This is a genomic window from Actinophytocola xinjiangensis (assembly GCF_001921215.1).
In the GTDB taxonomy this organism is placed as follows: domain Bacteria; phylum Actinomycetota; class Actinomycetes; order Mycobacteriales; family Pseudonocardiaceae; genus Actinophytocola; species Actinophytocola xinjiangensis.
Map to the genome: position 1 here is coordinate 345,389 of NZ_MSIF01000003.1, position 57,671 is coordinate 403,059.

Genomic DNA, 57,671 nt, shown 5'->3' on the forward strand with positions numbered 1-57,671 from the left:
TGGACGCACCGAACAGCTCCGAGGTGGTGGCGGTGAAGGGGACGACCCGCACGTCGATCGTCTCCGGGTGTGACTCGATGTGCAGCGCCAGCCGGTCGAGCTGGTTTCGCAGGACCGCCGGTCCACCGATCTGCTGACGCAGCGACGCCTCCCCGATCACGGCCGTCAGCCGCAGCGGGTCATCGCCCTCCAGCCGTTCCTGCCTGCGCATCCGGATCTCGACGAGCTGGTCGATCTCGACCTGCCGAACCATGACACCGGCATTCATCAACGCACGGGCGTACTCCGGCGTCTGGAGCAGTCCCGGAATCAGGACGTTCTCGTAGGTGCGGATGATCTCGGCACCGCACTCCAGGCCGTAGAGACGCTGGAGGTCGGCGTCGATGAGCCCGGAGTAGCGGGTCCACCAGCCGCGTTGTTTGGCGCCGGTGCGCAGGTCGTGCAGTTCGCGTTGTTCGTCGTCGTCGAACTCGAACAGGTCGGCGAGCCGGGTGAGGCTGTCCTCGGACAGGATCTTGCGGTCGTTCTCGACGGCCGACCAGTAGTTGCGGGAGAAGCCGAGGGTCTGGGTGATCTCCTTGACCTCGATCCCGAGCTGCTGGCGGCGTTCACGCAGCCGCAGCACGAGTTCCCAGCTCGCGACGGTGGGCGACAGGGGCGGCACCGGGACCCCTCCTCATTGCTCCGGTTACGGTAACCAAGCTATAGTACGGGTGAGGTAATCGTGGAGGTGACCGCGCCATGACACCAACTCCCACCGCCCAGATCACCTGTCGGGTCAACTGCGGCGGCGACATCACCGTGTCGATCGGTCCGCTCCAGCTGAGAGTTCCGCCCGAGGCGTTCCGCGAGTTCCTCCGATCGGGTGCCCAGGCCCTCGACGAGGTCGAGGCCCGCTACACCGCCATTCGGGAACGGGCCGAACAGGCCGTGTGAGTCCCGAAGCCGCTGGTGGGGTTGCTAGCGTTGCGCGGGTGGAACCGGGTGAGGTGATCGGCGGCCGTTACCGGCTGCTCTCGCTGATCGGTCGGGGCGCCATGGGCATCGTGTGGTTGGCGCGCGACGAGCACCTCGATCGTCAGGTCGCGGTCAAGCAGTTGCTGGTCGACGGATCGGCGTGGGCCGACGAGGCGATCGCGCGGGCGATGCGGGAGGGCCGTATCGCCGGTCGCCTGCGCCATCCCAACGCCATCGCCGTCTACGACGTCACCGAGCACCAGGGCTGGCCGTGCCTGGTCATGGAGTACCTGCCGTCGCAGCCCCTGGGCAACCGGGACGGCCTGCGCCCGCGCGACGTCGCCGCGATCGGCGCGCAGCTGGCCTCGGCGCTGGCGGCGGCGCACGAGGCGGGCATCGTGCACCGCGACATCAAGCCGGACAACGTGCTGATCGCCGAGGACGGCACGGCGAAGATCACCGACTTCGGGGTGTCCCGGGCCAAGGGCGACACCTCGGTCACCGCGACCGGGATCCTCGCCGGCACGCCCGCCTACCTGGCGCCCGAGGTCGCCAAGGGCGCCGAGGCCGACGCCCGCTCCGACGTCTACTCCCTGGGCGCCACCCTCTACGCGGTCATCGAGGGTCAGCCGCCGTTCGGCGTGGACACCAACGCCATCGCGATGTTGCACCGGGTGGCCGGCGGCGTGATGGACCCGCCGCGCGGTGCCGGTGAGCTGACCGGCGCGCTGATGTGGCTGCTGCACCGCGATCCGGCCGCCCGCCCGACGATGCGCGAGGCGCAGGAGGTGCTGGCGGCCGCCGCGCAGGGCCGTTCGGTGCCGCCGCCGTCGTCGAAGACGCCGACGCTGATGCTGCCGGTGCGCCGGTTCTCCCGCCGCCGGATCGTCATCGGGGTGGGGGCGGCGGCGCTGCTCGCGGCCGGGGTCGTACTGGGTGTGTTGATCACCGGCGACGGCTCGAACGGTTCGGCCGGCGCGACGACCCCGACCGGAACCCCGCCGACCCCGTCCTCGGCCTGTGTCGCGCGGATGACCGTCGGCAGCACCTGGGAGGACGGCTACGTCGCGTCGGTGTCGGTGCGCAACGACGGCGACGAGAAGATCACCGGCTGGCAACTGACCTGGACGCTGCCGGCCAACCACCGCATCGCCGACCTGTGGGGCGGCACCCTGTCCCAGGAGGCCGGCGCGGTGACGGTCACCAACGCCGACTACAACGTGATCATCCCGGCCAGGGGCAGCGCCGAGGTCGGCCTGCGGGTGGAGGCCCCCGGCGGCGGCGACCCGCCCGAGATCCAGTGCCAGGAGCAGTGACCCCCTCGCTACGCTGAGCGCGAACGCGTGGGATGGGGGCGCAGATGGGGACCGAGGAGGCACGCGAGCGGATCGAGCGTGCCACGACCACGCTCGACCTCAGCGATCTCGGGCTCACCGAGGTGCCGCCGGCCGTCGCCGATCTCACCGGCCTGACCGAACTGCGCCTGGACGGCAACCGGCTCACCGCACTGCCGCGGCGGCTCGGCGAGCTGACCGGGCTCACCCGGCTCCACCTCGGCGACTGCCAGCTGGACACGGTCCCGGAGTGGCTGGCCGGTCTCACCTCGCTCACCGAGCTGCGCCTGGCCGACAACCGGCTCACCGGCCTGCCGGACTGGTTCGGTGACCTCGGCGCGCTGCGGATCCTCGACCTCGACGACAACCGGCTCACCAGCCTGCCGCCGGTGCTGGCCGGGCTCGACGCGCTCACCGAGCTGAACGTCGACGACAACCGGCTCACCGCGCTGCCCGAGTGGCTGCGCGAGCTGACCGCCCTGACCGACCTGCAACTCGACAACAACCGGCTGACCGGCCTGCCCGACTGGCTCGGCGACCTGACCGGCCTGACCGCCCTGGGCATCGGCTGGTGCCGGCTGGACACGGTGCCCGACTGGCTGGCCTCACTCACCGGCCTGCGCGAGCTGTGGTTGCAGGGCAACCAGCTCACCGAGGTCCCGGAGTGGCTCGGCGACCTCACCGCCCTGACCCACCTGCGCCTGCACCGCAACCGCCTCGACCGGCTCCCGGACACGCTGGCCCGGCTCACCGGCCTGTCCGAGCTGCGCCTGCACACCAACCGGTTCACCGACCTGCCCGACTGGCTCGCCGACCTCCCCGCCCTCACCTACCTGGACATCGGCGCCAACCACCTCACCGAACTGCCGCCGGTCGTGGGCCGGCTGACCGGCCTGACCCGCCTGGAGATCGACAACAACAAGCTCGACGGGCTGCCCGACTGGCTGGGCGGGCTCACCGGCCTGGAGGTCCTCGGCCTCGGCCTGTGCCGGCTGGACGCCGTCCCGGACTGGCTCGCCGGCCTCACCGGGCTGAACCGCCTGTGGCTGCACGGCAACCGGCTCACCGCGCTCCCCGACTGGCTCGGCGACCTCACCGCCCTCACCAGGCTCTACCTCTACGACAACCGGCTCACCGCACTGCCACCGGCACTGGCCGGGCTGACCGCGCTGGAGGAGCTGCACCTCGACCGCAACCACCTCACCGAGGTCCCCGCCTGGGTCGGCGGCCTACCGGCCCTGACCTACCTCGACGTCAGCGGCAACCGGCTCACCGGCCTACCCGGGAGTCTCGGTGGTTGCCGCACGCTGCGGACGCTTCGCCTGCACGACAACAGGTTCACCGGCCTGCCGGAGTCCATCGGCGAGCTGACCGGCCTGCGGGTACTGACCCTGCGCAACTGCCGGCTGGCCACCCTGCCGGACTGGATCGGCCGGCTGACCGGCCTGGACGAGCTGTGGATCAACAACAACCAGCTCACCGAACTGCCCGACTGGTTCCCCGGCCTCACCGGCCTGCGGGAGCTGTGGCTCAGCGGCAACCACCTCACCGCGCTGCCGGAGTTCCTCGGCACGCTGACCCGGCTCTCGGTGCTCGACCTCGGCTACTCGCGGCTGGAGACGGTCCCCGAGTGGCTCGCCTCGCTCACCCGGCTCGACGACCTGTGGCTCAACAGCAACCGGATCGCCGAGGTCCCCGACTGGCTCGGCCGGATCACCCTTTCCTCGGTGAACCTCAACGACAACCGGCTGACCGACGTGCCGCCGCTGGGCGGGATCGGTGAGCTGCGCCTGGAGGGCAACCGGCTGGCCGCCCTGCCCGGCTGGCTCGCCTCGGCCACCGAGCTGACCCGGCTCGACCTCGACCGCAACCGGATCGCCGGCCTGCCGGACTGGCTGGGCAACCTCACCGAGCTGCGGTACCTCGACATCGGTGGCTGCGAGCTGACCGAGGTCCCGCCGTGGCTGCGCCGGCTGACCAACCTCACCGAGCTGTGGCTCAACCGCAACGAGCTCACCGACGTCCCGGACTGGCTCGGCGACCTGACCAGCCTGACCAGCCTGGTGCTCAACAACAACGGCCTGCGCCGGCTGCCCGACCGGCTCGGCGACCTCACCGGCCTGACCAAGCTCGGCCTGCGCTCCTGCCACCTCGCGGAGGTCCCCGACTGGGTCGGGAACCTCACCGGGCTCACCGAGCTGCTCCTGGACGGCAACCGGCTCACCGGCCTGCCCGGCTGGATCACCGGCCTGCGCCGGCTCGGTTCGCTGGAACTGAGCGGCAACCGGTTCGACCACCTGCCGGCGCACCTCGCGGCGGCCACCGGGCTCACCGAGCTGGACCTGGACTCCAACCGGCTCGCCGACGTGCCGGCGTGGCTCGGTGACCTCACCGAGCTGACCTCGCTCGACCTGGGCCACAACGCCTTCACCGGACTGCCCGCCGAACTCGGGCAGCTCACCGGGCTCACCACACTCGGCCTCGGCAACGTCGGGCTCGACACGGTGCCGCCGTGGATCTCCCGGCTCACCGGGCTCACCCGGCTCCAGCTGGACGCCAACCGCCTCACCGAACTGCCCGACTGGCTCGGCGACCTGACCGGCCTCACCGGCCTCCAGGTGCAGACCAACCAGCTCACCGAGCTGCCCGCGAGCCTGGCCCGGCTGACCGGGCTGACCTCGCTGTGGCTGGACAACCTGCGGGAGACCGACACCCCGCTGCCCGACTGGCTCGGCGACCTGACCGGGCTGGAGACCCTGAGCCTGGGCAGCTGCCAGCTCACCGAGGTGCCCGACTGGGTCCGCCGGCTGACCGGCCTCACCCACCTCTACGTCGACAACAACACGCTCGACGCCCTGCCCGACTGGCTGCCCGAGCTGCGCGGTCTCGCCTCGCTGTGGCTCAACAGCAACCCGCTCGCCACCCTGCCCGAGCACCTGGCCGAGCTGCACGGCCTCCAGTCGCTCAACGCCCGCGACTGCGCGCTGACCGCGCTGCCGGCGTGGCTGGGCCGACTGACCGGCCTGAGCGTGCTCAACGTCAGCGACAACACGCTCACCGACCTGCCCGCCACCCTCGGCCGGTGCGCCGGGCTGACCAAGCTGATGATCGGCGGCTGCGGGCTCACCGAGGTGCCGCCGATGATCCGCGACCTCACCGGCCTCACCTCGCTGAGTCTGTCCGGCAACGACCTGGACACGCTCCCGCCGTGGATCGGCGAGTTGACCAAGCTCACCACCCTGTGGGTCAACCGCACCCGGCTCTCGGCCCTGCCGGACACCTTCGGGCAGCTGACCCGGCTCACCTTCCTGGTGCTGGCCCGGAGCCGGTTCACCGAACTGCCGGCCCCGGTGCGCCCGCTGGGCCAGCTGCGCTACCTGTACCTGGACCACAACGCACTCACCGCGCTGCCGGACTGGATCGCCGAGCTGACCGACCTGATCGCGCTGGAGGTCAACGACAACCGGCTCACCGCCCTGCCCGACGGTCTCACCGAACTGGCCGGCCTGACGTCGCTGCGGCTGGAGGACAACGAGCTGACCGCGCTGCCGGAGCGGTTCGGCGCGCTGACCGGGCTCACCGAGCTGCGGGTGGAGAACAACCGGCTCACCGCCCTGCCGGACAGCGTCGCGGAGATCACGGGGTTGCGGGAGCTGCACGTCAACAACAACCGGCTGCCGTCCCTGCCGGACTGGCTGACCGCGCTGCCCGCGCTCACCGAACTGTCGGTCAGCGCCAACCCGCTGGTCAGCCCGCCGCCGGAGATCGCGGCGGCCGGCTCGGAGTCGCTGATGGCGTTCATCCGGGCGCGTGAGCAGGGCAGCTCCCAGCAGTGGAAGTCCAAGCTGCTGGTGGTCGGCGAGGGCGGGGTCGGCAAGACCTCGCTGGTGCGCGCGCTGGCCGACGAGCCGCACGACCCGAGGGAGCGGTCCACCCACGGCCTGATGATCAGGGAGCTGGCCGTGCCGCACCCGACGGAGCCGGACGTGCGGATGGGCCTGAGCGCGTGGGACTTCGGCGGTCAGCAGATCTACCACGCCACCCACCAGTTCTTCCTCACCAACCGGTCGCTGTTCCTGCTGCTGTGGAACTCCCGCCTCGGCTGGGAGCAGGGCAAGCTGCGGTACTGGCTGGACATCATCATCGCCCGCGCCCCCGAGTCCCCGGTCGTGCTGGTCGCCACCCACCTCGACGACCGCCCGGTCGACCTGCCGCTCTACGAACTGCGCCAGGAGTACCCGAACATCGTCGACAGCGTGTCCATCGACAACGCCACCCGCCAGGGACTCGACGCGCTGCGCTCCCGGCTGGCCACCGAGGCCGCGCGGCTGCCGCTGATGGGCTCGGAGTGGCCGACGACGTGGCTGGGCGCCGCCGAGGCCGTGCGTCGCGCCACGGACAAGCACGTCACGCCGGCGCGGCTGTGGGAGCTGATGGCCGGGGCCGGGGTCACCGACGCCGACCAGCGCAAGTACATCGCCGTCGCGCTGCACGAGCTGGGCGACATCCTGTACTACAGCGACGATCCCGAGCTGTCACAGACCGTCGTGCTGCAACCGGGCTGGGTCAACGACTACATCAGCATGGTGCTCGACAGCGGCCAGGTCGACGCCGCCTACGGGCTGCTGACCCGCGAGCACCTCAACGAGCTGTGGGCCGACCTCGATCCGGGGCTGCGCAACCACTTCCTCGGCATGATGGACAAGTACGACCTGTCCTACCGCATCCAGGGCGGCCAGGCCGACGACATCAGCCTGGTCGTGGAGCGGTTGCAGTGGAACCCGCCGGACTTCGAGACCGAGTGGGACGACCTCGGGCAGCGGCCCAACACCCGCGAGATCCGCGTGCTGTACCGGCTCAACACGATGCCGCCCGGCATTCCGACCTGGTTCATCGCCCGCTCGCACCGGTTCAGCAAGCGGCTGCACTGGCGTACCGGCGCCCTGCTGGGCCACGGCGACGGCCAGCACCTGGCGCTGGTGCGGGCCAACCGCCACCACAACACCGTCGAGTTGGCGGTGCGCGGCCCGACACCGGCCAGCTTCTTCTCCGTCCTCGACGACGGCCTGAACCTGACCCTGGAACGGTTCCCCGGCCTGCGGATCAGCCGGCAGGTGCCGTGTCGCTGCACGCCGGCGGCCACGCCGTGCCACGAGATGTTCGACTACGAGGACCTGCGTTCGCGGCTGGCCGACACCCCACCGAAGGACACCATCGAGTGCCGCAAGTCGCGCCGGGACATCTCGGTGCCGGAGCTGCTGCTTGGCCTGGCGCCCTCGGAGCGGGACACCTCCCGGATGAGCATGGAGCAGATGTCGACGGTGCTCACCCAGGTCTACGAGCGGCTGGAGGAGCACGGCGACTACATCCAGCGCGCGTTCCTCAAGTTGCAGCGCCAGCTGCAGACCCAGCAGGAGGCGCGCTGCCCCAGCGTGTTCGCGATCGTCCCGGCCAGGCGGAAGCTGACCGGCAGCACCTACGAGCTGCGGCTGTACTGCGAGGAGCCGGGCGCCTGGCACCGGCTGCCCGAGCCGGCCGGCTGCTACCCGGTGTCCCGGCCGGCGGAGTGGTTGCGCAAGCTCGGGCCCTACCTGCAGCACCTGCTCAAGGGCCTCAAGCACGCCGCGCCGCTGGTCGGCCCGGTGCTCGGGGTGGCCGTCGACAAGCTCGACGAGCAGGTCAAGGCGGACCTCGACCTGATGAAGGAGCTGGTCGCCCAGCTGCCCGACGAGGTGGAGCACAAGCCGGAGCTGGACAGGCCCGACCGCACCGACGCGGCGCCGGCCGTGCGCGCCACCACCGAGGCGGACCACCGCTCGCTGGAGGTGATGATGGCCAAACTGGACCCGGTGCGGGCGTGGGGCGGCCTGTCCCGCACGACCACGCCCGAGGGCCTGACGCTGTACCTGTGCGCCGACCACGTGGCGGGCTACCGCCAGCCCGTCACCGGATGAACAGCACTCCGGCGGTGGGCCGACGGCCGCCGACGCGGGATCATCGAGATATGTACGTGCACGTGGGCGCGGGTGCGCCGACCGTCGAGGACGTAAAGAACCTGCGCCAGCTGCACGTGGAGCTGGACGGCGTGGACGAGGAGACCGGCGCGGCCGCGCTCGCCGAGTCCGGTCTGGGCACACTGGAGGGTGACCACGTCTGGCTGAGCATCGCCGGGCTGCGTGCGGCCGGTGAGCACACCGACGCGTGGCGCGGCGGCTTCGACGGCATGATCGGCTACGCCAGGTCGCAGGGCTGGGTGAACGGCGGGCGGGTGCGCGCACACATCGTGCGGCCCTGAGCTGTGATCTCGTCCCGCACGGGACGCACCGGGGCCCGCGCGGCGTTGTGCCAGATATGCGGTACACCGACGTCGTCGTGATCGGTGCTGGCCAGGCCGGTCTGTCCAGCGCCTACTTCCTGCGCAGGAGCGGGTTCGACCACGTGGTGCTGGACGCGAACCCGGGACCGGGCGGCGCGTGGCAGCACCGCTGGCCGACCCTGCGGATGGCCACGGTGCACGGGATCTTCGACCTGCCTGGCCTGCGGTTCGACCAGCCGACCCCGGACACGCCGGCGGCCACGGCGCTGCCGGAGTACTTCGGCGCGTTCGAACGCGAGTACGACCTGGACGTGCGACGCCCCGTCCAGGTCCGCGCCGTCCGGTACGGGCCGGACGGCCGGCTGCTCGTCGAACCGGCCGGGCAGGAACCCTACGCCGCCCGCGCGGTGATCAACGCGACCGGCACGTGGACCAGGCCGTTCCGGCCGTACTACCCGGGCCGGTTCCTCGGCCGCCAGCCGCACACCGCCGACTACCGGGGCCCGGCGGAGTTCGCCGGCCAGCGGGTGGTGGTCGTCGGCGGCGGAAGCTCCGGGGTGCAGCTGCTGATGGAGATCGCCGAGGTCGCCGCGGACACCGCCTGGGTCACCCGGCGCCCGCCGGTGTTCCGCGCCGGCCCGTTCACCGAGGACCACGGCCGCCAGGTCGTGGCCAGGGTCGACGAGCGGGTCCGCGCCGGCCTGCCGCCGGAGTCGGTGGTGGCGGTGACCGAGCTGCCGCTCACCCCCGAGATCGAGCACGCCCGCGCCACCGGCGTCCTGCACCGGCGCCCGATGTTCGACCGCCTCACCGAGCACGGCGTCGCCTGGGCGGACGGCACCACCTGGGAGGCCGACGTGATCCTGTGGGCCACCGGTTGGCGGGCGGCGCTGGACCACCTGGCACCACTGGAGCTGCGTTCCCCCGGCGGCGGGATCATGATGGACGGCACCAGGGTCGTCGCCGAACCGAGGCTGCACCTGGTCGGCTACGGGCCGTCGGCCAGCACGGTCGGCGCGAACCGGGCGGGCCGGGCCGCCGTCCGCGAGCTGCGCCAGCTGCTCGGCGACCCCCGCGACGCCCGCGACCCGGCAGCCTGAGGAGCACCGTGACGATCGAGGACCTGCTGAACCGCGCCCGGGACACCTTCACCGCCCGCCTGGTCTACGCCGAACCCCACGAGCGCGACGGCGTCACCGTCATCCCCGCCGCCCGCGTCTACGGCGGCGGCGGAGGCGGCACCGGCTCCGACCACACCGGCCGCCGGGGCGACGGCGGCGGCCTCGGCCTGGTCGCCAGGCCCGTGGGCGCCTTCGTCATCCGCGGCGAGGAGGTCAACTGGGTCCCGGCCGTCGACGTCAACCGCCTGATCCTGACGGCGGCGGCGACCGCCCTGGGCGCGGTGTTCCTGCACCGCCGCCAGCCCCGCTGAGCTGTGCCTGGACTTCGACGGCGCCACGGCGCCCCGATCAAGGTCACCAACGGCGAGGACCCTCTGACGAACACCGACGTGCGCGCCCCCCGCACCGTCACGACAGCCGGACGGTGCCGGAACGGCGTTTGGTCCAGATGTCGAAGGCGACGGCGACGAGCAGGATCAGGCCCTTCACCAGCATCACGTTCTCGCTGGGGGCACTGATGAGAGACATGCCGTTGTTGATGACACCCATGATCAGGCCGCCGGTGATGGCGCCGACGACCTTGCCGACGCCGCCCTGGACGGCGGCGCCGCCGATGAAGGCGGCCGCGATGGCGTCGAGTTCGAAGGCGTTGCCGGCGGTGGGACCGGCCTGGTTGAGGCGCCCGGCGAAGATCACGCCGGCCAGGGCCGCCAGGACGCCCATGTTGACGAAGACCCAGAACGTCACCGGTTTCACCCGGACCCCGGACAGGGTGGCGGCCTGGAGGTTGCCGCCCACGGCGTAGACGTGCCGGCCGAAGACCGTGCGGCTGGCCATCAGTGAGTAGCCCAGCGCCAGCACCGCCAGCAGGACCAGGACCCACGGCAGGTTGTGGAACCTGGCCAGCTGCACCACCACGAACAGCACCACCACCGCCGCGAAGAGGATCTTGGCGGCGAACAGCGGGACCGGGTCGACCGCCTGGCCGTAACCGCGCCGCGCCTGGCGGCTGCGCCACTGGGCCGTCGCGAAGCCGGCGACCACCAGGATGCCGGCCAGCAGGCTGACGACGTCCGCCCCGCCGAGCGGCCCCAGACCCACGTTGCCCAGGTAGCCGCCGGTGAAGCCGTTGGCCAGGGTGCCGATCTCGTTCGGGAACGGGCCGATGCCCTGGTTGCCGAGCACGGTCAGGGTCAGCGCGCGGAACACCAGCATGCCGCCGAGGGTCACGATGAACGCCGGGATGCCGAAGTAGGCGATCCAGTAGCCCTGCGCGGCGCCGATCAGGGCGCCGGCGCCCAGCGTGGCCAGGACGGCCAGCCACCAGGGCAGGCCGAGGTTCACCGTCAGGACCGCACAGATCGCGCCGGTCACCGCGACGACCGAGCCGACCGACAGGTCGATGTGGCCGCTGATGATCACCAGCATCATGCCGATCGCCAGGATCAGCACGTAGGAGTTCTGCACGACGATGTTGGAGATGTTGCCCGGTTGCAGCAACTTGCCGTTGGTCAGGATCGCGAACAGCACCACGATCAGCGCGAACGCCACGTAGATGCCGCTCTGCCGCAGGTTGATCCTGCTCCGGCGGGGCGTGCCAAGCGGGGCGTCCACACCGGACCTCGGTTCGACGTCGAGGCTCATGAACCGACCTCCTGGGTCATCAGGTGCATCAGGCGCTCCTGGGTCGCCTCCGCCCGGCTCAGCTCACCGGTGATCCGGCCGGCGGACAGCGCGTAGATCCGGTCGCACAGGCCCAGCAGCTCCGGCAGCTCCGAGCTGATCACCAGCACCGCCTTTCCCTGGGCCGCCAGGGAGTTGACGATCGTGTAGATCTCGTACTTCGCGCCGACGTCCACGCCTCTGGTCGGCTCGTCGAGGATCAGCACCTCCGGCTCGGTGAACATCCACTTGGCCAGCACGACCTTCTGCTGGTTGCCGCCGGACAGGGTGTGGGTGGGCGCCAGCACGTCCGGGGCCTTGATCCGCAGCCGGTCCCGGAACCGTTGCGCGACACGGAACTCCTCGTGCTCGTCGACCCAGCCGCCGCGCGCCAGCGACCCCAGGCCGGCGGCCGAGACGTTGCGTTTCACGTCGGCGACCAGGTTCAGGCCGTAGCGCTTGCGGTCCTCGCTGACGTAGGCGATGCCGTTGCGGATCGCCGAGCGCACGGTCCGTACGTCGATCTCCCGGCCGTGCTTGAGGACCCGGCCGGAGACGTTCACGCCGAACGAGCGGCCGAACACGCTCATCGCCAGTTCCGTGCGGCCCGCGCCCATCAGTCCGGCCAGGCCAACGACCTCCCCCTCGCGCAGCGAGAGCGTCGCGCGGTCGACGACCCGGCGGTCCGGGTTGGCCGGGCTGTGCACCGTCCAGTCCTCGATGCGCAGCACCTCCTCCCCCGGCGCGACCGGGTCCCTTGGCGGGAAGCGGTGTTCGAGGTCGCGGCCGACCATGCCGGCGATCAGCCGTTCCTCGGTGACCGCGTCAACCGCCACGTCCAGCGTCTCGACCGTGCGGCCGTCGCGCAGGATCGTGACGGTGTCGGCGATCGCGGTGATCTCGTTGAGTTTGTGCGAGATCACCACGCAGGTGATGCCGTCCTCACGCAGGCCGCGCAGCAGGCCCAGCAGGTGCGCGGAGTCGTCGTCGTTGAGCGCGGCGGTCGGCTCGTCCAGGATCAGCAGCCGGACCTGCTTGGACAGCGCCTTGGCGATCTCCACCAGCTGCTGTTTGCCGACACCGAGTTCACCGGCGGCGGTCGTCGGGTTCTCCCGCAGGCCCACGCGGCGCAGGTGCCGCTGCGCCGCGTGGTTGGTGCGGTTCCAGTCGATGACCCCCCGGCGCGCCTTCTCGTTGCCCAGGAACAGGTTCTCCGCGATCGACAGCTGCGGTACCAGCGCCAGCTCCTGGTGGATGATCACGATGCCGACCGCCTCGGAGTCGCGGATGCCGGTGAACGCGCGCGGCCGGCCGTCGAACTCGATCTCCCCGTCGTAGGACCCGTGCGGGTGCACCCCGGAGAGGATCTTCATCAACGTCGACTTGCCGGCGCCGTTCTCGCCGCACACGCCGTGGATCTCGCCCCGGCGCACCGACAGCTCCACCTCACGCAGCGCCGTGACGCCCGGGAAGGACTTGGTGATCCCACGCATGCGCAGGAGTTCCTCGGTCATCACCGGAGCTGGTCGGCGGTGTAGTACCCGGAGTCGACGAGCACCTCCTTGTAGTTGTCCTTGTTCACGATCACCGGCTCCAGCAGGAACGCGGGAACGGTCTTCTCGCCGTTCTCGTAGTCCTCGGTGTTGTTGACCTCGGGCTCCTCGCCCTTGAGCACCGCGTCGGCCATCCGCACCGACACCTCCGCCAGCTCCCGGGTGTCCTTGTGGATCGTGGAGTACTGCTCGCCGGCCACGATCGACTTGACCGACGCGACCTCGGCGTCCTGGCCGGTGACCACCGGGTAGGGCTGGTCGCCGGAGCCGTAGCCGCTGCTGCGCAGCGCCGAGAGGATGCCGATGGACAGCCCGTCGTAGGGCGAGAGCACGCCGTCGACCCGCGCGCCGCCGTAGGTGGAGGTCAGCAGGTCCTCCATCCGGCGCTGCGCGGTGGCCGGGTCCCAGCGCAGGATGGCGATCGTCCGGAAGTCCGTCTGTCCACTGCGGACCACGAGATGTCCGGCGTCGATGTGCTCGGAGAGGACCGACATGGCGCCGTCGAAGAAGAACGTGGCGTTGTTGTCGTCCGGCGAGCCGGCGAACAGCTCGATGTTGAACGGTCCCGTCGCCTCGCCGGGTGAGCCGTCGGGTTTGATCATGCCCAGGCCGGTGAGCAGTGAGGTCGCCTGCTGCACGCCCACCTCGAAGTTGTCGAACGAGGCGTAGTAGTCGACGTTGGGGCTGTCGCGGATGAGCCGGTCGTAGGAGATGACCGGGATGTCGTTGTCGGCGGCCCGCCGCAGCTGCGTGGTGAGCGCGGTGCCGTCGATGGACGCGACGATCAGCACCCGCGCGCCCTTGGTGATCTGGTTCTCGATCTGGTTGGCCTGGGTCGGGATGTCGTTCTCCGCGTACTGCAGGTCGACCTCGTAGCCCAGTTCCTCCAGGGCCTCGCGGATGTTGTCGCCGTCGTGGATCCAGCGTTCCGACGAGCGCGTCGGCATGGTCACGCCGACCAGTGCGCCGTCGGCCGACGCCGGCCGCTGGTCGATGGTCTTCTCCGACGAGCCGCAGCCGGTGAGCACCAGCGCGGCGGCGGTGACGGCCGTCGCGAGCCGTGGAAACCTCATTGTCTCTCCCGTCCTCTCCGTCTCGGATCCGTCCAGAAGCCGGCTCAGAGACCCTGGGCGAGCCGGTGGTAGGCCTGGTTCCAGCGCAGCCGGTCGGCGAACGCGTCGGTCGTGGTGTCCCGGTCGATCAGCACCAGCTCGGTGCCGGCCATGGCGGCGAAGTCGCGCAGCACCGCCGGGCCGACCGCCTGGGTGAGCACCGTGTGGTGCGGTCCGCCGGCGGTCAGCCAGCACTCGGCGGAGGTCGTCAGCGCCGGCTGCGGCTCCCACACCGCGCGGGCCACCGGCAGCGCGGGCAGCGGCTCGTCCGGCGGCACCACGCGGATCTCGTTGGCCACCAACCGGAACCGGTCACCGAGGTCGGCCAGGCCGACGACCACGGCCGCGCCGGGGGCGGCGTCGAACACCAACCGGACCGGGTCCTCGCGGTCGCCGATGCCCAGCGGGTGGATCTCGCAGGACGGTGTGGCGGCCGCGATCGTCGGGCACACCTCCAGCATGTGCGCGCCGAGGACCTTCGGCGTGCCGGGCCCGAAGTGGTAGGTGTAGTCCTCCATGAACGAGCTGCCCCGGCCGGTGTCCGCACCCATCGCCTTGACCGACGCGAGCAGCGCCGAGGTCTTCCAGTCGCCCTCGCCGCCGAAGCCGTAGCCGTCGGCCATCAGCCGCTGCACCGCCAGGCCCGGCAGCTGCCGCAGGCCGCCGAGGTCCTGGAAGTTCGTGGTGAACGCGCCGAACCCGCCGTCGGTGAGGAACTGCCGCAGCCCCGCCTCGATCCGCGCGGCGTAGCGCAGCGACTCGTGCCGCGCTCCCCCGCGCGCCAGGTCCTGGTCCAGCGTGTAGGTCTCGGCGTAGCCGGCGACCAGCAGGTCGACCTCCGCGTCGGTCACCGCGTCGACCACGGCCACCAGGTCGTTGACGCCGTAGGTGTTGACCGAGACGCCGAACCGCAGCTCCGCCTCGACCTTGTCGCCCTCGGTCACCGCGACGTCGCGCATGTTGTCGCCGAAGCGGGCCAGCCGCAGGGTGCGCAGGTGGTGGTGGCCGGTGGCCGCGCGCACCCACTCGCCGATCCGGCCGACCACGACCGGGTCGGACGCGTGCCCGGCGACGGTCTTGCGCGCCATCCCCAGCCTGGTCTGCACGTAGCCGAACTCGCGGTCGCCGTGCGCGGCCTGGTTCAGGTTCATGAAGTCCATGTCGATGGTGGCCCACGGCAGCGCCTCGTTGAGCTGGGTGTGCAGGTGCAGCAGCGGTTTGCGCAGCAGATCGAGGCCGGTGATCCACATCTTGGCCGGTGAGAACGTGTGCATCCAGGCGATCACGCCGACACAGGCCGGGTCGGCGTTGGCCTCGCCGAGCACCTGGCGGATCGCCGCCGAGTCGGTGAGCACCGGCCGCCACACCAGCTCGGCACCGATCCCCGGTTCGCCGTCGGCGAGCATCCGCTGGATCTGCTGTGACTGGCTCGCGACCTGCGCCAGCGTCTCGGCACCGTAGAGGTGCTGGCTCCCGGTGAGGAACCAGACCTGCGGCTTGGCGGCAGACGACACGTGCGACCTCCCCTTGCTGGGCTACTGCCCGTAGACGTTCTGGTAGCGCGCGTAGAGGTGGTCGATGTGGTGCGCCTCGATGCTGGCCGGCGTGCCGAGCTGGTGTGCGAAGTGGACGGTGCGGGCGACGTCCTCCAGCAGCACGGCGGCCTTCACCGCCGCCCTGGCGTCCTGGCCGACGGTGAACGGGCCGTGGTTGCGCATCAGCACGGCCGGCGACCGGCTGCCGCGCAGCGTCTCGACGATGCCCCGGCCGATCGAGTCGTCACCGATGAGCGCGAACGGCCCGACCGGGATGTCGCCGCCGAACTCGTCGGCGATCATCGTGAGCACGCACGGGATCGGCTCACCACGCGCGGCCCACGCGGTGGCGTAGGGCGAGTGGGTGTGTGCGACCCCGCCGACCTCGGGCAGGTGCCGGTAGACGTAGGCGTGCGCCGCGGTGTCCGAGGACGGCGCGAGGTCACCGTCGACCAGCCGGCCGTGCAGGTCGGTGACCACCATGGACTCCGGCCCGAGGTCGTCGTAGGACACGCCCGACGGCTTGATCACCATCAGGTCCTCGCCGGGAACCCGGGCCGACACGTTGCCCGCCGTCCAGCTGACCAGGCCGTACCGGGTCAGTTCCCGGTGCAGCGCCGCCACTCGCACCCTCAGCTCGGCGATCATCCCCCGACCGCCTCGCGGCGCAGGGCCCGCAGCCGGCGCATCACGTCGTTGGCGCCGCGCCCGAAGTGGTCGTGCAGCAGCGCGTACTCGGCGAACAGCCGCTCGTAGGCGTCGACGTTGGTCTCGACGGGGTGGTGGACCTCGCCGTCGGCGGCGCCCATCGCCTCGGCCGCCGCGCGGATGTCGGGGTAGGCGCCGGCGGCCAGCGCCGCGTGGATGGCCGCGCCCAGCGCCGGGCCCTGCGCGGACCCGATCGTGCGCAGCGGCAGGTTCGTGACGTCGGCGTAGATCCGCAACAGCAGCGGGTTGCGCACCAGTCCCCCGGCGACCACCAGTTCCTTGACCGGCACACCGGCGTCGGTGAACGCGTCGATGATCATCCGGGTGCCGAACGCGGTGGCCTCCAGCAGGGCGCGGTAGACGTCCTCGGCCCTGGTCGCCAGGGTCTGGCCGAGCACCAGCCCGGACAGCTCGTGGTCCACCAGCACCGACCGGTTCCCGCTGTGCCAGTCCAGCGCCACCAGCCCGTGCGCCCCGATCCGTTGCGCTGCGGCGAGCTCGCTGAGCAGCTCGTGCACCGAGACACCGCGCCGCCGGGCCCGCTCGTGGTAGGACGGCGGCACCTGGTGGTCGACGAACCAGGCGAAGATGTCGCCCACGCCGCTCTGCCCGGCCTCGTAGCCCCACAGCCCCGGCACGATCCCGCCGTCCACCACACCGCACATGCCGGGCACGTCCCGCAGGTCCGCGCCGTTCATGACGTGGCAGGTGGAGGTGCCCATGATCGCGACCATGCGGCCCGGCTCGACCGCGCGGGCGGCCGGCGCGGTGACGTGCGCGTCGACGTTGCCGACCGCCACCGCGATTCCCGCGGTCAGGCCGGTCCAGTAGGCGGCCAGCGCCGACAGGTCGCCGGCCCGGTCACCGAGTTGGCCGATGGGCTGGTTGAGCTTGTCCACGACGAACGTGCCGAAGTCCGGGTTGCACTCGCGCAGGAAGTCGGCTGAGGGGTAGGCGCCGTCCTGGCGCAGGCCCTTGTAGCCGGCGGTGCAGGCGTTGCGGACGTAGCGCCCGGTGAGCTGCCAGACGATCCAGTCGGCGGCCTCGACCCAGTGCGCCATCGCCGCGTAGACCTCGGGGGCCTCCTCCAGGACCTGGAGTCCCTTGGCGAACTCCCACTCCGAGGAGATCAGGCCGCCGTAGCGGGGCAGCCACTTCTCGGCCCTGGCCTCGGCGAGGGCGTTGATGCGGTCGGCCTGGGGCTGGGCGGCGTGGTGCTTCCAGAGCTTGACGTAGGCGTGCGGGTTGGCGGCGAACTCGGGGAGCTCGCACAGCGGCGTGCCGTCGGCGGTCGTCGGGATCATCGTGCAGGCGGTGAAGTCCGTGCCGATGCCGATGACGTCGGCTGGCGTGACGCCGGCCCGGTCGATGGCCTCCGGGACGGCCTTGCGCAGGACGTCGATGTAGTCGCCGGGGACCTGGAGGGCCCAGTCCGGGGGCAGCGGGGTGCCGTTGGGGAGGGTGTCGTCCAGGACGCCGTGGGTGTAGTCGTGGACGGCCGTGGCCAGTTCCTGGCCGTCGGACACGCGGACCACCACTGCTCGGCCGGACAGTGTGCCGAAGTCGACGCCAAGGACGACCGGATCGTTCATGTCTTGGAGTGTTATCGCTAACATGATCCTCGTCAAGGTGGTGCTCGAGGTTCTTGGTTAGCGTGCTCAGGTTGTGGCTGGTCGCGGGTTCGCTACTGGGGCGGGGGTGCGACGCTGGCCCTGGCGATCAGTTGTGGTCCCACGGTGCGCTGGGGGGTGTCCAGCGGGCCGCCATCCAGTTGGGCCAGCAGGAGGCTGAGGGTTTCCCTGGCCACGGCCTTGAAGTCGGGGCGGATCGTGGTGAGGGGCGGGATGAAGTACTCGGCCTCGGGGACGTCGTCGAAACCGACGATGCTGACGTCGGCGGGGACGTGTTTGCCGCGCTCACTCATGGCGCGCAGGATGCCAAGAGCCAGGTGGTCGTTGGCGGCGAAGACCGCCGTCACCTCCGGCATTCTGGCGAGCATCTGGCCGGCCCGGTAGCCGGCGGCGGCGCTCCAGTCGGCGGCCACCAGCGGTGGGATCTCGGCGCCGGCCTCCTCCAGAGCCTTCTGCCAGCCGGTGACCCTGCCCTGCGCGTCGAACCAGTCCGGGGGGCCGGAGACGTGCCAGACGGTCCGGTGCCCGGCGGCCAGCAGGTGGTGGGTGGCGTCGAACGCCCCGGCCTGCTGGTCGACCGTGACCATGGGGGTCGCCCGGCGGGGGTCACCGTCGACGGTGACCAGCGGGACACCGGCGGGGATGTCGGCGAGGGCCTCGTTGGCCGAGGCAGTGGGGGCGATCGCCACGATGCCGGCCACGCGTTGGTCACGGTGGTGTTCCACGGCTTCGGCGATCGAGGACCGGTCCAGGACCTTGACCCGCTTGAGGCTCACGGCGAAGCCGGCCTCGCCGGCCGCCGACTCGAACGCGGCCAGCAGCGACGCCGGACCGAACAGGGTGGAGTTGGCGGCCACCACACCGATGAGCTGGGTGCGACCGGTGACCAGCGCCCTGGCCGCCTTGTTGGGCCGGTAGCCCAGTTCGGCGATCGCGGCACGGACCCGAAGACGCGTCTGCTCGCGGACGTTGGGGTGCCCGTTGAGCACCCTGGACACCGTCTGGTGTGACACGCCGGCCAGGCGGGCGACATCGGTCATCGCCGGGTCCCGGGTGACCCTGCCACCGACTACCGGGTCGTCCACCTTCGCCACCCTCGCTTCAGTTCACGTCGTCACCTCGATGTCGTCCACCGCCCCGTGGACCCCCTCGCGGGGGCCATTGTCCCACCTCAGCGGAATCGGACCGCGACACGCTCACGTTCGGCGCGTCCCGATCCGCACGAACGTCACCGAGTTCGCGGGGAACGTGTGGGTGAACGTCTCCGCCACCACCAGCTCCGACTCGCGGGCGGCGATGGGGGTGGCGTGCTGGGTGTTCACGTCGTCGGGATCACCCTGGAGGGTCGTCAGCCTGGCCCGGGGCTCCACCGCGACCCCGGGCAGGTGGACGGTGGTGGACGCTGGCTCGTCCTGGGCGTTGACGACCTTCAGGATCAGCTCACCGGTCGCCTCGTCACGGGTGACGACCTGGCGGAACGGCTCGGCCACGGCGTCGTCGGTGAACTCGCCCCACAGGGTGCCGTCCAGGTACAGGGTCACGTGGCGGCCGCGGACCTCGACCCGCAGGTCGTAGGTCCGGCCGGTCTCGACCGTCGTCGTGTCGGACAGCAGGGTGGACTTGGCTCCGCCCTGGGCCTTCTCCACGGCCGACTGGGTGTTGTTCCAGCCGCCCAGGTTCCACCAGTAGAAGTTGCCGGTGTCGCGCACGCCGAACGCGACCAGGAACCCCTCGCGGCCGGAGAGCTTGGTGGCGCGGACGTCCAGGTCGTAGTCCCGCCAGGACGGGTCACCGGCCGAGACCAGGGTGTTCTCGGCGACGGCGTCGGACTGGACGTAGCGGCCGTCGACGACCGACCAGTCGCCCTGACCGGCGATCGGGGTCCAGCGCTCGGCCGTGCCGGAGAAGTCGTCGGCGAACAGTTCGTCGCCCCGCGCCGAGGTCACCCGGACGTCGTCGTAGGCGGCCGAGGTGGCCCAGGTGGACAGTCCGACGGCGCCGGTGATCGGTTCCAGCGTGGACGGTGTGCCGGTCGCCTCGCTGGGCACCACCCGGTCGCCGGTGTTGGTCATGAACAGCTTCTGCACCTCGTAGCTGGCCGAGCCCCAGGAGGCGTGGTTGTTGAACCAGATCAGGTCCGGGCGCCACTGCACGTGGTCCTCGTTGGCCAGCAGCGGCGCGTAGGACGCCAGCGACACGACGTCGGCGTTGCGTTCGATGCCGGTCAGGTACGCCGCCTCGGCCAGCGCGTTGCGGAAACGGTTGTCCTGCGAGGCGTACTCGCCGAGGAACACCTTCGGGCCGGCGCGGTCGTAGTCGTCGTAGCGCTCGTTGTTCTCCAGGAACCAGCCGGGGCTGTTGTAGTAGTGCTCGTCGACCATCGCCACCCCGGCGTCACGGTTGAGCTGCCAGAGGCGGTCGAACGTCGCCCCGGTGTCGTCCGGCCCGGAGTTGCCGACCACCGTGATCTCCGGGTAGCGCGCCTGGATCGCCGCGCGGAACTGGGTGAAGCGGGCGAAGTACTCGTCGGGCAGGTTCTCCTCGTTGCCGACCGCGAGGTGGGTCAGGCCGAAGGGCCTCGGGTGACCCATCGCGGCGCGGCGCGCGCCCCACGGGGAGTCGACCGGGCCGTTGGCGAACTCGATCAGGTCGAGGGTGTCCTGGATGTGGCGGCGCAGCAGGGCCGGGTCGTCGGTGGCGCGGTTCTGGCCGCAGCCGGTGACCAGGGCCGGCACCACCGGCAGCGGCATCGCGCCGATGTCCTCGGCGAACTGGAAGTACTCGTGGTAGCCCAGGCCGTAGGACTGGTTGTAGCCCCAGAAGTTCGCGTTGGTCGCGCGCTGCTCGACCGGGCCGATGGTGTCCTTCCACTGGTAGGAGCGGCGGCGCTCCCAGTCCGGCGCCTCGTAGCCGTAGTGGCTGCCGGTGTTGACCAGGCAGCCGCCGGGGAAGCGCACGAAACCCGGGCGCAGTGCGGCGATCTTCTCGGCGAGGTCCCGGCGCATCCCGTTGGGACGGCCGAGGAAGGTGTCCCGGGGGAACAGCGAGACCATGTCCAGCGCCAGCGTGCCGGTGCCCCCGGCGCTGACCCTCAGGCGGCCGGTGGTGGTCGCGGCGCGGGCGGTGAGCGTGCCGGTGTACTCCGCCCAGCCGGTACCGCGCACGGTGAGCCGCAGCGGGGCGGTGAGCGCGGCGCCGGCGGCGTCGGTCAGCGACACGGTGAGCGGGGTGGCCGCGCCGGTGGTGCGGGCGTGGACGGACAGGTCGTAGCGCTGGCCCCTGGCGAGCGGGATGCCCGTGTTGTAGCCGGCGTTGGCGACCCCGCCGGGCAGGTCCAGCAGCAGGTAGCGGCGGTTGCGCTCGTGGAGCCGGCCGGCGTCGTCGACGACCCGGGGGTTGCCGCCGAGCGCGGTCCAGCCGGTGAGCGGGGTGTAGGCGGCGTTGTCGGCGGTGTCGTACTCGAAGGAGCGGTTCACCACCAGCTCCGCGTAGAGCCCGCCGTCGGCGGCGCTGTTGATGTCCTCGAAGAAGACGCCGTACAGGTTGTCGGGGATCGCCGCGCCGGAGCCGGTGGCGTCGACGGTGACGGTGTAGTCGGTGTCGGCGCTCTGCCCGGTGGCGGGCCCGGCGGCGGGCAGACCGGTGATCAGACTCGCGGCGAGCGCGGCCGCCAGCAGAGGCCTGGTTCGGGACATCGCGTGCTCCTCGCCGCCAACCGAAGAAGTGAGCGTTAACATAGAACGCGTCAACGAAAGGTGTCAATCGCGCGACGGCTCAGAACTTCAGGCTTGACGGGAGAACTGTGAGCGTTCACTCTAGTGGCCCAGTGACATGGGTCACCCACCGTCAACACGGAGGAAGAGCAAAGGTGCTGAAGAAGATCACGGTCGCGGTCTCCTCGATCCTGCTACTGGCCGCGTGCGGTGCGGGCGGCGGTGACGACGCCGCCGGCGACGACGGCACGATCACCATGGGGTTCGCCCAGGTCGGCGCCGAGAGCGGCTGGCGGACGGCGAACACCAAGTCCGTCCAGGAGGCGGCGAAGGCGGCCGGCATCGACCTCAAGTTCTCCGACGCGCAACAGAAGCAGGAGAACCAGATCAAGGCGATCCGTTCCTACGTCCAGCAGAAGGTCGACGTGATCGCGTTCAGTCCGGTGGTGGAGACCGGCTGGGACACCGTTCTGCTGGAGGCCAAACGCGCCAACATCCCGGTCATCCTCACCGACCGCGCGATCGACTCCGAGGACACCTCGCTGTACGAGACGTTCCTCGGCTCGGACTTCGTCGAGGAGGGCAACAAGGCCGCCCAGTGGCTGCTGGACAACACGACCGGCGCGCAGAAGGTCGTCGAACTGCAGGGCACCACCGGCGCGGCACCGGCCATCGACCGCAAGAAGGGCTTCGAGGAGGTCATCGCCTCCCGGCCGGACATCGAGATCGTCGCCTCGCAGACCGGCGACTTCACCCGCTCCGGCGGCAAGCAGGTGATGGAGGCGTTCCTGCGGTCCACACCGGACATCGACGTCGTCTACGCGCACAACGACGACATGGGCCTTGGCGCCATCGAGGCGATCCGCGCGGCCGGCAAGGTGCCCGGCAAGGACATCACGATCATCACGGTGGACGCGGTGAAGGCCGGTATGGAGGCGCTGGCCGCCGGCGAGATCAACTTCATCGTCGAGTGCAACCCGCTGCTCGGCGAGCAGCTCATGGACCTGGCGAAGAAGGTCGTCGCCGGTGAGGAGGTGCCGGCCAGGGTGGTCACCGAGGAGGGCACCTTCACCCAGGAACAGGCCAAGGCCGCGCTGCCCGACCGGCAGTACTGAGCGCATGACCGAACCACTGACCGCGGCCCAGCCGCAACCGCTGGTCGACCTGCGGGGCATGAGCGTCGAGTTCCCCGGCGTGAAGGCGTTGCGGGAGGTGGACTTCCGGCTGTTCCCGGGCGAGGTGCACGCGCTGATGGGCGAGAACGGCGCCGGCAAGTCCACCCTCATCAAGGCGCTGACCGGGGTGCACGCGCCCTCCGCCGGGCGGATCACCCTCGACGGCGCGCCGGTGTCGTTCACCGGTCCCGCGCAGGCGCAGGCCGCCGGGATCAGCACGGTGTACCAGGAGGTCAACCTGTGCCCGAACCTGTCGGTCGCGGAGAACATCCTGCTCGGCCGGGAACCGCGGCGCCTCGGCGCGATCAACGGTCGGGCGATGCGCGCGCGGGCGGCCCGGCTGCTGGGGCGGATGGGTCTGACGATCGACCCCGCCTCGGCGCTGGGCAACCACCCGATCGCCATCCGGCAGCTGGTGGCGATCGCCCGCGCGGTCGCGGTCGACGCGCGGGTGCTGATCCTCGACGAGCCGACCTCCAGCCTCGACACCGACGAGGTCGACGAGCTGTTCCGGATCATCCGGGTACTGCGTGACGACGGGGTCGCGGTCCTGTTCGTCACGCACTTCCTGGAGCAGGTGTTCGCGATCTCCGACCGGGTCACCGTGCTGCGCAACGGATCCCGCGTCGGCGAGTACGACACCGCGCGACTGACCAGGATCGAGCTGGTGTCGGCGATGATCGGCCGGGAGCTGGGGGCGCTGGCGGAGGTGGAGCGGCGCACCGGTGACCGGCACGCCGCGCCCACCCCCCTGCTGCGCGCGCAGGGCCTTGGCCGCACCGGCGCGATCGCCCCGTTCGACCTGGACCTGCACGCCGGTGAGGTGGTGGGGCTGGCCGGGCTGCTCGGGTCGGGACGCACCGAGCTGGCCCGGCTGTTGTTCGGCGCGGACCGGGCCGACACCGGCCGGCTGCTGCTCGACGGCCGGCCGCTGCGGCTGCGCTCCCCGAGGGCGGCGATCGCCAGGGGTATCGCGTTCTCCTCGGAGGACCGCAAGGCCGAGGGGCTGGTCACCGACCTGACCGTGCGGGACAACATGATCCTCGCGTTGCAGGCGGCACGTGGCTGGGCCAGACAGGTCCCCCGGCGCACCGCCGACGAGCTGGTGGCGACCTACGTCGAGCGGCTGGACATCCGCCCGGCCGACCCGGACGCGGTCGTCGCCACCCTCTCCGGCGGCAACCAGCAGAAGGTGCTGCTGGCCCGCTGGCTGATCACCCGGCCCAGGCTGCTGATCCTCGACGAGCCGACCCGGGGCATCGACGTCGGCGCGAAGGCCCAGCTCCAGCGGGTGATCGCCGACCTCGCCGCCGAGGGCATGGCGGTGCTGTTCGTGTCGGCCGAGCTGGAGGAGGTCGTGCGGATCAGCGACCGGATCGTCGTGCTGCGCGACCGGCACAAGGTCGCGGAGCTGTCCGGCGCGGGGGCCGGGGTCGACGAGGTGCTGGAGCTGATCGCCAGCGGCCGCACGACGGCGGAGGTGGGTGGCCGGTGAACCGGCGGTTGCTGTGGCCGGCGCTGGCGCTGGTGGCGTTGCTGGTGCTCAACCTCGTGGTGACGCCGTCGTTCTTCGAGCTGCGGATCCGCGACGGGCACCTGTTCGGGAGCCTGGTCGACGTCCTGCGCAACGGCGCGCCGACCGTGCTGATCGCGCTGGGCATGACGCTGGTCATCGCCACCCGGGGGATCGACCTGTCGGTGGGGGCGGTGGCGGCGATCGCCGGCGCGGTGGCGTGCACGCACCTGGCCGGGGGCGGCGACGCGGTCACCGGGATGGTGCTGGCGCTGCTGGTGTGCGCGGTTCTGGGACTGTGGAACGGTTTCCTGGTCGCGGTGCTCGGCATCCAACCGATCATCGCGACGCTGGTGCTGATGATCGCCGGGCGGGGCGTGGCGATGCTGTTGACCGAGGGGCAGATCGTCACCGTCGACGACGACGTGTTCCGCCAGGTCGGCGCAGGCTTCGTGGTGCTGCCGGTGGCGATCCTGATCAGCCTGGCCGTGCTGGGCGGCGTCGCGCTGGTCACCCGGCGCACCGCGCTGGGCATGCTGATCGAGTCGGTCGGGGTGAACCCGGAGGCCAGCCGCCTGGCCGGGGTCCGGGCGCGCACGATCATCTGGACGGTCTACGTGTTCGCCGCGCTGTGCGCCGGGATCGCCGGGCTGATGATCAGCTCGAACGTCAACGCCGCCGACGCCAACAACGCCGGGCTGTGGATCGAGATGGACGCCATCCTGGCCGTGGTCATCGGCGGCACGCTGCTCACCGGCGGCCGGTACTCGCTGCTGGGGACCCTGCTGGGCGCGCTGACGATCCAGACCCTGACGACCACCGTCTACACGATCGGGGTGCCGCCGACGGCGACGCTGGTGTTCAAGGCGGCCGTGGTGATCGTGGTGTGCCTGCTCCAGGCGCCACGCGGAGCACCCGTGCCGCGCCGGGAACCGGAGGTGGTCGGATCGTGACCGCGCTCGCCGTGCCGCGCGTGCCGTCCCGGTTCCTGCCGGTGATCGCCACGTTCGTGGTGTTCGTACTGACCTTCGGCGCCGGGTCGGTGCGCTACGAGGGGTTCGCCTCCGGGCAGATCGTGGCGAACCTGTTCATCGACAACGCCTTTCTCGTCGTGCTGGCGGTGGGCATGACCTTCGTCATCCTGACCGGCGGCATCGACCTGTCGGTCGGCGCGGTGGTCGCGCTGGCCACGATGATCGCGGCGGCGACGCTGCGGGCCGGCTGGCCGGCGTGGCTGACGATCCTGGCCGTACTGGGCACCGGTTCGGTGCTCGGGCTCGGCATGGGGCTGATGATCCACAAGCTGCGGGTGCAGCCGTTCATCGCGACCCTGGCCGGGATGTTCCTGGCCAGAGGACTGTGCTTCGTGATCAGCGAGGAGTCGCTGTCGATCAAGGACCCGGTGTTCCGCGCGGTGGCCACCGAAACGATCGAGCTGCCCGGCGAGGTGACGATCACCTACAGCGTGCTGATCGCGCTGGCGGTGGTGGGGATCGCCGCGTACGTGCTGCACCTGACCCGGTTCGGCCGGTCGGTGTACGCGGTGGGCGGCAGCGAGTCCTCGGCGACGCTGATGGGCCTGGCGACCGGTCGGGTGAAGGTCGGCGTGTACGTGATCAGCGGGTTCTGCTCGGCGCTTGGCGGGCTGCTGTTCAGCTTCTACATGCTCTCCGGCTACAGCCTGCACGCCGTCGGTCTTGAGCTGGACGCGATCGCCGCGGTCGTGGTCGGCGGCACGCTCCTGTCCGGCGGCGTCGGCTACGTGGTCGGCTCGGTGGTCGGGGTGCTGGTGCTGGGCACGGTGCAGACGATCATCTCGTTCGAGGGGACGCTCAGCTCGTGGTGGACGAAGATCGTGATCGGTGTGCTGCTGCTGGCCTTCATCGCCCTGCAGCGGCTGATCGTGCACCGGCAGCGGGACCTGTGAGCCCGCCGGTCTGGAAACGGAAGAACCGAATGAACAACTCCGGCTGGGTACCCTCGGGCCAGTCGGCGACGAAGTACAGGTCGTGCGTCGCGCCCGGGTCGGTCACCTCGGCCGTGAGCCACTCGTAGACCCGGTCGTTGAGCGAGGTCGAGCCGGTGTGCGGGACGTCGGGGAAGGACGCGACGACCGGTCCGGTCGGGGAGCCGGCGCGCACGGTCAGGTCGACGCCGGCCTGCCGGGTGGCGAACTCCATCGTCAGGTTGTCGACGCCGGCCAGGTTGATCCGGGGGAAGGAGAACCAGTTTCCCCGGTCGGGCACGAACAGCTGCCCGAAGTACAGGCCGACGCCGGCGCCGTCCTGGTAGTTGCGGCCCTGGTACTCGCGCGGGTGCAGCACGAGGTCGGTCGAGCCGGTGAGCGCCGGCGCGCCGGCCGCTCCCCCGCCGTCGGTGTAGGACGCGCCGACGACGTGGAAGACGTAGGCGTCCGAACCGTGCCCGGCGTCGGTCTCCGGGCTGAGCACGCCGGTGCAGTCCGGGCCGGGGCGGGCCTCGCCCTGCGGGTGACCGTGCTGGTTGTGGCCGAGCTGGTAGGTGACCAGGATCCGCGTGCAGTCGACCTGTCCGTCCTCGGGGTCGGTGGCGCGCACCCGGAACGGCAGGTCCTCGCCGAACTCGGCGAAGCCGCCGTCGGCCGGCGACTCGATCACCAGCTCCGGCCGGGTGTTGCCGGCCACGATCGTCAGGTTGCCGACCGAGACGGCACCGGCCGCGTCGGTCACGGTGACCCTCGGCGTGTGCTGGCCGGCGGTGTCGTAGGTCCAGGACGCGGTCGGGCCGGTCGCGTCCGGCACGCCGTCGCCGTCGAAGTCCCAGGAGTAGGCCAGGGCGTCGCCGTCGGGGTCGGTGGTGGCCGAGGCGTCGACGTCGACCGCCAGCGGCAGCGGTCCGGAGTCCACTGAGGACTCGACGGAGACCAGCGGCGCGCGGTTGCCCTCGACGTAGTCGATCCGGTAGAGCCCGGAGTCGTCGTTGCTGTCCCCCCAGCCGTTGCCGTACTCCAGCACGTAGAGCGACCCGTCCGGGCCGAACTCCAGGTCCATCGGCTTGCGGAACTCGGCGTCGGGCAGGAACTCGGTGAGCGTGCCGGGGGCGCCGGTGTGGTGGTTGACGGGCAGGGTCTGGATCCAGTCGGTGGTCCAGTCGTAGAGGAAACGCCGCTGGTCGAACCAGCGCGGGAACTTCGTCGGCGACGGGTTCGCCGGGTCGTAGGTGTAGCGCGGGCCGGCCATCGCGCCGCCGCCGAACAGCGTCGGGAAGTAGTCCTGGCTCTTCTCGTAGGTGTAGTAGATGTCCGCCGGGGTGATCGGCGGCAGGTTCACCAGGCCGGTGTTGTTCGGCGAGTCGTTCACCGGGGCGGCGCAGTCGAACCACGGGCCCGGCCGGTCCTCGACGTAGTTCCAGTCGTTGTAGGCGACGTTGTCCATCGTGCAGTAGGGCCAGCCGTAGTTGCCCGGTTCGCGGATCAGCATCGCCCGGACGTGGCCGGCGGGGCCACGCTCCGGGTTGGCCACCACCGCGTCGGGGCCGTAGTCGGCCATCCAGAGGGTCTTGGTCGCCGGATCCCAGTCGCCGAGGGTGAACGGGTTGCGGAAGCCCATCGCGTAGATCTCGGGGCGGGTCCGGTCGGTGCCCGGCGGGAACAGGTTGCCCGGCGGGATGTCGTAGCCGCCGGCCGGGCGCGGGGTGATCCGCAGGATCTTGCCGTTGAGGTCGTTGGTGTTGGCCGAGGTCCGCTGGGCGTCGCCGCCGGCCTGGCCGGGGCGCTCGTCGGTGGGCGGGAACCCGTCGGAGGCGCAGCACTCGGAGTTGTCGCCGGTGGCGATGAACAGGTGGCCGTCGGGGGTCATCAGCAGGTCGCCGGCGGAGTGCCAGCCGGGGACGCCGATGGGGTGCTGGATGTCGATGACCGGCGATTCGCTGGCCGGGTCCAGGACGTTGCCCGGGGTGAGGGTGAACCGGGAGACGCGGGAGACGAACCGCTGGTCCCAGTCCGGCGGCGAGTAGTGCAGGTAGAGGTGCCCGCTGGTGGCGAAGTCGGGGGCGAGCGCGAGGCCGACCAGACCCAGCTCACCGGTGACCCGCACCGCGACCGTGCCGGCGACGGTGGAGGACTGGGTGTCCGGGTCCCAGACCTTCACCCGGCCGTCGCGTTCGATGTACACCACGCGCGCGTCCGGGGTGACCGCGATCCGCATCGGCTGGGTCAGGTCGGAGTCGGCGAGCACGACCTTTCCGAACCGTTCGGCGACCGGCGGCGGGTGCCGCTCGTCGGTGTGCGCCGTGGCCGTTCCAGTGACCACAGTGGACAGAAGGAGGGCGGTGACGGCGAGCAGGGTGCGTCCGGAGCCGTTGCGCGACAAGGTGAACCTCCGCAGGGTGCCCTTGCCAAGCTAAGCAGCCGGTTCGCGAAAGTCAACGCGGCCGGTGGCCGGCCGGTGTCCGACCGGCCACCGTCGGCCTCAGGCGTCGAGCAGCGGGATGAGCTGTTCCTCCTCGTAGGTGAGGTGGGCCGCCAACTCGCCGATGAGCCGATCGACCTCCGCCAGACCACCCGATCCGGTGGTGACGACCTGTTTCAGGTCCTCGACGAGACCGGCGATCGTCACGTGCTCGGCACGCAGGCGCCCGATCACCGGCGACAGCTCCGGATACCGGTCGCCGAGCGGAACGAACACGTGGTCGTCCTCGCGCTCGTGGTGGAAGTTCAGGCCCTGGCACACCGACAGGCAGTTGATCCGCAGCTGGACACCGAGGCTGCCGCCCGAGGCGGCGAACTCCGTGCGAATGGTCGCCAGCTCACGCCGGAAGGCGTCGTGGATCTGGAGGAGCCCGTCGCCGGGCGAGGTGGCCCGCTGCGCCCGGCCGCCGGTCTCGGTCAACGCGACCACGGGCAGGGTCCGCGAGGACCTGGTCTCGTAGTCGGCCCAGGCCGGGTCGGCCTCGACGGCGCGGGCGAACAGTTCGTCGCGCTCCGCCCCGGCCAGGACCGTGGCCCGAGCCTGGTAGGTGAACACCCCGTCGTCGACGGTGACCTCAGGGTCGGCGACGAGGTTGTGGAACCACGCCGGGTGGCGTGGCGCGCCACCGGCCGAGCCGATGACGACGAGCCGGTCGCCGTCGGACAGGTAGCCGAGCGGGACGGTGTGCGGGGCGCCGCTGCGGGCGCCGGTGGTGGTGAGCAGGATCAGCCGGGAGTTCTCGAAGTAGCCGCCGACCCGGCCGTGGTTGGCCCGGAACTCGTCGATGACCTGCTGGTTGAAGTCGTGCGTCAATGGTTCTCCACATCATCATGGTCTGGCTTGAAGGACAGGTGATGGTGTGGAGAGGCGGCGGGCCGCGAGCCCGCCGGGCGATCACGCCGTGACCGGGAACCTCACTCGTGAATGGCCCATGGCCGACCCGGCAGTCACGAAGGTGACCATAGCGGCGTGATCGCCCCTGGTCAAACGACTATCCGACGCTGATCGAGCCGTCACCGCCCCGGGTGCAGGCCACCGCCCGTGCCGAGGTCGACGCCGCGCCGGTCAGGCACTGGCCGAGTACGCCGTAGCCGTTGGCGTTCGGGTGCCAGGACTCCTGACAGGTCTGGAAGTAGTCGACACAGGTCTTGGCGATCCGCTGGATGGCGATCTTGTCCTTGCCGGACAGGCTGGTGACGAACGTGCCACTCGGCCCGTCCTGCAGGCGGATCGGCGTGGCGAGCGCGTTGTCCGGGCTGCCGTCGGCCTCGCACAGCCGCGCGCCGTCGAAGGCCCGCTGCACGTTGAGGTACACCAGGTCCGCGCCGGGGAACTCGGCCGACAGCGACGAGTGCGCCGAGGAGACGATCCCCCCGAGGCCCTGGGAGAACAGGTGACCGGCGCCCAGGCTCGCCCGGTGCGCCGGGCAGCCGGCGGCGTAGCGCTCGGCGCCCAGGGCGCGGAACTTGTCGCGGTTGTCGGCCCGGCCGTCCTCCTCGTGGTAGCGCTGGGCGTAGTCGGTGGGCAGCGGGTTGGTGTAGTCCTGGAACACCACGCGGTGCTGCCCGTCGGCGTCGACCTCGGCGAGCGTGGTCAGCAGCGCGCGCAGGGCCGTGGTGGTCTCGGTGGTGGCCGCCGCGAACTCGGCGGCGGTGCCCAGGTCGTCGATGGTGCACGGCGCCTGCGGCGGGTCGCCGGCCCAGAACTCCCACCAGCCGGTCCACGCGTCGGCGATGAACCTGTTGGCGCAGACCGAGGCCGCGTCGCCGAAGGTGAACGAGCTGTTGTTGGAGCCGAGGCCGACCAGCACCAGGTCGATGTCGTGGGTGCCGGCGACCGCCCGCAGCTGGTCGAGCTGGGCGGCGACCTGACGGCCCTTGTCCCGGTTGGCCGACGCGGTGGCGATGTCGTGCGGCTGGCCGCCGGAGCAGGCGAGGTTGAACCTGGCCTGGATTCCCGGCAGCGACGCCCGGAACAGCGAGGCGTTGGGCGAGCGGTGGCAGAAGAACGCGTTGTTGTTGGGTGCCGACCACCCGGGGAAGCCCTGGGCGGTCCCGTTGATGTCGGTGACGGCGGTGTAGTCGCCGCCGCCCTCCCCACTGATGAAGCTGTCGCCGATGGCGATGGCGGCGGTGGGCAGTGCCGTGGGTAGCGCGGCTGGTTCGAACTCGTTGGCGGACGCCGGTAACGCGGCGGTGGTGGCGAGGGTGACCGCGGCTGCTGCGGTCACCAGTGATCGACGGAGCAGGGACATCTCACGGCCTCCCGACCTACCAGGACAGAACGTGAATAGATTTCACATCGATCTGACCACCTCGCCGGGTGTCCGTCAAGATCCGAACGTCGGTACCTGCCCGCGCACCGGCGCGTAATGGTCGAACACCGTCTCCAGCACGCCCTCGCCCCGGGTCAGCCCCGGCAGCCGTCGTTCGAGCGCGTGCACCAGCGCGACCGGCACGTCACCGGTGAGCACACAGCTGGCGCCACGCGGCTCGGTCGTGCGCGGCACCGCCCGCAGCCGGGAGAGCACCGGCAACACCCCGGCGAGGGTGTCGGCCGGGATCTCCAGCCAGAACCGGTGCACCGGCTCGTGCACCACCGTCCCCGCCGCGCGCAACGCCCGCAGCAGCACGACCCTGGTCAGTGCCCGGAAGTCACCGGCGGTACTGGACATGGACTTGTCGAACGTGCCGTGCGCGTGGCTCTGCCGCGCCCAGTACCCGGAGCGGGTCATGGTGACCGCGCAGTCGAGCACCGCCCAGCCGTGCGGGCCGTGGCGCAGCGTCTCGGTCACCGACTCCTCGACCGCCCGGAAGAACGCCGGCGGCATCGACCCCAGCTCCACCCCGAGCCGGAAGGTGTTCCCACCGGCCGACGGCTCGACCCGCAGGCCGACGGTGGCCAGCAACGGGTTCTCGTCGGTACCGATCAGCTCGACCGCCTCACCGGTGCCGGCCGGGCGTTCGATGTGGACGGTCGTGGTCTCGCGGAAGGTGACCTCGATGCCGAACTCCTCGGCGAGGGTGTCGCCGATGACCTCCTTCTGCACCTCGCCGTAGAGCGACACCGCGATCTCGCCGCGCTCGTCGTCCTGGCGCAGGTTGATCAGCGGGTCCTGCTCGGCGAGCTGGGCCAGCGCCGTGTGCAGCGCCGACCGGCCGGCCGGGTCCACCGGGACCACGACGGTCTCCAGGGCCGGCGGGGCGAACCGGGGCGGGGCGGTGATCGTGGCGGTCCCGATGGTGTCGCCGATCCGGACGGCCGACAGGCCCCACAGCAGGCCGATCCGGCCGGCGCCGACCTCGGTGGTCCGCACGACCTCGCCCTGGTCGAACACGCCGACACCGGTGACCCGGGCCTCGGTCGCGCCGACCGGCACCCGGTCGCGGACCCGCACGGTGCCGGAGAACATCCGCACGTAGGCGATCCGCTCCCCCGCCGGGCCGCGCTCGACCTTGAACACCGTGCCCGACGGCGGCCCGTGCGTCTCGCCGGCACCGGCCGGCAGCAGGTCCACCAGACCCGCCACCAGCTCGGCCACCCCGGCGCCGGTCATCGCCGAGCCGAAGTGGACCGGGTGCACCAGGCCGCACCGGCTCTGCCGGGCCAGCGAACCGGCGACCAGACCGGTTCCCCCGCCGTCGAGGTAGTCGGCCAGCAGGGCGTCGTCGTGCTCGGCGAGCACCTCGGCGGCGGCGACCTCGTCCACGCCCGGCACGAACCGGGCGGCCCGGGTGCCCAGACCCTCGACCGTGCCCATCGGCACGATCGACGCGGTCAGCCGCTTGGCGATGTCCGCGAGCAGCGCGGTGTCCCGCGCGCCGACACGGTCGATCTTGTTGACGAAGACCAGTGTCGGGATTCCCAGCCGCAGCAGGGTTCTCATCAATACGCGGGTACGCGCCTGCACGCCCTCGACGGCCGAGACGACCAGCACGGCGCCGTCGAGCACGCCCAGCACGCGCTCCACCTCGGCGACGAAGTCCGGGTGGCCGGGGGTGTCGATCAGGTTGACCGTCACGTCGCCGACCCGGAACGACACCACCGCAGACTTGATGGTGATGCCCCGGCGTCGTTCGAGCGCGAGCGTGTCGGTGCGGGTGGTGCCCTCGTCGACCCGGCCGACCTCGTCGATGACGCCCGCGTCGTGCAGCAGGCGTTCGGTCAGGCTGGTCTTACCGGCGTCGACATGGGCCAGGATCCCGAGATTGAGTGTGCGCAACCGTCATGTCCTTGGGTTGGGTGAACCTTTCTTCCTGGTCGGACATGAACGTGACTCGCACTCCGCACTCCTCGGGTCGGCCGCTGGGACCCGGCAACGAGACCAGAGCCGTCGTGGCGCGGCAACCGAATTAGCCGTCTCCGAGTCACTTTCGAGTGATCCTCGACGCCGCGACCCAAACCTTGGCCGAACCACGCGCACGGCAGGGGAGCCCAGATGGCGAAACGATCGCGGACACTGCTGCTCACCGACAACGAGCGCAACCACCGCCACGCGCGGTACCTGATCGACGCCGGTGCCCTACCGGTACGCGGCCCGTGGCTGCTCGGCCCGGCCGACCTCGACTCGCTGCCCGCGCGGCCCGACACCGTCGTCGCGCTCGGCGCGGCCGCCGTGCTGCCGGCCGCGCGGCTGCGGGAACAGCTGGGCCTGCCCGGGCCGACCCCGGCCGACGTGCACGAGATCGCCTCGGCCACCGACCTCCCCCTGGCCGGCGAGGTCGACCAGGACGAGTGGCTCGACGCCGAGGTGTGCCACGTCGACGGGGTGGCCCACGACGGCCGGGTGACGTTCGCGACCGCGTCCCGCTGCCTGGGCAACCGCTACGACCACACCGTCGGCACCGGCACCGGCGCGGTCACCATCGACGAGGCCGAGGCCGGCTCGCTGTTCGCGTCGGCGGAGGCCGCCGTGCGGCGGGTGCCGGTGCCCGACGGCGCGTTCCACGTCGAGCTGTTCGACCTGGCCACCGGGCCGGTGCTGCTCAGCGTCGCCGCCCACCCGCCCGGGCCGCTCGGCCAGGCGCTGTGCCGGGCCGCGACCGGCGTCGACCTGCTGGCCGAACACATCCGGGCCGGCATCGGCCGGCCGGGGGTCCCGCTGCCGGACGGGGCCGGCTTCGCCGGCTACTGGCACGTGCCGCCGCCGAAGACGCCGAGAACCCGGCTGGCCCCGGCGCTGCCGAACCTGCACGGCGAGGTCGTGCTGGCCACGCTCCCCCGCCCCGGCCGGATCCTGCCCACGGAGGTCGTCGTGCGGGCCGGCAACCCGGCGGCGGTGCTCACCGACCTGATCAGCCTGCGGGAACGGCTCGACGAGTCGGTCCGGACGACCTGAGCCTCAGTCGGTGACGGTCGAGGTGACCGGGGTGCCGAGCTCGACCGTACGGCTGACCGTGCACAGCCGGTCGTGGGACAGCTTGACCGTGCGGGCCAGCAGCGTGCGCGCCTGGTCACCCGCCGGCCCCTCCGGCAGCCGCACGTCGAACGTGACCGCCAGGTTGGTCATCCGGTTGCCGGTGTCGTCGGAGATCTTGTCGCCGCTGACGGTGACGGTGAACGACTCCGGCTCGGTGCGGCGGCTGATCACCACGTCCGCGTCCATGGCCGTGCAGCTGCCGATGGCCGCCAGCAGCAGCTCCACCGGGGTGAAGCCGTCGCCGCCGATGGGCAGGGTCGCGCCGGCCGCGTTGCGCGCGACGTAACGCATCGTCGAGACCCGCTCGACCTGTACCGACCTGTAGGTGTCCTCAGCCATGATTCCGACCCTAGCCCAGGGATCGCGCCAGCTCAGGCGTCCCGGCGGTGGACCGCGACGAAGCCGCCGGCCAGCGCGGCGAGCGCCCAGCCGAGCAGGATCAGCGTCGCGGCGCCCGGCCCGAAGTCGGTGTGCCCGAGCCCGTCGGCCGGCTGGGCGACGCCGCTCATCATCACCAGGCCCACCTGGTCGGGCAGGAACTGGGTGACCGCGCGGATGGCCGGCAGGTTGGCCAGGCCCTGGGAGTTGAGGAACAGCACCGGGATCAGGATGCCCAGGCACAGCGGCGTGCTGCGCAGGATCGCGGCCAGGCCCATGGCGAACACGCTCATCAGGGTGAGGAACGTGCACGCGCCGAGCACCGCGCGCAGCACCCCCGGTTCGCCCAGCGTGGTCCCGCGCTCGCCGAGCAGCGGCTGGGCCAGCAGGAACGCGCCGAACCCGATCACCACCGACACGACGAGCGCGATGGCCGTCCCGGCGAGTGCCTTGGCGCCCAGGAACACGCCGCGGCGCGGCACCGCCGCCAGCGAGGCGCTGATCGTGCCGGTGGTGAACTCGGTACTCACGAGCAGCACCCCGAACACCACCAGCACGATCAGCCCGATCGTCACGCCGAAGTACCCGAAACGCACCGGGTCCCAGACCGTGCCGGGGGCCAGCGGCGCGTCCCGCAGCGACAGCGACAGCAGACCCGACAGGCCGATCGAGAGCACCACCGCGATCCCCAGGCTCCACCACGTCGAGCGGACCGTCCTGGCCTTGGTCAGCTCGGCCAGCACGGCCGCGCGCAGCGCCCTCACCGCTCGCCTCCGCCGGTCAGCCGCATGAACGCCTCCTCAAGGGACGCCGTACGCATCCCGATCTCGTGCACCACGACCCCGTTGGCCGCGACCAGTTCGCCGATCCGCTCGGTTCCGACGCCGTGCGCCTCGACGGCGCCGTCGGCGGCGTCGGTGACCCGGACGCCGGCCGCGCCGAGGACCTGGCGCAGCCGCGCGGCGTCCGGGGTGGTGATCCGCACGTGCGAGCCGGCGTGCTCGGCGACGAACTCGGCGACCGTGGTGTCGGCCAGCAGCCGCCCACGGGAGATCACCACCAGGTGCTCGGCGGTCAGCGCCATCTCGGCCATCAGGTGGCTGGACACCAGCACCGTGCGGCCCTGCGCGGCCAGGTCCCTGACCAGCGACCGCAGCCACACGATGCCCTCCGGGTCGAGCCCGTTGACCGGCTCGTCGAGCAGCAGCACCGGCGGGTCGCCCAGCAGCGCGGCCGCCAGGCCCAACCGCTGGGCCATGCCGAGCGAGAAACCCCCGGCGCGGCGGCCGGCCGCCGCGGTGAGCCCGACCTGCTCCAGCACCTCGCCGACACGCGAGGCCGGCAGGCCGTTGGTCTGGGCCAGCCAGCGCAGGTGCGCCCGCGCGCCGCGCCCCGGATGCGTGGAGCGTGCCTCCAGCAGCGCGCCGACCCGCCGCAGCGGCCGGTCGAGGTCGCGGTAGTGGCGGCCGTCGATGCGCACCGATCCGCCGCTGGGCCGGTCGAGGCCGATCATCATCCGCATGGTCGTCGACTTGCCGGCGCCGTTGGGGCCGAGGAACCCGGTCACCCGCCCCGGCCGCACGGTGAACGACAGGCCGTCCACCGCGACCGTCGAGCCGTACCGTTTGCTGAGCCCGTCCACTTCGATCACCCGGCGAACGCTAGGCCGGCGCGGGTGGCCGGCGCCGTCCTCGAAAGTCGCGGATCCGGTCGACGAAAGTCGACCGGAAGGCCGACCCGTAACCTGCACCCATGGGCCGACAGCTCGCCGCGGCAGCCGTGCTGCTGGCCGACGTCATCCTCTTCGCCGCGACGCACCCACCCGTCGCCCTGCTCGGCTACGCGCCGGCCGCCGCGCTGCTGGCGTTCACCGGCCGGGGCAGGCCGGTGGCGTTCGCCGCGGCGCTGGGCCTGGCCGCGCTCACCGGCGGCTCCTACCCGCTGCTGATCTGGGTCGCCTACCGCACCGGGCTGGCGACGGCCACGCGCCGGGACACCGCGGTGGTGGCCGGCGCGGTCGCCGGCTGGGTCGCGGTGACCGTCGTCCTGCGGTCGGTGCCGGAGACCATCGGCGCGTGCCTGGTGTTCGTGGCGCTCCCGCTGCTGGTCGGGCGCTACCTGGCCCAGCAGCGGCGGCTGGTGGCGGCACTGGAGGCCCGCAACGACCAGCTGCGCCGGGAACGCGAGCTGCTGGCCGACCGGGAGCAGCTGCGCGAGCGGCTGCGGATCGCCAGGGACATGCACGACTCGCTCGGCCGGCGGCTGAGCCTGGTCTCCGTGCAGGCCGCCGCGCTGGAGGTGGGTGGGCTGCCGGCCGCCCAGCGCGCGGCCGTCGAGTCCCTGGCCGACGCCACCCGCGCGGCGGTGGGCGAGCTGTACGAGCTGATCGGCTCGCTGCGCGGCACCGTCGGCGAGCCGGGTCCTGGTCTGGCGTCGGCCGACGCGCTCGCCGGCGAGTTCCGCGCGGCCGGCGTCCCGGTGACCGTGTCCGCCGGTGGCCAGGCCCGCCCGTTGGCCCCGGCGGCCGACGCCGCCGCCTACCGGGTGATCGAGGAGGGCCTGACCAACGCCGCCAAACACGCCCCCGGCCGGCCGGTGACCGTGCGGCTGGACTGGGAACCCGACGCCCTGGTGCTCACCGTGACCAACCCGCTGGGCGAGCGTCCCGGCGCCGGCGCCGGGCACGGGCTGGCCGGGCTGCGGGAGCGGGTCGAGCCGGCCGGCGGGTTCCTCGACCACAGCGCCTCCGGCGGCCGGTTCCGGCTGGTGGCGTTGCTGCCCACGGCCCGGCCGCGCCCGGCGGAACCGGAGATCGGCCGGGTGCGGGCCACCGCGCTGGGCGTGGTCACCGGCGCCGCGCTGCTGGTGCTGCTGCCGGCGACCATGCTGACCGGGGTGAGCTGAGCTGATCCGCGTCCTGATCGCCGACGACGAGCCGCTGATCGCCACCGGCGTGCGGACCGTGCTGGAGTCCGCCGGTGACCTGGCGGTCGTGGCCACCGCCACCGACGGCTCGGCCGCCGTCCGGGCCGCACTGGAACACCGCCCGGACGTGGTGCTGCTGGACATCACGATGCCGGTGCTCGACGGTCTCGGCGCGCTCGGCGAGCTGCGCCGGGTCCTGCCCTCGGCCAGGGCGGTCATGCTCACCTCGTACGGCACCGAGCCGAACGTGCTGGCGGCGCTGGCCGGCGGCGCGGCCGGGTTCGTCCTCAAGCACTGCACGCCCGACGAGCTGATCACGGCCGTGCGCGCGGCCAACGCCGGTGACGCGTTCCTGTCCCCCGAGGTGACCCGGCTGGTGCTCGGCCTGGTCGGCCCGGCGGCCGGGCGGCGGGCCGAGGCGGGCGCCCGGCTGGCGGCGCTCTCGCCGAGGGAGGCCCAGATCGCCGCGCTGGTGGCCGAGGGGCTGTCCAACGCGGAGATCGGCCGGCGCGCCGGCATGAGCGAGACCACGATCAAGACCTATGTGAGCCGCCTGCTCACCAAGCTGGACTGCGCCAACCGTGTCGAGGTGGCGCTGCTGGCGCGCGACGCCGGGGCGTGAATTCGCCGCGCGCGTGAACCGTGCCGGCCCCGTACACGTGTCATGGTTGTGAGCCCGACCATGTCCAGTAGTCTCGTTCTCGATCCGCGCTGTGCCTGGCTCCCGCGCGCGGCCCCGCGACATCGCGAACACGTCTCTGAGCAGGTGATGGCAAGCGTGGCGATAACCGGCCGGCGAGCCCGCCGAGCCAGGCAGGTGCCCGGCGAGGAACTGGTTCGCTCGCTCTACTCCGAGCACGGCCGCAGTCTGCTGGCCTACGCCATCCGGCTCACCAACGACCGCGCCGCCGCCGAGGACGTCGTCCAGGAAACCCTGCTGCGGGCGTGGAAGCACGCCGACGACCTGCGCGACAACGTCGGCTCGGTGCGCGGCTGGCTGCTCACCGTGGCACGCAACATCATCACCGACCGGGCGCGGGCACGGGCCGTGCGCCCGACCGAGGTGAACCAGGAGATCGAGGCACCGGCCGCGCAGCGCGACCACGCCGACGACGTGGTCAACGCGATGACCGTGCTGGGCGCCATGGACCGCCTGTCCCCCGACCACCGCGCGGTGCTCGTGGAGCTGTACTACCGGGGCCGCACGGTCAACGAGACGGCGGCCGTGCTGGGGATCGCCCCGGGTACGGTGAAATCGAGGTCGTACCACGCTGTCCGGGCGCTGCGGGCGACACTGGGCCAACCCGGGGAGGTGCCGCGATGAGCTCGGTCGAACACGACCGCTCGGTTCTCGGCGCCTACGCGCTGGGCGCGCTCGACCCGGCGGAGGAACGCGCGGTCCACGCCCACGTCTCGACCTGCCAGGAGTGCCAGCGCGAGCTGGCGGAGTTCGTCGACCTGCGGGCCGCGCTCGACCAGGTGCCGCCGGAGGCGTTCCTGGACGGCCCGCCCGACGGCGGCGACCTGCTGCTGCGCAACACCCTTCGCCGGGTCCGCGCCGAGGAGACGCCCGCGCCGCGCCGCCGGGGTGGGCTGATCGCCGTCGCGGCGGCGGTGGTCGCCGCCGTGGCGCTGGGCGGTGGCATCGTGATCGGCCGGGCGACCGCGCCGGAGCCGGCGACCGCGCTGCCGGCCGGCACGATCAGCGCCGAGGCGACCGACCAGACGACCGGCGCGTCGATGCGGGTCCAGGTCGAGCCGAGGGCCGGCTGGGTGTGGGTGAACGCGTTCGTCGACGGCGTGCCGGCCGGCGAGAAGTGCGAGCTGGTGGTGGTTCCGCGCGAGGGCGACCCGCTGGTGGCCGGCAGTTGGGTGGTGTCGGACAAGGGCGCGGCCGAGGGCCTGCCGTTGGAGGGTACGGCGCTGATCCCGCCGGGCCAGGTCAAGGAGGTGCGGGTGGACACCCTGGACGGCCGCACGATGGTCCGCGTCCCCCTCTGATCCTTCTGCCCGGCCCTGTTCGGACAACTCGGCGGTGCCGGGGATTCACCACCGTGCCCTAGCGTTGGTCAAGGATTCCCCCGACGCGTTGGAGGTAGCCGTGCGGGCCCTGCCCCGATCCCTGTTCCTGTTGCTGACCCTGCTCGGCCTGGTGGCCGGCGCGCTGCCGGCCACCGCGTCCCCCGGGTCCGGCGACCGGGTGCGCCCACTGGCGAAGGCCCACGCGCACAACGACTACGAGCACGACCGGCCGCTGTTCGACGCGCTGGCCAACGGGTTCACCAGCGTGGAGGCCGACCTCTACCTGGTGGACGGTGAACTGCTGGTCGCCCACGACCCCGAGGACCTCGACCCGGCCAGGACGCTGCGCTCGCTGTACCTGGAACCGTTGCGGCGCCTGGTGTTGAGCGGTGGGATCTACCGGGGAAGGCCGGTCGACTTCCAGCTGCTGATCGACCTCAAGACCGAGGGCGAGTCGACCTACGCCGCGCTGGACGCCGAACTGCGCACCCCGAGGTACCGGTTCCTGTGGACGGCGTTCCGGTACGAGAGGGTGTGGCGCGGCCCGGTGACGGCCGTGGTGTCGGGCAACCGGCCGAGGGCGACGATGGCCGCCCAGCGCGACCGGCTCGCCTTCTACGACGGCCGGATCGCCAACCCCGACGACCTCGGCCCCGGCTCGTCGGCGACGCTGACCCCGCTGGTGTCGGACAACTGGACGACCCTGTTCTCCTGGAACGGGATCGGTGAGATGCCGGCGGCGGAGCGTGCCCGGCTGCGGGAGATCGTGGCGACCGCGCACGACGCCGGTCAGCGGGTGCGGTTCTGGGCCACGCCCGACCAGCCGGGCGCGGCGCGCTACGCGGTGTGGCGGGAGCTGGTGGCGGCCGACGTCGACCACCTCAACACCGACGACCTCGCCGGACTCGCGGAGTTCCTGCGCGCGAACGGGTCCTAGACGCAGACCCAGCAGTAGAGCTGGTCGCCCCGTTCGGTAGCCTCCCGGGCGAGGGTGGCCAGCTCCAGGAGGACCTCGGCGAGGTCGGAGGCGTCGGACCAGCCCTCCAGTTCCTCAGTGTGCGACCACGGCCCCGCGACCTCGCGCAGCCGTGCCTCGTCGGCGCCGGCGAGCGCGGCCTGGACGCCGGCGGTCAGGCTGATCACCAGACGCTCGCCGTCGTCGAGCATGGCCAGGTCCTTGCCCCAGCGCGGGTCGGTGGTCACGGTGTCGTAGTCGACGCCGGTGAGCAGTGACTCCAGCGTGCCAACGTTGATGATCGGGTCGATGCCCTTCGCCTGGAGGGCGGGCAGGGGCACGGCCACCGGACCGGCCTCGATGGCGGTCGCCGCCAGGTCGTCGGAGGCGGCGGCGAAGTAGTCGAACAGGACACCCATGGGGGCGCATCCTGTCAGACGGCTCAGGGGGTGGACTTCCTGGCACGGAAGGCGGCGGCCTTGACGCGGTTCTGGCAGGCGGTGGAGCAGAACCGGCGGGTGCCGTTGCGGGAGACGTCGATGTAGACCCGGTCGCAGGCCGGGGCGTTGCAGATCCCGAGCCGGTCGACCGCCGCGTTGCCGAGGACGACCGCGAGGGCGGTGGCCAGCGACGCCGCCCAGCTCACCGCCCAGGCCGCCTCGGCGCTGTGGAAGTGCAGGTGCCACGGCTCGCCGTCGTGCCGGGACAGGGTCGGCATGGCGGCGGTCTCGCGCATGATCGTGTTCAGCGCGGCGCAGCCCTGGTCCAGCTCACCGGCGTCGACCAGTTCGACCACCTGACGCAGCCTGGCCGCCCAGCCGGCGAGTTCGTCGGCCTCCGGCGCGGTCGGGTGGTCCGGGGTGCGTGCTGGGGGCAGGGCGTCACGGACGGCGGTGACGAGGTCGCCGGGCCGGTAGGCGCGGCCGCGCCGCTCCCCCGGGGTCACGTCGTTGACCAGGGTCACGACCGTGCCGACCACGTCGCTCATATGACTGTCGAATTCCACTTGACCAGTTACTCCCTGACGGTTAGCGTCACTGACGAATAGCATAACAACAGTTACGGAGGCTGCGATGCGCGCGACGACCGCCCAGCGGTGGGTCCAACGGTGGGACGCCCAGCAGGAGCGCTACGTCCCCGACCGCGAGGAGCGGTTCCGCGTGGTGATCGACGTGGTCCGGGCCGTCGTCGGCACCGAACCCGCCAGGGTCGTCGACCTCGGCTGCGGCCCCGGCTCGCTGTCCGCCCGGCTCTCCGATGCCCTGCCCGCCGCCGAGATCGTCGGCGTCGACGCCGACCCGCTGCTGCTGGGCCTGGGCACCGCCAACGCCGGCCCCCGGGTCCGCCTCGTCCAGACCGACCTCGCCGACCCCACCTGGCCCGAACGCACCGGCCTCGACGGGCCGTGGGACGCCGCCGTCTCCTCGACCGCGCTGCACTGGCTGACCCCCGACGCGCTCGCCGCCCTCTACCGCACGCTGGCCCAACGGCTGCGCCCCGGCGGCGTGTTCGTCAACGCCGACCACCTCGGCCTGGGCACCCCCGCCATCGACGCCATCGCCGACGCCGTGCGCGAACACCGCACCACCCGCGTCGGCACGCACACCAACGAGGACTGGGCCGGCTGGTGGCAGGCCCTCCAGCAGGACGAGGAACTCGCCCCGCTGCTCGAACGCCGCTCCGCCGACACCATCGCGCACAGCGGCGAGAACGGCCTCACCGTCGTCCAGCACGCCCAACTCCTGCGCGACGCCGGGTTCGCCGAAGCCGCCCCCGTGTGGCAGTTCGGCGACGACCACGTCCTCGTCGGCGTCCGCTAGATGGCGGGCGAACGGCCCTCGTAGGGCGTGGAGAGCACCACCGTCGTGCGGGTGGACACCTTGGCCGCCTCCCGGACCCGCCGCAGCAGGTCCTCCAACGCGGCCGGGGACGCCACCCGCACCAGCAGGATGTAGGACTCCTCCCCCGCCACCGAGTAGCACGACTCGATCTCGCGGATGTCCTGCAACCGCGACGGGTAGTCGTCCGGCGCGGCCGGGTCGATCGGGGTCAGCGAGATGAACGCCGTCAGCGGCAACCCGATCGACTCGCCGTCGAGCCGGGCGGCGTACCCGCGGATCACCCCGCGCTGCTCCAGCCGCCGCACCCGCTGGTGCACCGCCGACACCGACAACCCCACCCGCTCGGCGAGGTCGGTGAAGCTGCACCGCCCGTCGGAGGCCAGTTCCCGGGTGATCGCCTGGTCGATCTGCTCCAGTTCGGTCATGCCGGGAGCACGACCAGGTCGTGCGACTGGTTGTTCAGCGACTCCACACCGTCCTCGGTGACCACCACGATGTCCTCGATCCGCGCCCCCCAGCGGCCAGGCAGGTAGATCCCCGGTTCGACGCTGAACGCCATCCCCGGCTCCAGCACCAGCCGGTTGCCGCCGACGATGTACGGGTCCTCGTGCACGTCCAGGCCGATGCCGTGGCCGGTGCGGTGGATGAAGTACTCACCGAACCCGGCGTCGGTGATCACCGAGCGGGCGGCCGCGTCCACGTCCTGCGCGGCGATCCCCGGCCGCACGGCCGCCACCGCCGCCGCCTGCGCGTCCCGCAGCACCGCGTAGGTCGCCACGACGTCGGACTGCGACGGCTCGCCCATCACGTAGGTGCGGGTGCTGTCCGAGCAGTAGCCCTCGGCCGTCGGCCCCCCGATGTCGATCACGACCACGTCACCGGCCCGGACCACCCGGTCGGACAGGCTGTGGTGCGGGCTGGCGCCGTTGGGCCCCGACCCGACGATGACGAACTCGGCGACCGTGTGCCCCTCGGCCACGATCGCCTCGGCGATGTCCGCGCCGATCGCGGCCTCGGTCCGGCCGACCGTCAGGAACTCCGCCATCCTGGCGTGCACCCGGTCGATCGCCGCCCCCGCCCGGCGCAGCGCCGCGACCTCGGCGGCGTCCTTGCGCATCCGCAGCTCACGCAGCACCGGCCCGGCCAGCTCCTGGGCCGCGTCCGGCATCGCGCCGCGCAGCCCCAGCACGTGCAGCGCCGGCATCATGTCCCCGACCGCCACCCGCGACGGCCCGCCCAGCCGCGACGCGACCAGCGCGAACGGGTCCTCGCCGTCGACCCAGGTGGCCACCTCCACGCCCAGCGCGTCGGTCGGCACCCCGTCGTAGCCGGGCGCCTCCAGCTTGGGCACCACCAGCACCGGCGCACCGCCGGCCGGCACGACCAGGCAGGTCAGCCGCTCGAAGGAGGTTCCGGTGCCGCCGAGCAGGTAGGTGAGGTCCGAGCCGGGCGCCATCAGCAGCGCGTCCACCCCGGCGGCGCCGGCGGCGCGGGCGGCCCGCTCCAGCCTCGCGCGCAGCGCCGACGGGTCGACCGGGGAAACGGTGTTCGCCATGTCCCAAGCCTAGTCGCCGGTATCAGCCGGATCTCAGCGATCGGCCGGCGCGTGTCAGCCGGCTGTCACCGGCCACGCGCAAGGTCGTCGGGAGAACCTACTCACGAGGGGATCCACCATGCGAAACGCCGTGCTGGCCGAGGGACTGGCCATGCGGTTCGGGGAGACGGTCGCGCTCGACGGCGTCGACCTCGCGGTGCCGGCCGGCACCGTGCTGGGTCTGCTCGGCCCCAACGGGGCCGGGAAGACCACCGCCGTGCGCGTGCTGACCACGCTGCTGCGTCCGGACTCCGGACACGCGCAGGTCTGCGGCCACGACGTGGTCCGCGAGGCCCACCAGGTCCGCCAGCTCATCGGGCTCACCGGGCAGTACGCCTCGGTCGACGAGATGCTCACCGGCGCCGAGAACCTGCTGCTCATCGGCCGGCTGCTCGGCCTGTCCCGGGCCGACGCCCGGCAGCGGGCCAGGCACCTGCTGGAACGCTTCGACCTGGCCGACGCCGGTGGCCGCGCCGCCAAGACCTACTCCGGCGGCATGCGCCGGCGCCTGGACCTGGCGGCCAGCCTGGTCAGCGCGCCGCGCGTGCTGTTCCTCGACGAGCCGACCACCGGCCTGGACCCGCGCAGCCGCCTTCGCCTGTGGCAGATCGTCCGGGAGCTGGTCGCCGACGGGGTCAGCGTCCTGCTCACCACCCAGTACCTCGACGAGGCGGACCAGCTGGCCGACCGGATCGCCGTGGTCGACCACGGTCGGGTCATCGCCAGCGGCACGCCCGCCGAGCTCAAGGCCCGCACCGGGGCGCAGCCGCTGGTCGTGCGGCCGGCCGACCCCGCCGACCTGGCGGCCGTCACCGGCATCGTCACCGAACTGGCCGGCTCGGCGCCGGAGGTCGACAACGGCCGGATCATCGCGACCGTGACCGACCCGGCGGCGCTGCCCGCGCTGGTCCGCCGGCTCGACCACGCCGGGGTGCGGATCGCCGAGCTGGCCCTGCGGGACTCCAGCCTCGACGAGGTGTTCCTGGCGCTGACCGGTCACCGCGCCGAGGACGAGACCGTCACCGAAACCGAAGGAGTACCGGCATGACGACCGCCCTGGACACGCCCGTCCTGTCACCCCGGGTGCGCCCGGTCGAGGGTCTGCGGCAGAGCGCCTCGCTGTCCTGGCGCACGCTGGTCCAGATCAAGCACAACCCGATGGAGCTGATCGACTACAGCATCCAGCCCATCATGTTCCTGCTGCTGTTCACCTACGTGTTCGGCGGCGCGATCTCCGGCTCGCCCGGCGACTACCTGACCTTCGCCCTGCCGGGGATCATCGTGCAGAACGCGTTGTTCGGCACGCTCAACACCGGCATCGGCCTGAACACCGACGTGACCAAGGGCGTGTTCGACCGGCTGCGGACCCTGCCGATCGCCCGCTGGGCGCCGCTGTCCGGGCGGATCGCGGCCGACATGGTCAAGCAGCTCTGGTCGATGGGCCTGCTGCTGGGTCTCGGCGCGGTGATGGGCTTCCGGATCGGCACCTCGCCGGCCGGCGCGTTGGGCGCCGTCGTGCTGGTGCTCGTGCTGGCGATGGCGTTCTCCTGGCTGTCGGTGCTGGTCAGCATGCTGGTCAGCGAGCCGGAGAAGGTGATGATCTTCGGGATGGCGGTGATGTTCCCGCTGACGTTCGTGTCCAACGCGTTCGTCCCGGTCGACACCATGCCGAGCTGGCTGCGCGGGATCGTCGACGTCAACCCGGTCACGCTGGTCGCCGACGCGGTGCGCGGCCTGCTGGTCGGCGGCCCGGTGGCCGGCCCGGTCACCGGTTCGCTGCTGTGGGCGGCCGGCATCCTGGTCGTCGTCGCCCCGCTCGCGGTGCGCGCGTTCAGACGGCGGGTGTGAGACCCGCCAGCTCCCGGACGGACTCCATGGTGGCGGTCGCGCCCCGCGCCGCGCACTCGGCGAACACCTGCTCGCCCAGTGCCTCGCGGACCGCCGCCGCCACCCGCCGCCCGTCCACCAACGACCGGTCGGGGACCCCACGGACCGCGTCACTGGCGCCGAGCAGCGCGGCGGCGTGCCGGGGGTTCCCGCCGGCCAGGCTGGCGTCGGCCACACCGACCAGGACCTCGGCGACGACCGGGGCGTCGTGGGAGCGCAACGCCCAGTCCACGGCCAGCGCGTGGTATCCACCGGCGGCGTCGTGCGCCCCGGCGGCGGTGGCCAGGTAGCCCTGCGCCGTGTACACCAGCGCGCGGGCCTGCGGCGGGACGGTCGCGTGCTCGACCAGCGCCGCCGCCCGCCGCGCCTGGGCGAGGGCCACGTCCAGCTCACCGCGCCGGCGGGCGAGGTCGGCCCTGGTCGCCGCGACGGCGGCCAGACACTCCGGCAGCCCACCCTCGTCGGCGTCGCGCTGCGCCTCGGCGAGCGCCTCGGCCGACTCCTCGGTCCGGTCGAGCTGGACCAGCAGCGACGCCAGCTTGAGCCGGTAGCGCACCAGGTCCTCGTTGACGACGAGCTGGCCCAGCAGGCGGATCGCGTCCCGGTAGGAGTCGGCCGCCGCCGCCAGCTCACCGCGCCAGGCGAGCATGTCGGCCAGCGAGCACAGCGTGAACGACATCCCCCACCGCTCGCCGACCGACTCGAACGCGGCCAGCCCGCGCCGGAAGTCGGCCTCGGCCACGTCGTGCTCGCGGCCGGCGTTGAGCACCGCGTGGGCCCGCATGACCAGGGCCGTGCCGCGCACCCACGCGTTCTCGTCGCCGGCCAGCGCGTCGATCTTGGAGGTCCAGGTCGACCCGTCCGGCCAGCCGTCGTCCCGGAACAGCTCGTCGAGCGGGGTCATCAGCCGCAGCAGCGGGTGCCCCCGGTGGTCGGCCCGGCCGGCGTGCTCGACCGCGCCGGCGAACCACTCCCCGGCCCGGTCGTGGGCGTGCGGGCCGTCCAGCGCGATCAACGCGGCCAGCCCGTAGGCCTTGCCGAGCACCTCGTCGGACACCTCCGCCAGCGGCATCGCCAGCACCTCGGCGGCCAGCTCCGCGCCGTCGGTCTTGTTGCCGCGCAACCACCAGTACCAGCCGACGTCGGCGAAGATCCGGGCGGCGGATTCGGCGTCCCCCAGAGCGACCGCGCAGCGCAGCGCCGAGGTGAGGTTGTCGTCGTCGGACTCCAGCCGGTCCAGCCACTCCAGCTGCTCGGCGCGCAGCAGGTGGGGCTCGGCCAACTCGGCCAGCCACACGAAGTACGCCAGGTGCGCGCGCCGGGCCAGGTCCCGCTCCCCCGCCTCGGCCAGCCGCTCCCACCCGTAGGCCCGGATCGTCTCCAGCAGCCGGTACCGGTCGCCGACCACGGCCACCAGCGACTTGTCGACCAGCGCCGTCAGCACGTCGAGCACCCGCTCGGCGGCCAGCCCGTCACCGGCACAGACCCGCTCGGCGGCCTCCAGGGTGGCGCCGCCGGAGAACACCGCCAGCCGGCGCAGCAGGGTGCGTTCGGCGTCGTCGAGCAGGTCCCAGCTCCAGTCGACGACCGCGCGCAGCGTCTGGTGCCGGGGCAGCGCCATCCGGCTGCCACCGGTGAGCAGCCGGAACCGGTCGTCGAGGCGGGCGGCGACCTGCTCGGGCGACATCGTCCGCAGCCGCGCGGCGGCCAGCTCGATCGCCAGCGGCATGCCGTCCAGGGCACGGCAGATGTGGACCATCGTGGCGGCCGTGTCGTCCTCCACCCGCAGCGCCGGCCGGGCGGAGGCGGCGCGGTCGGCCAGCAGGCGCATCGCCGGGTAGGTCATCGCCTCCCGCGCGTCGGCCCCCACCGGCGGGAGCGGCAGCGGGTCGACCGGCCACAGCGCCTCCCCGGTGATGCCCAGCGGCTCCCGGCTGGTGGCCAGGACGTGCAGGTGCGGACACTCGCCGAGCAGCCGGTCGGCCAGCGCGGCGGCGGCCTCGACGACGTGCTCGCAGTTGTCCAGCACCAGCAGCAGCGGCCGGGTGGACAGCGCCGCCGCGAGCCGGTCGACCGGCTCGCCGACGACCGAACCGCCGTGACCGGGCAGGGTGTGCGCCCGCAGGCCGAGCGCGGTCAGCACGGTCTGCGCCAGGTCGGTGCCGTCGGCCGGCGCCAGCTCCACCAGCCACACGTCGCCCAGCCGACTCAGCTGCCCCCGGGCGACCTCGGTGGCCAGCCGGGTCTTGCCGGAACCGCCGGGGCCGGTCAACGTGACCAGCCGGGACTCCGCGACCATCGCCGACACCCGGTCCAGGTCGGTGTCCCGGCCGACGAAGCTGGTCAGCGCGGCCCGCAGGTTCGTGTGCCGGCGGCGCGGCTCGGAGTCGCCGCGCAGCACCTCCAGGTGCAGCGCCGAGAGCTCCGGGGACGGGTCGGTGCCCAGCTCGGCGGCCAGCGCCTCGCTCGTCCGCGCGTAGACGGCCAGCGCGTCACCGGAACGCCCCGCCAGGGTCAGCGCGCGCATCAGCAGCCCGGCGAACCGCTCGCGCAGCGGGTGCTCGGCGACCAGCGCCTCCAGCTCAGCGACCAGGTCGGGGGCGCCGGCGGCGAGGTCGGCCTCGATCCGGTCGCCCAGCGCGGCGAGCCGCAGTTCGTCCAGCCGGGCCCTCGGCGCCCTGGCGAACGGCGCGCCGTTCACGTCGGCCAGCGCCTCCCCGCGCCACAGGTCCAGCGCCTCCCGGACCCGGCCGGCGGCGGCCAGCGTCTCGAAGCGGTGCACGTCGGTGGCGGCCGGCTCGACCGCCAGCCGGTAGCCGGCGGGCCCGGACTCGACGACCGGCTCGGGCAGTGCCCGCCGCAGCCGAGAAACCAGCGCCTGCAACGCGTTGCCGGCCTCGGCCGGCGGACGCCGCGCCCACACGTCGTCGATCAGCCGCTCGGTGCTCACCGCCCGCCCGGGGTCCAGCGCCAGCGCGATCAGCAGCGCGCGCAGCCGGGCGCCGGTGACCTCCACCGGCGTCCCGTCGTCGGCCAGCACCTCCAGCGGGCCGAGCATCGCGATGCGCACGTGGTCAATTCTGCTCCTCCGGCCGGACGTGGCAGGCTGGCGCCCGTGAGTGGTCCCCTCGCGCTGCTGGACGCGGCCAGCCTGTACTTCCGTTCGTACTACGCCCTGCCGGACTCGTTGACCGCGCCGGACGGCACGGTGGTCAACGCGGTGCGCGGGTTCACCGACACCGTCGCGCGCATCCTCAACGACCGCCGGCCGTCGCGGCTGGTGGCGTGCCTGGACGCCGACTGGCGGCCGGCCTTCCGGGTCGAGGCGCTGCCCTCCTACAAGGCGCACCGCCTGGCCGACCCGGTGAACAACGTCGAGGAGGTGCCGGACAACCTGACCCCACAGGTGCCGATCATCCTCGACGTCATGGACGCGTTCGGCCTGGCCACCGCCGAAGCCGCCGGCTACGAGGCCGACGACGTGATCGGCACGCTGGTCGCCAGGGAGGCCACCGACCCGGTCGAGGTCGTCTCCGGTGACCGCGACCTGTTCCAGGTGGTCCGCGACGAACCGACCCCGGTCACCGTGCTCTACGTCGGCCGGGGCTGGGCGAAGGTGGAGGCGCTCGGCCCGCGCGAACTGGCCGCCCGCTACGACCTGCCGGCGGACAACAGCGGCCCCGCCTACGCCGACATGGCCCTGCTGCGGGGCGACCCGTCCGACGGCCTGCCCGGCGTCACCGGCGTCGGCGAGAAGACCGCCGCGAAGCTGATCACCCGCTTCGGCTCCCTGGACGGCCTGCTCGCCGCCGCGGCCGCCGACGACAAACTGGTGCCGCTACGGGTGAAGACCGCCCTGGCCGACGCCGCCGACTACGTCGCCGCCGCCCCGAGGGTCGTGCGGGTGGCCCTGGACGCCGACGTCACCGTCGACCGCGACGACACCGTGCCGTCGACGCCGCGCGACCTCGACCGGGTCCGGATGCTCCAGGAGAAGTGGGATCTCGGCGCGTCGATCGACCGCCTGCTGGCCGCCCTGCCCGGCTGACCGGCCGTCACGGGCCGCCGGGGACCGCGAACCGGGACAGGTCAGGGCCGGTGTCCTCCGCCGGGCCGCACGCGGTGAGCAGCAACGTCAACGCCGCCACCGTGACGACGGCCGTGGCGTTGGCCTTGGCGAGGATCCGCGCGAGCATCAGAACAAGCTACCGCACCAGGCGGGGCGGTCCGTGGCGAACAGGCGGTCGGCGCGTGGCAGCGCGTCCTGGTCGTGCACGGTGATCCGGCCGATCCCGGCCAGCGACGACGGGCGCCAGGTGCCGAGGTAGAGCATCCCCAGCTCCTCCACCCCGACCGTCAGGTCCGGCTTGGCCGTGGTCGGTTCGGCGCCGGCCCGGCCGATCAGGTAGTTGCCGGAGTTGCCGGCCAGCAACGGATCCACCACCTCGACCACCACCGCGTCGGCGTGACCGTAGGTGCGGGCGGCGAGGGCGGCCGGCACGTCGATCACCCGCAGCCACAGGTCGTCGTCCTGGTCGCTGCGGATGGCGTGGAAGTCGGTGAGGGCCGCGCCGATCGGATCGTCGGACGGGCGCGCGTAGACGGTGACCTCCTCGACGAGGTCGATGCCGAGCAGGAAGCCCCACAGGTCGTTCTCCACGGCCTGGTTCTCGCCGACGAAGTCCAGCACGGCGATCCCGGTGCCGATCCTCGGGTCGTCGGACTGGATCTCCACCGGGCGGTAGCCGACCATGCCGTCGATCCGGCCGTCGTGGTCGTGGTGCGCGGCGACCCGGAAGTAGCCGCGCTCCATGCGGCTCTCGTAGGAGATGGCCCACCACGCCGGCGGCCGGCCCATCATGCCGACCCGCTCCCCGCGCAACCGGGGATAGGCCTGCGGCAACAGGGTCAGCGCCTCGTCCCTGGTCAGGAAACGCACCGTGCCGGCCGTCGGCACCCCCGGACGCATCGTGGCCCGCGCGGACCGGACCCGGATGATGCGGGTGAGCGTGGCCAGGCCGTAGCCGTACCGGCCGTAGATCATCGGCTCGGACGCGTGCAGGGTGGCCAGCACGTCACCGGCGGCCGCGCACTCCTTCAGCTGACGACGCATCATGCCGGTCAGCGCCCCCCGGCGGCGGTGGTCCGCGCGCACCCCGACCCCGCTCACCGCGGCCATCGGCACCACCGCACCGCCCGGCACGGTCAGGTCACTGGCCAGCGACATCGCCGAGCCGACCACCGTGTCCCCGGCGAACGCGCCGACCGTGCGGCCGGGCTCGTAGCACCGGCTCACGGTCGGCCACTTCTCGTCGTTGGGCGGCTCGTTGTGCAGCGCCTCGTGGAACACGGCGTCCGCCGCACGCAACTCGTCGTCCTTGACGACCCGGTACTCGAAGCTCACCGGCCGATGATGGTCGACCCCGGCGTGCGCCGCGACTCAATTACCCCGCGTTGGGCGTGCTGACCTCGTACTTGCCCTCGTCGTCGACGATCTTGATGGTGACGCTCTGCTCCTCGCCGTCGATCGTCACCTTGCAGGAGAAGCTCTCGCCGGCGGCGACCTTCTGCTCGGCCGGGCAGTCGACGCCCTCGATCTTGTCCGCCGGCACGTCGTAGTCGTTGACCAGGATCTTCTTCACGCCCTCGTCGCCCTCAAGGGCGCTCTCGTCGAAGACCTTGGTGTTGAGGAAACCCGGGGCGACGAAGCCGAGCACACCGAACGCGCCGGCCGCGAGCACGACGACCACCACCACGATCCAGATCCACGCGCCGCCGCCCTTCTTCTGCGGCTGCTGGCCGTAGGGCTGCTGCTGGCCCGGGTACTGCCCCTGCTGCTGGCCGTACCCGCCGTAGGGCTGCTGCTGGGTGGGCTGCTGACCGTAGCCGCCCGGGTACTGCTGGGTCGGCTGCTGCTGGCCGTAGCCCCCGTAGGGCTGCTGCGGCTGCTGGCCGTACGGCTGCTGCTGCGGCTGGCCGTAACCGCCCTGACCAGGCCCCTGGGCAGGGAACCCGCCGGAGGGCGTGCCGGACGCGGGAGCACCGCCGTAGGGCTGCTGTCCCCACTGCTGCTGTGGGTCGTTCCCACCGGGAGGCCCGTAGGGACTGGTCATGGTTCGCCTCCGCGAAAAAATCGGGGTTTCTCATCGGCTCTGCGCTGCCGTTTGGCGCGATCAAACCATAGCGGCAGGTGTATTCACGGTGTGTTGGGCCACGTAATTCCGCCCGTCTGGCCCATCAGCTCACACCGAGAGCGACGACACCGCGACGCATCCCGCGTACCGCCTCGGCCGCCGAGGCGCCCACCGGGTGCCCGGTGCCGGTCACGTCGCGCAGTTGGTCGAGCAGATCGATCACCTGCCGGCACCACCGCACGAAGTCCCCGGCGGAGATCTCGGCGCCGGCCGACTCGGCCGCGGTCATCACGCGCTCCAGCGACTCCCCGCGCGCCCAGCGGTAGGCCGTCCACGCGAACCCGGCGTCGGGCTGGCGGGTCCGCTCCAGCTTGTGCCGCCGCTCGTCGTGCTCCAGCTCCGACCACAGCCGCATCGTCTCGGCCAGGACGTCGGTCACCGCGCCGGCCGGCACCCTCGGCTCGCTCGGCCCGTCGCGGCGCGACTCGTACACCAGCGCCGAGACCACCGCCGCCAGCTCCGGCGCGTCCAGGCCGTCCCAGACGCCGTTGCGCAGACACTCGGCGACCAGCAGGTCGGACTCGCTGTAAAGGCGGGCCAGCCAGCGGCCGTGCCCGGTGACGACGTCCTCGGGACCGTCCTCGCCCTGTTCGCGGGCCAGGTAGCCGCGTTCGGTGAGCAGCGCGCGGATCCGGTCGAACGCGCGGGCCAGCGAGTGCGTGGTGGCCGCGACCTTCTGCTCCAGCTGCCGGGTCTCGCCAGCCAGCCGGCGGTGCCGCTCGGCCCACCTGGCGTGCGTCTCGCGGTCGTCGCAGCCGTGGCAGGGATGCGCGCGCAGCGCCCGGCGCAACGCGTTCAGCTCGCCGTCCTCGTCGACGCCGCCGCGCCGCCGGTCCCGGCCCGGCACCTCGATGCCGGTGTTGCGCAGCGTCGCGGCCAGGTCGCGGCGCGAACGCGGCGAGCGCAGGTCGACCTGCTTGGGCAGCTTCACCCGGCCCAGCGCCTCGACCGGCGTCGGGAAGTCCGACACCGACAGCCGCCCGGCCCAGCGGTCCTCGGTCAGCACCAGCGGCCTCGGCTCGCCCATCGGATCGAGGCCGGGGTCGACCACGATCGCCAGGCCAGAGCGCCGCCCGGCCGGCACGGCGATCACGTCGCCCCGGCGCAGCGCCTCCAGGGACCGGGCCGCCTCCGCGCGCCTGGCCGAGGCGTTCTTGCGGGACAACGCCTTCTCCCGGTCGGACAGCTTCGCCCGCAGCTCGGCGTACTCGGCGAAGTCACCGAGGTGGCAGGTCATCGAACGCTCGTAGCCGGCGAGCGCCTCGCGGTTGCGTTCGATCCGCCGGGACAGGCCGACCACCGACCGGTCGGCCTGGAACTGGGCGAAGGACTGCTCCAGCAGGTCCCGGGCCGCGTCGGCGCCGAGCCGGTCGACGAGGTTGACCGCCATGTTGTAGGCCGGGCGGAACGACGAGCGCAGCGGATAGGTCCTGGTGGAGGCCAGGCCGGCGACGTGCTTGGCGTCGACCCCGGGCTGCCACACCACCACGGCGTGGCCCTCGACGTCGATCCCCCGGCGCCCCGCGCGCCCGGTGAGCTGGGTGTACTCCCCCGCCGTCAGGTCGACGTGCGCCTCGCCGTTGTACTTGACCAGCCGCTCCAGCACGACCGTGCGGGCCGGCATGTTGATGCCCAGCGCCAGGGTCTCGGTGGCGAACACGACCTTCACCAGGCCGCGCAGGAACAGCTCCTCGACGGTCTCCTTGAACGCCGGCAGCAGCCCCGCGTGGTGGCTGGCGAAACCGCGCTCCAGGGCCTCGCGCCACTCCCAGTACCCGAGCACCCGCAGGTCGGCGTCGTTGAGGTCCCTGGTGCGGTGCTCGACGATCCGGCGGATCTCGGCGACCTCGGAATCGGTGTTCATCCGCAGGCCCGACCGGGTGCACTGGGCGACCGCCGCGTCACAGCCCACCCGGCTGAACACGAACACGATCGCCGGCAGCAGCCCCGCGCCGTCCAGACGGGTCACCACGTCCACCCGCGACGGTGGCCGGAACCTCGGCCCGCGCGGCGGCGCGCCGCGCCGGCCCCGGTTGCGCGGCCCGGCCCACGCCTGGGCGCCGGCGTCCTCGGTGCGGCGCAACAGGTTCGGGTTGATCCGCGGCGCGCCGTCGGCGTCGCTGCCGGTGAACAGGTCCAGCAGGCGCCCGGTGACCATCATGTGCTGCCACAGCGGCACCGGCCGGTGCTCGTCGACCACGACGGTCGTGTCGCCCCGCACCTCGACCAGCCAGTCGCCGAACTCCTCGGCATTGCTCACGGTCGCGGACAGGCTGATCAGCCGCACCGACTCCGGCAGGTGCAGGATCACCTCCTCCCACACCGCGCCCCGGAACTGGTCGGCGAGGTAGTGCACCTCGTCCATCACCACGTAGCCCAGGCCGTCGAGGGTCGCCGAGCCGGCGTAGAGCATGTTGCGCAGGACCTCGGTGGTCATCACCACGACCGGCGCGTTGCCGTTGACCGACGAGTCCCCGGTGAGCAGGCCGACGTTGTCCTGGCCGTGGCGTTCGACGAGGTCGGCGTACTTCTGGTTCGACAGCGCCTTGATCGGCGTGGTGTAGAAGCACTTGAGGCCCTCGGTCAGGGCCAGGTGCACGGCGAACTCACCGACGACGGTCTTGCCGGCCCCGGTCGGCGCGCACACGAGGACCCCGTGCCCGTCCTCCAGCGCGGCACACGCCTGGTCCTGGAAGGGGTCGAGCTCGAAGGGCAGTCCCCCGGCGAACTCGGTCAGCTGGGGGTGGCTGGACCGGCGGCGGGACGCCGCGTAGGCCTCGGCCGGTGACGGAGAAGGGCTGCTGGCCACCCCCCAAGACTTTCACATGATGCCGACATCGGGTCGCGGGGCGCCCTCGTCCGAGGTCAGCCGGGCCGCCCGGTCGGTGAGGTAGCGCCGTTGGGGCAGGCTCAACGCCCGGTCGGCCGCCGCCAGGTAGGCCTCGCGGGCGGCGGCCGGCTCGCCGGACAGTTCCAGCAGGTGGGCACGCACGGCCAGCGGCCGGTGGTCGCCGGCCAGCCGCTCGTCGGCGGCCACCCGGTCCAGCCTGGCCAGGCCGGTGGCCGGGCCGTGGGCCATGGCGATCGCGACCACCTGGTTGAGCGCCACGACCGGGTTGTCCGACACCTGGCGCAGCAGCTCGTAGAGGGCGGCGATCTGGAGCCAGTCGGTCTCCTCGGAGCTGGGCGCCTCGGCGTGCACGGCGGCGATCGCGGCCTGGAGCTGGTAGGGCCCGGTCACGCCGCGCGGCAGGGCGTCGGTGATCAGCGCCACGCCCTCGGTGATCGAGGCGGCCAACCAGCGGGAACGGTCCTGCTCGGCCAGCGGCACCAGCTCGCCGTGGCGCCCTGTCCTGCCCGGTCGGCGGGCGTCGGTGAGCAGCATCAGCGCCAGCAGCCCGGTGACCTCGGGGTTCTCGGGCAGCAGGCGGTGCAGGATCCTGGCCAGCCGGATCGCCTCGGCGGACAGCTCGACACGGTGCAGGTCGGGGCCCGAGGTGGCGGCGTAACCCTCGGTGAACACCAGGTACAGCACGTGCAGCACCGAGGTCAGCCGCTCGTCCCGGTCGGGCGGCGGGGCGAACGGGGCGCCGAGCGTGCCGAGGGTGCGCTTGGCCCGGGTGATCCGCTGGCTCATCGTCGGCTCGGGCACCAGGAACGCGCGGGCGATCTCCGCGGTGGTCAGGCCGCCGACCGCCCGCAGCGTGAGCGCGATCCGCGACGCCGGGGTCAGCGCCGGGTGGCAGCACAGGAACAGCAGGATCAGCGTGTCGTCCGCGTCAGGCACCAGCGAGCCGTCGGGCAGTGCCCGGCCGGCCACGGTGTCCTCGCGCCGTCGGCGGGCCTGCTCGTTGCGCAGCAGGTCGGTGAGCCGGCGGGCGGCGACGGTCACCAGCCAGGCGCGCGGGTTGTCCGGAACGCCCTCGCGCGGCCACTGGGTCACCGCCGCCAGCAGCGCCTCCTGGGTGGCGTCCTCGGCGGTGTCGAAGTGGCCGTAGCGGCGGACGACCGCGCCGAGGACCTGCGGCGCCAGCTCACGCAGCAGGTCCTCGATGCGCTCGGTCACGGCCGGCTCAGCCCAGGTCGTCGATCGAGTCCACGATGGGCCGCACGTCGATGTACTCGCCCAGCCGGGTCCCCGGGCAGCGGGTCAGCTTCGCGGCGAGCTCGGTGGCGCGGTCGTAGCTCGCGCAGTCAACGACCCAGAAGCCGGCCATGACCTCCTGGGTCTCGGCGTAGGGACCGTCGGTGACCACCGGCGCGCCGTCGACCAGCTGGACGCGGCGGGTGTGCACCGGCGCGGGCAGGCCCCGGGTCTCCACCAGCTCGCCGGTCTCCTCCAGGTCCTTGGTGAACTCGGTCATGAACTGGTGCAGCGCGGCGACGTCCTCCTGGGACCAGGGCGTGGCCGACCGCCCGGCCAGGTCGTCGAAGTCACGCTGCGAGCCGTAGGTCAGGATCAGGTACTTCACGGTGGTCTCCTCCCGGCGCGGGCACCCCCATGGTGCCCGTCCGCCCGAGACGTCGAGACCACGAGACCTAATCCGACACGACCCGCCCGACAACGTTCAACGCCTTCGGGACGCAGGTGACCTCGACCGGCAGCGGGCCGATCCGCTCCCCGTCGGCGTAGGCGACCCAGCCGTTGGCCTCCCCCAGCCGCACCCGCCCGGCGCGCGAGGTGGTCACCGCCGGGTGTTCGACGTGGCGACCGGTACGCAGACCGGGCAGCATCCGCACCAGGTCCAGCCGGCTGGCCGGGCCGACCAGGGTGAGGTCGAACAGGCCGTCGGTGGGGTCGGCGGCCGGGCAGATCGGGATGCCGCCGCCGTAGTGGCGGATGTTGCCCACGGCGATCTGGGTGGCCTCGCCCTCGGTGCGGACGCCGTCCTGCTCGACGGTGAGCCGCCCGGGGCGCAGCCGCGCCATCTCGGCGACGATCGCCAGGTCGTAGCGGCGTGGGCCGGACGGCCAGCGCATCCGGTTGGCCCGCTCGTTGACCGCGGAGTCGAACCCGGCGCACAGCACGCCGGCGAACCACCGGGACCCCGCCGGCTCGCCCTCGATCCGACCGAGGTCGATCCGGGTGAACCGGTCGGCCAACAGGTCCTCGACCAGGGCGTCGGCCGCCGCGACCGGGTCGGCCGGGGCGCCGAGGGTGCGGGCGAGGTCGTTGCCGGTGCCGGCCGGGATCACGGCCAGCGCCACGTCCCGCTCGGCGCAGAACTGGACGCCCTGGTGGGCCGAGCCGTCGCCGCCGACCACCACGACGAGGTCCAGCCCGGCGTCATGGGCGCGGCCCATCAGCCGCCGGGACTCCTCGACCGTGTTCACCCGGACGGTGACCAGGTCGGTGATCAGGTCACCGACCTGGTCCTGTAATCGGGTGGCCACGATGTCGGCGACCCGACCGGCCCGGCCTCGGCCGGACGCCGGGTGCACGACCACCGCGGCCCTGATCCCTGCCACGCGCCCGTCAGGTGACGTCGTCGAGGCCGGACGGGGCGGAGTCGGCCTTCTTCTTGCCCGGCTTGTCCTCCAGGTCCTCCGGCTTGAGGTCGTAGTCCTCGGCGTCGCCCCAGCCTTCGGCGACCGCCTGGCGCGCCGCCTTCCGGTCGTGGATCCGCGCGAGCTGGGTGGCCAGCTCGAACAGCAGGGTCATGGACACCGCGAGGGCT

General features: G+C 72.4%; 49 protein-coding genes (2 of these 49 running past the window's edge). 20 read left to right on the forward strand and 29 right to left on the reverse strand.

All coding sequences use genetic code 11. The annotated features are described in order from the left end of the window. Nucleotides 1–664 carry the 5' portion of a Scr1 family TA system antitoxin-like transcriptional regulator gene (locus tag BLA60_RS09320; protein WP_075132381.1) on the reverse strand. The gene continues 197 nt to the left of window position 1, outside the view, so the window shows 664 of its 861 coding nt (coding positions 1–664); it begins with the start codon at nt 662–664; its stop codon lies beyond the left edge, outside the window. A gap of 77 nt (nt 665–741) precedes the next feature. Here BLA60_RS09320 and BLA60_RS09325 point away from each other — a divergent pair, with 77 nt between their 5' ends. Genes BLA60_RS09325 through BLA60_RS09385 form a run of 6 tightly spaced genes read left to right on the forward strand, consistent with a single transcriptional unit; the run spans nt 742 to nt 10,039 of the window. Then, the gene (locus tag BLA60_RS09325) at nt 742–936 is read left to right on the forward strand and encodes a hypothetical protein (RefSeq protein ID WP_075132382.1); all 195 of its coding nucleotides are present in this window, start codon (nt 742–744) and stop codon (nt 934–936) included. Nucleotides 937–974: 38 nt separating this feature from the next. Further along, nucleotides 975–2,273 (forward strand): serine/threonine-protein kinase, encoded by a 1,299-nt coding sequence (locus BLA60_RS09330; RefSeq protein WP_075132383.1) that lies wholly within the window; start codon nt 975–977, stop codon nt 2,271–2,273. A 44-nt stretch (nt 2,274–2,317) separates the two neighbouring features. Then, on the forward strand, nt 2,318–8,245 hold the full coding sequence (locus tag BLA60_RS41995; RefSeq protein ID WP_162292932.1) for a leucine-rich repeat domain-containing protein: 5,928 nt from the start codon (nt 2,318–2,320) through the stop codon (nt 8,243–8,245). Between the two features lie 50 nt (nt 8,246–8,295). Next, nucleotides 8,296–8,586, forward strand: coding sequence for a hypothetical protein (locus BLA60_RS09375; protein WP_075132384.1), 291 nt, complete (start codon nt 8,296–8,298; stop codon nt 8,584–8,586). A 56-nt stretch (nt 8,587–8,642) separates the two neighbouring features. Beyond that, nucleotides 8,643–9,707 carry a flavin-containing monooxygenase gene (locus BLA60_RS09380; RefSeq protein ID WP_075132385.1) on the forward strand — a complete coding sequence of 355 codons (1,065 nt, stop codon included), beginning with the start codon at nt 8,643–8,645 and terminating at the stop codon, nt 9,705–9,707. Nucleotides 9,708–9,715: 8 nt separating this feature from the next. Beyond that, entirely contained in the window at nt 9,716–10,039 is a 324-nt protein-coding gene (locus tag BLA60_RS09385; protein ID WP_075132386.1) for a spore germination protein GerW family protein, read from the forward strand. A 97-nt stretch (nt 10,040–10,136) separates the two neighbouring features. On the opposite strand, the gene mmsB is transcribed toward BLA60_RS09385, so the two are convergent. From mmsB to BLA60_RS09425, 8 genes are all read right to left on the reverse strand, one after another. Then, complete coding sequence (gene mmsB / locus BLA60_RS09390; protein WP_075132387.1) at nt 10,137–11,372, reverse strand: multiple monosaccharide ABC transporter permease; 1,236 nt, start codon at nt 11,370–11,372, stop codon at nt 10,137–10,139. Further along, nucleotides 11,369–12,904 (reverse strand): multiple monosaccharide ABC transporter ATP-binding protein, encoded by a 1,536-nt coding sequence (mmsA, locus tag BLA60_RS09395; protein WP_075132388.1) that lies wholly within the window; start codon nt 12,902–12,904, stop codon nt 11,369–11,371. The genes mmsB and mmsA overlap by 4 nt, the downstream gene beginning before the upstream one ends. Then, the gene (gene chvE, locus BLA60_RS09400) at nt 12,904–14,016 is read right to left on the reverse strand and encodes a multiple monosaccharide ABC transporter substrate-binding protein (protein ID WP_075132389.1); all 1,113 of its coding nucleotides are present in this window, start codon (nt 14,014–14,016) and stop codon (nt 12,904–12,906) included. Before chvE ends, mmsA begins: the two co-directional genes overlap by 1 nt. A gap of 44 nt (nt 14,017–14,060) precedes the next feature. Further along, complete coding sequence (gene araA / locus BLA60_RS09405; protein WP_075132390.1) at nt 14,061–15,569, reverse strand: L-arabinose isomerase; 1,509 nt, start codon at nt 15,567–15,569, stop codon at nt 14,061–14,063. 21 nt (nt 15,570–15,590) lie between these two features. Then, on the reverse strand, nt 15,591–16,238 hold the full coding sequence (locus BLA60_RS09410; protein ID WP_075132391.1) for an L-ribulose-5-phosphate 4-epimerase: 648 nt from the start codon (nt 16,236–16,238) through the stop codon (nt 15,591–15,593). Then, nucleotides 16,235–17,890: a ribulokinase gene (gene araB / locus BLA60_RS09415; RefSeq protein WP_075132392.1), complete on the reverse strand. Its 1,656-nt coding sequence runs from the start codon at nt 17,888–17,890 to the stop codon at nt 16,235–16,237. Before araB ends, BLA60_RS09410 begins: the two co-directional genes overlap by 4 nt. 92 nt (nt 17,891–17,982) lie before the next feature. Beyond that, nucleotides 17,983–18,969, reverse strand: a complete 987-nt coding sequence (locus BLA60_RS09420) for a LacI family DNA-binding transcriptional regulator (RefSeq protein WP_075132600.1) — start codon at nt 18,967–18,969, stop codon at nt 17,983–17,985. A 156-nt stretch (nt 18,970–19,125) separates the two neighbouring features. Continuing rightward, a complete protein-coding gene (locus tag BLA60_RS09425; protein ID WP_075132393.1) occupies nt 19,126–21,624 on the reverse strand; it encodes an alpha-L-arabinofuranosidase C-terminal domain-containing protein in 2,499 nt (832 codons plus the stop codon). A gap of 173 nt (nt 21,625–21,797) precedes the next feature. On the opposite strand from BLA60_RS09425, the gene BLA60_RS09430 reads away from it, so the two are divergent. Genes BLA60_RS09430 through yjfF form a run of 4 tightly spaced genes read left to right on the forward strand, consistent with a single transcriptional unit; the run spans nt 21,798 to nt 26,257 of the window. Further along, complete coding sequence (locus tag BLA60_RS09430; RefSeq protein WP_075132394.1) at nt 21,798–22,757, forward strand: ABC transporter substrate-binding protein; 960 nt, start codon at nt 21,798–21,800, stop codon at nt 22,755–22,757. Between the two features lie 4 nt (nt 22,758–22,761). Further along, nucleotides 22,762–24,312 carry a sugar ABC transporter ATP-binding protein gene (locus tag BLA60_RS09435; protein WP_075132395.1) on the forward strand — a complete coding sequence of 517 codons (1,551 nt, stop codon included), beginning with the start codon at nt 22,762–22,764 and terminating at the stop codon, nt 24,310–24,312. After that, nucleotides 24,309–25,283 carry an ABC transporter permease gene (locus BLA60_RS09440; protein WP_075132396.1) on the forward strand — a complete coding sequence of 325 codons (975 nt, stop codon included), beginning with the start codon at nt 24,309–24,311 and terminating at the stop codon, nt 25,281–25,283. The genes BLA60_RS09435 and BLA60_RS09440 overlap by 4 nt, the downstream gene beginning before the upstream one ends. After that, nucleotides 25,280–26,257 (forward strand): galactofuranose ABC transporter, permease protein YjfF, encoded by a 978-nt coding sequence (yjfF, locus tag BLA60_RS09445; protein ID WP_075132397.1) that lies wholly within the window; start codon nt 25,280–25,282, stop codon nt 26,255–26,257. Before BLA60_RS09440 ends, yjfF begins: the two co-directional genes overlap by 4 nt. Here yjfF and BLA60_RS09450 read toward each other — a convergent pair. The 4 genes from BLA60_RS09450 to BLA60_RS09465 form a co-directional block, all read right to left on the reverse strand. Beyond that, nucleotides 26,211–28,679 carry a PQQ-dependent sugar dehydrogenase gene (locus tag BLA60_RS09450; protein ID WP_075132398.1) on the reverse strand — a complete coding sequence of 823 codons (2,469 nt, stop codon included), beginning with the start codon at nt 28,677–28,679 and terminating at the stop codon, nt 26,211–26,213. The genes yjfF and BLA60_RS09450 overlap by 47 nt on opposite strands. A gap of 99 nt (nt 28,680–28,778) precedes the next feature. After that, nucleotides 28,779–29,591: a nitroreductase/quinone reductase family protein gene (locus BLA60_RS09455; protein ID WP_075132399.1), complete on the reverse strand. Its 813-nt coding sequence runs from the start codon at nt 29,589–29,591 to the stop codon at nt 28,779–28,781. Nucleotides 29,592–29,769: 178 nt separating this feature from the next. Then, a complete protein-coding gene (locus BLA60_RS09460; protein ID WP_211288659.1) occupies nt 29,770–31,008 on the reverse strand; it encodes an SGNH/GDSL hydrolase family protein in 1,239 nt (412 codons plus the stop codon). Between the two features lie 99 nt (nt 31,009–31,107). After that, nucleotides 31,108–33,000 carry an elongation factor G gene (locus tag BLA60_RS09465; RefSeq protein WP_075132401.1) on the reverse strand — a complete coding sequence of 631 codons (1,893 nt, stop codon included), beginning with the start codon at nt 32,998–33,000 and terminating at the stop codon, nt 31,108–31,110. A gap of 216 nt (nt 33,001–33,216) precedes the next feature. Between BLA60_RS09465 and BLA60_RS09470 the strand changes: the two genes are divergently transcribed. Continuing rightward, nucleotides 33,217–34,116, forward strand: a complete 900-nt coding sequence (locus tag BLA60_RS09470) for an ATP-grasp domain-containing protein (RefSeq protein WP_075132402.1) — start codon at nt 33,217–33,219, stop codon at nt 34,114–34,116. A gap of 3 nt (nt 34,117–34,119) precedes the next feature. Here the strand turns inward: BLA60_RS09470 and BLA60_RS09475 are convergent, their stop codons facing one another. Genes BLA60_RS09475 through BLA60_RS09485 form a run of 3 tightly spaced genes read right to left on the reverse strand, consistent with a single transcriptional unit; the run spans nt 34,120 to nt 36,226 of the window. After that, nucleotides 34,120–34,536 carry an OsmC family protein gene (locus BLA60_RS09475; protein ID WP_075132403.1) on the reverse strand — a complete coding sequence of 139 codons (417 nt, stop codon included), beginning with the start codon at nt 34,534–34,536 and terminating at the stop codon, nt 34,120–34,122. 32 nt (nt 34,537–34,568) lie between these two features. Then, nucleotides 34,569–35,339: a hypothetical protein gene (locus tag BLA60_RS09480; protein ID WP_075132404.1), complete on the reverse strand. Its 771-nt coding sequence runs from the start codon at nt 35,337–35,339 to the stop codon at nt 34,569–34,571. Continuing rightward, nucleotides 35,336–36,226, reverse strand: coding sequence for an ABC transporter ATP-binding protein (locus BLA60_RS09485; RefSeq protein WP_075132405.1), 891 nt, complete (start codon nt 36,224–36,226; stop codon nt 35,336–35,338). The genes BLA60_RS09480 and BLA60_RS09485 overlap by 4 nt, the downstream gene beginning before the upstream one ends. Before the next feature lie 101 nt (nt 36,227–36,327). Between BLA60_RS09485 and BLA60_RS09490 the strand changes: the two genes are divergently transcribed. From BLA60_RS09490 to BLA60_RS09510, 5 genes are all read left to right on the forward strand, one after another. After that, nucleotides 36,328–37,479, forward strand: a complete 1,152-nt coding sequence (locus tag BLA60_RS09490; RefSeq protein WP_075132406.1) for a sensor histidine kinase — start codon at nt 36,328–36,330, stop codon at nt 37,477–37,479. Between the two features lie 16 nt (nt 37,480–37,495). Continuing rightward, nucleotides 37,496–38,122, forward strand: a complete 627-nt coding sequence (locus BLA60_RS09495; RefSeq protein WP_281257429.1) for a response regulator — start codon at nt 37,496–37,498, stop codon at nt 38,120–38,122. Nucleotides 38,123–38,278: 156 nt separating this feature from the next. After that, nucleotides 38,279–38,824, forward strand: a complete 546-nt coding sequence (locus BLA60_RS09500) for a sigma-70 family RNA polymerase sigma factor (protein WP_211288660.1) — start codon at nt 38,279–38,281, stop codon at nt 38,822–38,824. Continuing rightward, nucleotides 38,821–39,501: an anti-sigma factor gene (locus BLA60_RS09505; RefSeq protein WP_075132409.1), complete on the forward strand. Its 681-nt coding sequence runs from the start codon at nt 38,821–38,823 to the stop codon at nt 39,499–39,501. Before BLA60_RS09500 ends, BLA60_RS09505 begins: the two co-directional genes overlap by 4 nt. A gap of 100 nt (nt 39,502–39,601) precedes the next feature. Continuing rightward, entirely contained in the window at nt 39,602–40,459 is an 858-nt protein-coding gene (locus BLA60_RS09510; protein WP_084734775.1) for a phosphatidylinositol-specific phospholipase C/glycerophosphodiester phosphodiesterase family protein, read from the forward strand. Here the strand turns inward: BLA60_RS09510 and BLA60_RS09515 are convergent. After that, entirely contained in the window at nt 40,456–40,896 is a 441-nt protein-coding gene (locus BLA60_RS09515) for a hypothetical protein (protein ID WP_075132410.1), read from the reverse strand. The genes BLA60_RS09510 and BLA60_RS09515 overlap by 4 nt on opposite strands. A 23-nt stretch (nt 40,897–40,919) precedes the next feature. After that, nucleotides 40,920–41,465: a CGNR zinc finger domain-containing protein gene (locus tag BLA60_RS09520; protein ID WP_075132411.1), complete on the reverse strand. Its 546-nt coding sequence runs from the start codon at nt 41,463–41,465 to the stop codon at nt 40,920–40,922. A gap of 85 nt (nt 41,466–41,550) precedes the next feature. Between BLA60_RS09520 and BLA60_RS09525 the strand changes: the two genes are divergently transcribed. Continuing rightward, entirely contained in the window at nt 41,551–42,297 is a 747-nt protein-coding gene (locus BLA60_RS09525; protein ID WP_075132412.1) for a class I SAM-dependent methyltransferase, read from the forward strand. Here BLA60_RS09525 and BLA60_RS09530 read toward each other — a convergent pair. Both BLA60_RS09530 and BLA60_RS09535 read right to left on the reverse strand, forming a co-directional pair. Next, nucleotides 42,294–42,743, reverse strand: coding sequence for an Lrp/AsnC family transcriptional regulator (locus BLA60_RS09530; protein ID WP_075132413.1), 450 nt, complete (start codon nt 42,741–42,743; stop codon nt 42,294–42,296). The genes BLA60_RS09525 and BLA60_RS09530 overlap by 4 nt on opposite strands. Then, entirely contained in the window at nt 42,740–43,873 is a 1,134-nt protein-coding gene (locus BLA60_RS09535) for a M24 family metallopeptidase (protein ID WP_075132414.1), read from the reverse strand. The genes BLA60_RS09530 and BLA60_RS09535 overlap by 4 nt, the downstream gene beginning before the upstream one ends. Before the next feature lie 118 nt (nt 43,874–43,991). Here BLA60_RS09535 and BLA60_RS09540 point away from each other — a divergent pair, with 118 nt between their 5' ends. Then, entirely contained in the window at nt 43,992–44,960 is a 969-nt protein-coding gene (locus tag BLA60_RS09540; protein WP_075132415.1) for an ATP-binding cassette domain-containing protein, read from the forward strand. Then, nucleotides 44,957–45,760, forward strand: a complete 804-nt coding sequence (locus tag BLA60_RS09545) for an ABC transporter permease (RefSeq protein WP_075132416.1) — start codon at nt 44,957–44,959, stop codon at nt 45,758–45,760. Before BLA60_RS09540 ends, BLA60_RS09545 begins: the two co-directional genes overlap by 4 nt. Here BLA60_RS09545 and BLA60_RS09550 read toward each other — a convergent pair. Beyond that, nucleotides 45,744–48,869: an AfsR/SARP family transcriptional regulator gene (locus BLA60_RS09550; protein WP_075132417.1), complete on the reverse strand. Its 3,126-nt coding sequence runs from the start codon at nt 48,867–48,869 to the stop codon at nt 45,744–45,746. The genes BLA60_RS09545 and BLA60_RS09550 overlap by 17 nt on opposite strands. Nucleotides 48,870–48,914: 45 nt before the next feature. Here BLA60_RS09550 and BLA60_RS09555 point away from each other — a divergent pair, with 45 nt between their 5' ends. Continuing rightward, on the forward strand, nt 48,915–49,847 hold the full coding sequence (locus tag BLA60_RS09555) for a 5'-3' exonuclease (RefSeq protein ID WP_075132418.1): 933 nt from the start codon (nt 48,915–48,917) through the stop codon (nt 49,845–49,847). A 7-nt stretch (nt 49,848–49,854) separates the two neighbouring features. On the opposite strand, the gene BLA60_RS43085 is transcribed toward BLA60_RS09555, so the two are convergent. From BLA60_RS43085 to tatC, 8 genes are all read right to left on the reverse strand, one after another. Beyond that, nucleotides 49,855–49,995 carry a hypothetical protein gene (locus BLA60_RS43085; RefSeq protein WP_154814233.1) on the reverse strand — a complete coding sequence of 47 codons (141 nt, stop codon included), beginning with the start codon at nt 49,993–49,995 and terminating at the stop codon, nt 49,855–49,857. Continuing rightward, nucleotides 49,995–51,203, reverse strand: a complete 1,209-nt coding sequence (locus BLA60_RS09560; protein ID WP_075132419.1) for a GNAT family N-acetyltransferase — start codon at nt 51,201–51,203, stop codon at nt 49,995–49,997. Before BLA60_RS09560 ends, BLA60_RS43085 begins: the two co-directional genes overlap by 1 nt. 40 nt (nt 51,204–51,243) lie before the next feature. Then, the gene (locus BLA60_RS09565; protein ID WP_075132420.1) at nt 51,244–51,912 is read right to left on the reverse strand and encodes a DUF4333 domain-containing protein; all 669 of its coding nucleotides are present in this window, start codon (nt 51,910–51,912) and stop codon (nt 51,244–51,246) included. A 124-nt stretch (nt 51,913–52,036) separates the two neighbouring features. After that, nucleotides 52,037–54,802 carry a DEAD/DEAH box helicase gene (locus BLA60_RS09570; protein ID WP_075132421.1) on the reverse strand — a complete coding sequence of 922 codons (2,766 nt, stop codon included), beginning with the start codon at nt 54,800–54,802 and terminating at the stop codon, nt 52,037–52,039. A 12-nt stretch (nt 54,803–54,814) separates the two neighbouring features. Beyond that, nucleotides 54,815–56,059 carry an RNA polymerase sigma factor gene (locus BLA60_RS09575; protein WP_075132422.1) on the reverse strand — a complete coding sequence of 415 codons (1,245 nt, stop codon included), beginning with the start codon at nt 56,057–56,059 and terminating at the stop codon, nt 54,815–54,817. 7 nt (nt 56,060–56,066) lie between these two features. Next, nucleotides 56,067–56,465, reverse strand: a complete 399-nt coding sequence (locus BLA60_RS09580) for a YciI family protein (RefSeq protein WP_075132423.1) — start codon at nt 56,463–56,465, stop codon at nt 56,067–56,069. 67 nt (nt 56,466–56,532) lie between these two features. Further along, nucleotides 56,533–57,462: a diacylglycerol/lipid kinase family protein gene (locus BLA60_RS09585; protein ID WP_425427043.1), complete on the reverse strand. Its 930-nt coding sequence runs from the start codon at nt 57,460–57,462 to the stop codon at nt 56,533–56,535. A 7-nt stretch (nt 57,463–57,469) separates the two neighbouring features. Further along, nucleotides 57,470–57,671: the 3' end of a twin-arginine translocase subunit TatC gene (gene tatC, locus BLA60_RS09590; RefSeq protein WP_084734776.1), read on the reverse strand. Its footprint extends 677 nt past the window's final position; 202 of the gene's 879 nt are visible here — the last part of the coding sequence; its start codon lies beyond the right edge, outside the window; it ends in the stop codon at nt 57,470–57,472.

Excerpts from the sequence above, each read along its gene's own strand:
- BLA60_RS09325 (WP_075132382.1), top strand. The coding sequence starts at position 742 with ATGACACCAACTCCCACCGCCCAGATCACCTGTCGGGTCAACTGCGGC.
- BLA60_RS41995 (WP_162292932.1), top strand. The coding sequence starts at position 2,318 with ATGGGGACCGAGGAGGCACGCGAGCGGATCGAGCGTGCCACGACCACG.
- BLA60_RS09375 (WP_075132384.1), top strand. The coding sequence starts at position 8,296 with ATGTACGTGCACGTGGGCGCGGGTGCGCCGACCGTCGAGGACGTAAAG.
- BLA60_RS09380 (WP_075132385.1), top strand. The coding sequence starts at position 8,643 with ATGCGGTACACCGACGTCGTCGTGATCGGTGCTGGCCAGGCCGGTCTG.
- mmsB (WP_075132387.1), bottom strand. The coding sequence starts at position 11,372 with ATGAGCCTCGACGTCGAACCGAGGTCCGGTGTGGACGCCCCGCTTGGC.
- mmsA (WP_075132388.1), bottom strand. The coding sequence starts at position 12,904 with ATGACCGAGGAACTCCTGCGCATGCGTGGGATCACCAAGTCCTTCCCG.
- chvE (WP_075132389.1), bottom strand. The coding sequence starts at position 14,016 with ATGAGGTTTCCACGGCTCGCGACGGCCGTCACCGCCGCCGCGCTGGTG.
- BLA60_RS09410 (WP_075132391.1), bottom strand. The coding sequence starts at position 16,238 with ATGATCGCCGAGCTGAGGGTGCGAGTGGCGGCGCTGCACCGGGAACTG.
- araB (WP_075132392.1), bottom strand. The coding sequence starts at position 17,890 with ATGAACGATCCGGTCGTCCTTGGCGTCGACTTCGGCACACTGTCCGGC.
- BLA60_RS09420 (WP_075132600.1), bottom strand. The coding sequence starts at position 18,969 with ATGACCGATGTCGCCCGCCTGGCCGGCGTGTCACACCAGACGGTGTCC.
- BLA60_RS09425 (WP_075132393.1), bottom strand. The coding sequence starts at position 21,624 with ATGTCCCGAACCAGGCCTCTGCTGGCGGCCGCGCTCGCCGCGAGTCTG.
- BLA60_RS09435 (WP_075132395.1), top strand. The coding sequence starts at position 22,762 with ATGACCGAACCACTGACCGCGGCCCAGCCGCAACCGCTGGTCGACCTG.
- BLA60_RS09470 (WP_075132402.1), top strand. The coding sequence starts at position 33,217 with ATGGCGAAACGATCGCGGACACTGCTGCTCACCGACAACGAGCGCAAC.
- BLA60_RS09475 (WP_075132403.1), bottom strand. The coding sequence starts at position 34,536 with ATGGCTGAGGACACCTACAGGTCGGTACAGGTCGAGCGGGTCTCGACG.
- BLA60_RS09490 (WP_075132406.1), top strand. The coding sequence starts at position 36,328 with ATGGGCCGACAGCTCGCCGCGGCAGCCGTGCTGCTGGCCGACGTCATC.
- BLA60_RS09505 (WP_075132409.1), top strand. The coding sequence starts at position 38,821 with ATGAGCTCGGTCGAACACGACCGCTCGGTTCTCGGCGCCTACGCGCTG.
- BLA60_RS09515 (WP_075132410.1), bottom strand. The coding sequence starts at position 40,896 with ATGGGTGTCCTGTTCGACTACTTCGCCGCCGCCTCCGACGACCTGGCG.
- BLA60_RS09520 (WP_075132411.1), bottom strand. The coding sequence starts at position 41,465 with ATGAGCGACGTGGTCGGCACGGTCGTGACCCTGGTCAACGACGTGACC.
- BLA60_RS09525 (WP_075132412.1), top strand. The coding sequence starts at position 41,551 with ATGCGCGCGACGACCGCCCAGCGGTGGGTCCAACGGTGGGACGCCCAG.
- BLA60_RS09530 (WP_075132413.1), bottom strand. The coding sequence starts at position 42,743 with ATGACCGAACTGGAGCAGATCGACCAGGCGATCACCCGGGAACTGGCC.
- BLA60_RS09535 (WP_075132414.1), bottom strand. The coding sequence starts at position 43,873 with ATGGCGAACACCGTTTCCCCGGTCGACCCGTCGGCGCTGCGCGCGAGG.
- BLA60_RS09540 (WP_075132415.1), top strand. The coding sequence starts at position 43,992 with ATGCGAAACGCCGTGCTGGCCGAGGGACTGGCCATGCGGTTCGGGGAG.
- BLA60_RS09545 (WP_075132416.1), top strand. The coding sequence starts at position 44,957 with ATGACGACCGCCCTGGACACGCCCGTCCTGTCACCCCGGGTGCGCCCG.
- BLA60_RS43085 (WP_154814233.1), bottom strand. The coding sequence starts at position 49,995 with ATGCTCGCGCGGATCCTCGCCAAGGCCAACGCCACGGCCGTCGTCACG.
- BLA60_RS09565 (WP_075132420.1), bottom strand. The coding sequence starts at position 51,912 with ATGACCAGTCCCTACGGGCCTCCCGGTGGGAACGACCCACAGCAGCAG.